52 protein-coding genes (2 of these 52 cut by a window edge) are annotated in these 57,671 nt (G+C 59.8%); 44 read left to right on the top strand and 8 right to left on the bottom strand.

Features of this window, described 5'->3' with window-relative positions; translation table 11 throughout:
* Positions 1-991, top strand: the 3' portion of a protein-coding gene (gene rluB, locus FFH90_RS22855; protein ID WP_138866131.1) for a 23S rRNA pseudouridine(2605) synthase RluB. Its footprint begins 275 nt before the window's first position; only the last 991 of its 1,266 coding nucleotides appear in the window; its start codon lies off the left edge, out of view; its stop codon occupies positions 989-991.
* Between the two features lie 151 nt (positions 992-1,142).
* Here rluB and FFH90_RS22850 read toward each other — a convergent pair whose 3' ends face one another.
* Both FFH90_RS22850 and FFH90_RS30055 read right to left on the bottom strand, forming a co-directional pair.
* Complete coding sequence (locus FFH90_RS22850; RefSeq protein WP_138866130.1) at positions 1,143-2,108, bottom strand: leucyl aminopeptidase; 966 nt, start codon at positions 2,106-2,108, stop codon at positions 1,143-1,145.
* 67 nt (positions 2,109-2,175) lie between these two features.
* Positions 2,176-2,313, bottom strand: a complete 138-nt coding sequence (locus FFH90_RS30055) for a hypothetical protein (protein ID WP_007938535.1) — start codon at positions 2,311-2,313, stop codon at positions 2,176-2,178.
* Positions 2,314-3,260: 947 nt separating this feature from the next.
* Here FFH90_RS30055 and FFH90_RS22840 point away from each other — a divergent pair.
* A complete protein-coding gene (locus FFH90_RS22840) occupies positions 3,261-4,673 on the top strand; it encodes an amino acid permease (RefSeq protein ID WP_138866129.1) in 1,413 nt (470 codons plus the stop codon).
* Positions 4,674-4,774: 101 nt separating this feature from the next.
* Positions 4,775-5,188 carry an alternative ribosome rescue aminoacyl-tRNA hydrolase ArfB gene (gene arfB, locus FFH90_RS22835; RefSeq protein ID WP_007938537.1) on the top strand — a complete coding sequence of 138 codons (414 nt, stop codon included), beginning with the start codon at positions 4,775-4,777 and terminating at the stop codon, positions 5,186-5,188.
* Here arfB and FFH90_RS22830 read toward each other — a convergent pair.
* From FFH90_RS22830 to phhA, 6 genes are all read right to left on the bottom strand, one after another.
* Complete coding sequence (locus FFH90_RS22830) at positions 5,185-6,384, bottom strand: MFS transporter (RefSeq protein WP_019648074.1); 1,200 nt, start codon at positions 6,382-6,384, stop codon at positions 5,185-5,187. The two genes, arfB and FFH90_RS22830, sit on opposite strands and share 4 nt — an antisense overlap.
* 104 nt (positions 6,385-6,488) lie before the next feature.
* Positions 6,489-6,671, bottom strand: a complete 183-nt coding sequence (locus tag FFH90_RS22825; RefSeq protein WP_138866128.1) for a hypothetical protein — start codon at positions 6,669-6,671, stop codon at positions 6,489-6,491.
* 75 nt (positions 6,672-6,746) lie between these two features.
* Positions 6,747-6,878, bottom strand: coding sequence for a hypothetical protein (locus FFH90_RS30450; protein WP_007938543.1), 132 nt, complete (start codon positions 6,876-6,878; stop codon positions 6,747-6,749).
* A 212-nt stretch (positions 6,879-7,090) separates the two neighbouring features.
* Positions 7,091-8,284 (bottom strand): amino acid aminotransferase, encoded by a 1,194-nt coding sequence (locus tag FFH90_RS22820; RefSeq protein WP_018929943.1) that lies wholly within the window; start codon positions 8,282-8,284, stop codon positions 7,091-7,093.
* Complete coding sequence (locus tag FFH90_RS22815; protein ID WP_018929944.1) at positions 8,284-8,640, bottom strand: 4a-hydroxytetrahydrobiopterin dehydratase; 357 nt, start codon at positions 8,638-8,640, stop codon at positions 8,284-8,286. Before FFH90_RS22815 ends, FFH90_RS22820 begins: the two co-directional genes overlap by 1 nt.
* Before the next feature lie 105 nt (positions 8,641-8,745).
* Positions 8,746-9,531 carry a phenylalanine 4-monooxygenase gene (gene phhA / locus FFH90_RS22810; protein ID WP_018929945.1) on the bottom strand — a complete coding sequence of 262 codons (786 nt, stop codon included), beginning with the start codon at positions 9,529-9,531 and terminating at the stop codon, positions 8,746-8,748.
* 281 nt (positions 9,532-9,812) lie between these two features.
* Between phhA and FFH90_RS22805 the strand changes: the two genes are divergently transcribed.
* From FFH90_RS22805 to FFH90_RS22605, 41 genes are all read left to right on the top strand, one after another.
* Positions 9,813-11,372: a sigma-54-dependent phenylalanine hydroxylase transcriptional regulator PhhR gene (locus tag FFH90_RS22805; RefSeq protein WP_007938551.1), complete on the top strand. Its 1,560-nt coding sequence runs from the start codon at positions 9,813-9,815 to the stop codon at positions 11,370-11,372.
* A 354-nt stretch (positions 11,373-11,726) separates the two neighbouring features.
* Complete coding sequence (locus FFH90_RS22800; RefSeq protein WP_026286705.1) at positions 11,727-12,467, top strand: flagellar basal body rod protein FlgF; 741 nt, start codon at positions 11,727-11,729, stop codon at positions 12,465-12,467.
* Positions 12,468-12,512: 45 nt separating this feature from the next.
* Complete coding sequence (flgG, locus tag FFH90_RS22795; RefSeq protein WP_007938559.1) at positions 12,513-13,298, top strand: flagellar basal-body rod protein FlgG; 786 nt, start codon at positions 12,513-12,515, stop codon at positions 13,296-13,298.
* 52 nt (positions 13,299-13,350) lie between these two features.
* A complete protein-coding gene (gene flgH / locus FFH90_RS22790; RefSeq protein ID WP_111454411.1) occupies positions 13,351-14,046 on the top strand; it encodes a flagellar basal body L-ring protein FlgH in 696 nt (231 codons plus the stop codon).
* Between the two features lie 27 nt (positions 14,047-14,073).
* Positions 14,074-15,162, top strand: coding sequence for a flagellar basal body P-ring protein FlgI (locus tag FFH90_RS22785; protein WP_032831038.1), 1,089 nt, complete (start codon positions 14,074-14,076; stop codon positions 15,160-15,162).
* Between the two features lie 11 nt (positions 15,163-15,173).
* Positions 15,174-16,472: a flagellar assembly peptidoglycan hydrolase FlgJ gene (gene flgJ / locus FFH90_RS22780; protein ID WP_111454410.1), complete on the top strand. Its 1,299-nt coding sequence runs from the start codon at positions 15,174-15,176 to the stop codon at positions 16,470-16,472.
* A 23-nt stretch (positions 16,473-16,495) separates the two neighbouring features.
* Positions 16,496-18,556, top strand: a complete 2,061-nt coding sequence (flgK, locus tag FFH90_RS22775; RefSeq protein WP_138866127.1) for a flagellar hook-associated protein FlgK — start codon at positions 16,496-16,498, stop codon at positions 18,554-18,556.
* A 13-nt stretch (positions 18,557-18,569) separates the two neighbouring features.
* On the top strand, positions 18,570-20,138 hold the full coding sequence (locus tag FFH90_RS22770; RefSeq protein ID WP_018929951.1) for a flagellar hook-associated protein 3: 1,569 nt from the start codon (positions 18,570-18,572) through the stop codon (positions 20,136-20,138).
* Positions 20,139-20,263: 125 nt separating this feature from the next.
* Positions 20,264-23,836 carry a glycosyltransferase gene (locus tag FFH90_RS22765; protein WP_138866126.1) on the top strand — a complete coding sequence of 1,191 codons (3,573 nt, stop codon included), beginning with the start codon at positions 20,264-20,266 and terminating at the stop codon, positions 23,834-23,836.
* A 272-nt stretch (positions 23,837-24,108) separates the two neighbouring features.
* Positions 24,109-24,882 (top strand): glucose-1-phosphate cytidylyltransferase, encoded by a 774-nt coding sequence (gene rfbF / locus FFH90_RS22760; protein WP_018925018.1) that lies wholly within the window; start codon positions 24,109-24,111, stop codon positions 24,880-24,882.
* On the top strand, positions 24,864-25,946 hold the full coding sequence (gene rfbG, locus FFH90_RS22755) for a CDP-glucose 4,6-dehydratase (RefSeq protein ID WP_138866125.1): 1,083 nt from the start codon (positions 24,864-24,866) through the stop codon (positions 25,944-25,946). Before rfbF ends, rfbG begins: the two co-directional genes overlap by 19 nt.
* Positions 25,943-26,503, top strand: coding sequence for a dTDP-4-dehydrorhamnose 3,5-epimerase family protein (locus FFH90_RS22750; RefSeq protein WP_111454407.1), 561 nt, complete (start codon positions 25,943-25,945; stop codon positions 26,501-26,503). The genes rfbG and FFH90_RS22750 overlap by 4 nt, the downstream gene beginning before the upstream one ends.
* Positions 26,500-27,726, top strand: a complete 1,227-nt coding sequence (locus FFH90_RS22745) for a class I SAM-dependent methyltransferase (protein ID WP_111454406.1) — start codon at positions 26,500-26,502, stop codon at positions 27,724-27,726. The genes FFH90_RS22750 and FFH90_RS22745 overlap by 4 nt, the downstream gene beginning before the upstream one ends.
* Positions 27,723-28,844, top strand: a complete 1,122-nt coding sequence (locus tag FFH90_RS22740) for a DegT/DnrJ/EryC1/StrS aminotransferase family protein (RefSeq protein ID WP_018925022.1) — start codon at positions 27,723-27,725, stop codon at positions 28,842-28,844. The genes FFH90_RS22745 and FFH90_RS22740 overlap by 4 nt, the downstream gene beginning before the upstream one ends.
* Complete coding sequence (locus FFH90_RS22735; protein ID WP_018925023.1) at positions 28,841-29,506, top strand: acetyltransferase; 666 nt, start codon at positions 28,841-28,843, stop codon at positions 29,504-29,506. The genes FFH90_RS22740 and FFH90_RS22735 overlap by 4 nt, the downstream gene beginning before the upstream one ends.
* Positions 29,507-29,537: 31 nt before the next feature.
* Entirely contained in the window at positions 29,538-30,266 is a 729-nt protein-coding gene (locus tag FFH90_RS22730; protein ID WP_018925024.1) for a cephalosporin hydroxylase family protein, read from the top strand.
* Between the two features lie 54 nt (positions 30,267-30,320).
* Positions 30,321-33,254, top strand: coding sequence for a TIGR00180 family glycosyltransferase (locus FFH90_RS22725; RefSeq protein WP_111454404.1), 2,934 nt, complete (start codon positions 30,321-30,323; stop codon positions 33,252-33,254).
* Between the two features lie 30 nt (positions 33,255-33,284).
* Positions 33,285-34,286, top strand: coding sequence for a UDP-N-acetylglucosamine 4,6-dehydratase (inverting) (gene pseB, locus FFH90_RS22720; RefSeq protein ID WP_138866124.1), 1,002 nt, complete (start codon positions 33,285-33,287; stop codon positions 34,284-34,286).
* Entirely contained in the window at positions 34,283-35,446 is a 1,164-nt protein-coding gene (pseC, locus tag FFH90_RS22715) for a UDP-4-amino-4,6-dideoxy-N-acetyl-beta-L-altrosamine transaminase (RefSeq protein WP_138866123.1), read from the top strand. The genes pseB and pseC overlap by 4 nt, the downstream gene beginning before the upstream one ends.
* Before the next feature lie 6 nt (positions 35,447-35,452).
* The gene (gene pseF, locus FFH90_RS22710) at positions 35,453-36,148 is read left to right on the top strand and encodes a pseudaminic acid cytidylyltransferase (protein ID WP_018925028.1); all 696 of its coding nucleotides are present in this window, start codon (positions 35,453-35,455) and stop codon (positions 36,146-36,148) included.
* Positions 36,145-37,647, top strand: coding sequence for a UDP-2,4-diacetamido-2,4,6-trideoxy-beta-L-altropyranose hydrolase (gene pseG, locus FFH90_RS22705; RefSeq protein ID WP_138866122.1), 1,503 nt, complete (start codon positions 36,145-36,147; stop codon positions 37,645-37,647). Before pseF ends, pseG begins: the two co-directional genes overlap by 4 nt.
* Complete coding sequence (pseI, locus tag FFH90_RS22700) at positions 37,644-38,696, top strand: pseudaminic acid synthase (protein ID WP_111454401.1); 1,053 nt, start codon at positions 37,644-37,646, stop codon at positions 38,694-38,696. Before pseG ends, pseI begins: the two co-directional genes overlap by 4 nt.
* A 229-nt stretch (positions 38,697-38,925) precedes the next feature.
* A complete protein-coding gene (locus FFH90_RS22695; RefSeq protein WP_018925031.1) occupies positions 38,926-39,852 on the top strand; it encodes a ketoacyl-ACP synthase III in 927 nt (308 codons plus the stop codon).
* Between the two features lie 82 nt (positions 39,853-39,934).
* Positions 39,935-41,227, top strand: a complete 1,293-nt coding sequence (locus tag FFH90_RS22690) for a motility associated factor glycosyltransferase family protein (protein ID WP_018925032.1) — start codon at positions 39,935-39,937, stop codon at positions 41,225-41,227.
* Positions 41,224-41,490, top strand: a complete 267-nt coding sequence (locus FFH90_RS22685) for a hypothetical protein (protein WP_018925033.1) — start codon at positions 41,224-41,226, stop codon at positions 41,488-41,490. Before FFH90_RS22690 ends, FFH90_RS22685 begins: the two co-directional genes overlap by 4 nt.
* A 248-nt stretch (positions 41,491-41,738) precedes the next feature.
* The gene (locus FFH90_RS22680) at positions 41,739-42,584 is read left to right on the top strand and encodes a flagellin domain-containing protein (protein ID WP_018925034.1); all 846 of its coding nucleotides are present in this window, start codon (positions 41,739-41,741) and stop codon (positions 42,582-42,584) included.
* 71 nt (positions 42,585-42,655) lie between these two features.
* Complete coding sequence (locus FFH90_RS22675) at positions 42,656-43,021, top strand: flagellar protein FlaG (protein WP_026286326.1); 366 nt, start codon at positions 42,656-42,658, stop codon at positions 43,019-43,021.
* Between the two features lie 82 nt (positions 43,022-43,103).
* Positions 43,104-44,540 (top strand): flagellar filament capping protein FliD, encoded by a 1,437-nt coding sequence (gene fliD, locus FFH90_RS22670; protein ID WP_018925036.1) that lies wholly within the window; start codon positions 43,104-43,106, stop codon positions 44,538-44,540.
* Between the two features lie 126 nt (positions 44,541-44,666).
* Complete coding sequence (fliS, locus tag FFH90_RS22665) at positions 44,667-45,062, top strand: flagellar export chaperone FliS (protein ID WP_018925037.1); 396 nt, start codon at positions 44,667-44,669, stop codon at positions 45,060-45,062.
* Positions 45,063-45,072: 10 nt separating this feature from the next.
* The gene (locus FFH90_RS22660; RefSeq protein WP_138866121.1) at positions 45,073-45,369 is read left to right on the top strand and encodes a flagellar protein FliT; all 297 of its coding nucleotides are present in this window, start codon (positions 45,073-45,075) and stop codon (positions 45,367-45,369) included.
* Between the two features lie 172 nt (positions 45,370-45,541).
* Positions 45,542-47,017, top strand: a complete 1,476-nt coding sequence (locus tag FFH90_RS22655) for a sigma-54 dependent transcriptional regulator (protein WP_026345697.1) — start codon at positions 45,542-45,544, stop codon at positions 47,015-47,017.
* A gap of 109 nt (positions 47,018-47,126) precedes the next feature.
* Positions 47,127-48,350, top strand: a complete 1,224-nt coding sequence (locus FFH90_RS22650) for a PAS domain-containing sensor histidine kinase (RefSeq protein ID WP_138866120.1) — start codon at positions 47,127-47,129, stop codon at positions 48,348-48,350.
* 5 nt (positions 48,351-48,355) lie between these two features.
* The gene (gene fleR / locus FFH90_RS22645) at positions 48,356-49,741 is read left to right on the top strand and encodes a sigma-54-dependent response regulator transcription factor FleR (RefSeq protein WP_111454398.1); all 1,386 of its coding nucleotides are present in this window, start codon (positions 48,356-48,358) and stop codon (positions 49,739-49,741) included.
* 129 nt (positions 49,742-49,870) lie between these two features.
* The gene (gene fliE / locus FFH90_RS22640; RefSeq protein ID WP_018925042.1) at positions 49,871-50,200 is read left to right on the top strand and encodes a flagellar hook-basal body complex protein FliE; all 330 of its coding nucleotides are present in this window, start codon (positions 49,871-49,873) and stop codon (positions 50,198-50,200) included.
* Positions 50,201-50,215: 15 nt separating this feature from the next.
* Positions 50,216-52,003 (top strand): flagellar basal-body MS-ring/collar protein FliF, encoded by a 1,788-nt coding sequence (gene fliF / locus FFH90_RS22635; protein ID WP_086945865.1) that lies wholly within the window; start codon positions 50,216-50,218, stop codon positions 52,001-52,003.
* Positions 51,996-53,015, top strand: a complete 1,020-nt coding sequence (gene fliG, locus FFH90_RS22630) for a flagellar motor switch protein FliG (RefSeq protein WP_003184041.1) — start codon at positions 51,996-51,998, stop codon at positions 53,013-53,015. The genes fliF and fliG overlap by 8 nt, the downstream gene beginning before the upstream one ends.
* 7 nt (positions 53,016-53,022) lie before the next feature.
* Positions 53,023-53,832 (top strand): flagellar assembly protein FliH, encoded by an 810-nt coding sequence (fliH, locus tag FFH90_RS22625; protein WP_138866119.1) that lies wholly within the window; start codon positions 53,023-53,025, stop codon positions 53,830-53,832.
* Positions 53,822-55,180 carry a flagellar protein export ATPase FliI gene (gene fliI, locus FFH90_RS22620; RefSeq protein WP_018925045.1) on the top strand — a complete coding sequence of 453 codons (1,359 nt, stop codon included), beginning with the start codon at positions 53,822-53,824 and terminating at the stop codon, positions 55,178-55,180. The genes fliH and fliI overlap by 11 nt, the downstream gene beginning before the upstream one ends.
* 6 nt (positions 55,181-55,186) lie before the next feature.
* Positions 55,187-55,636, top strand: coding sequence for a flagellar export protein FliJ (fliJ, locus tag FFH90_RS22615; protein WP_018925046.1), 450 nt, complete (start codon positions 55,187-55,189; stop codon positions 55,634-55,636).
* A gap of 118 nt (positions 55,637-55,754) precedes the next feature.
* The gene (locus tag FFH90_RS22610; protein WP_111454395.1) at positions 55,755-56,060 is read left to right on the top strand and encodes an STAS domain-containing protein; all 306 of its coding nucleotides are present in this window, start codon (positions 55,755-55,757) and stop codon (positions 56,058-56,060) included.
* Between the two features lie 5 nt (positions 56,061-56,065).
* A protein-coding gene (locus FFH90_RS22605) for a fused response regulator/phosphatase (protein ID WP_111454394.1) crosses the window boundary here: on the top strand, positions 56,066-57,671 show its 5' portion. The gene runs 98 nt beyond the window's last position; the window shows 1,606 of its 1,704 coding nt (coding positions 1-1,606); the start codon lies at positions 56,066-56,068; its stop codon lies beyond the right edge, outside the window.

Here is a 57,671-nt window from a genome sequence, read left to right as displayed (position 1 = left end):
CACCCGTGACGACCCGGAAGGCCGTCCGACCGTGTTCGACAAGATGCCGCGCCCGAAAGAAGGTCGCTGGATCAACATCGGTCGCCTGGACATCAACACCACAGGTCTGCTGATGTTCACCACCGACGGTGAGCTGGCCAACCGCCTGATGCACCCGTCCTACGAAATGGACCGTGAATACGCCGTCCGTGTACGTGGTGAAGTCGACGACGAGATGATCGAGCGTCTGAAGGCAGGCGTGGTGCTCGAAGACGGCCCGGCGAAATTCACCGACATCAAGCAGGCACCAGGTGGCGAAGGTTTCAACCACTGGTACCACTGCGTGGTGATGGAAGGTCGTAACCGCGAAGTTCGTCGTCTGTGGGAATCCCAGGGCCTGGTGGTCAGCCGTCTGAAGCGCGTGCGTTTCGGTCCGGTGTTCCTCAACTCCGACCTGCCGATGGGTCGCTGGCGCGAAATGAGCCAGCAGGAAGTCGACATTCTGAGTGCTGAAGTCGGCCTGACGCCGGTGGCGATGCCGCAAATGAACGCCAAGAGCAAAGACAAGCTCGAGCGTATGCAGCGCAAATCGTCCCGCCCGGTGGGCAAGACCGAACGCGTACGGACCTTGCGTCCAGCCGCTGGCGCTCCAGCTGCCGGCCCGCGTCCATCTCGTGAGCCGCAGATCGAAGGCGAGCGCCCGGCCCGCAAGCCAGCGCCACGCCAGGACGGCGAGCGCGGTCCACGCACGCCACGTCCGGCCAACGGTCGTACTGAGCGTGGCGAAGGCCGTGGCGCTCCGTCCGGTGGTCGTAGCGATCGCGGTGCGCCTGCCGGCCGTGGTACGCCGGTGGCAGACCGCCCGGCCGACACCAAGCGCCCGGCCAAGCCGGCGCCGAAGAAACGCCCAGGCATCGTGCTGGTCGACAAGGACGCGCCATCGGGCAAGCGCCGCAGTGCGCCAGCCGGCTCCGGCCAGCGTCCGGGCTTCGGTCGTCGCAAGCCTGAGTAATCGGTAGGCGCAGCATAAAAACGCCATCCCTCGGGATGGCGTTTTTTTTGTGTCTGGCAGAACCGGTTTTCAGCAGGTGCGGTTGTTTGATCGTTCCCACGCAGAGCGTGGGAACGATCAGCGCGTCATCTGTATCGCCGAAAGCCTTGGGTTAAAACACAAACCGCCGATCAAACACCGGCTCATCATCCAGCGCCAACACGCCGCCAGAGAAGATCAGGTCCAGATGATGGCTGCCCTTGGCGCCTCCGCCCAACCCCAAGTGCAAACCGCAATGGCGCTCTTCGAACCCGGCATTGCGCGCATACAACTCTTTCACGCCTTCGTTGGTACCGATCCCCAGCTCCTCGATGCGTCGATTGGACGGATTGGCGTCCAGGTACTTGTTGAAGTCATGTTCCAGTCCCGGCACATCGGTGGAGATTTTGCTGATGGTCGAGTTCTCGATCCACAACTCCAGTGGTGACGCGAGTACGCCGTACTTGCGGGCAAACGGAATCGTGCTGAGGAACGTCCCCATGAACTTCACTCGGCCATTAATCGCCTCGCTATGGGTGGCAATCTCGCCGGGCGCCAGGTCGAAGTTGCCGACACCATTGATGTCGGTCCACTTCTTGATACTGCTCAACGGTGTTTCGAACCACGAGCCATGCTCATCTTTGAAACTTAAAGTGGTGGCCTGGGACATGCGCTGGATCAAGTGGCTGTTCAACCCGGCAATCCGCTGCGGGGTGACACTGAACGTGTCGTAGAAGTAATCGCCGTAATCCTTGAACAGCAGCGACTTCTTCCAGTTTTCCGCCATCACGCCTTGCAGCGCGCGGACAAAGTCCGGGCCGTCGGGACGCGGGTTGGGCAGGGTGGAAGAGTCGTAGAAGAAGATGTACAGATCGCTGTCGGCAATCGCCTGGGCTAGCAATGCGGTGGGTTCGAGGTCCAGACGCATCGCGCTGAAGGCGAACCTTGGGCTGTTGCCGGCCTGTTCGGCGATGGCGCCGGCCAGCGCCTCGTAATCAGCGGTATGGCCGAGCAAGACCTTCGCCGGTTTGATGCCGGCAACGGCTGGGTGATGTTCGAGGTAGTAAAGGAAATGCGAGATGGCACGCTGCTTATCCATGGAGTCCTCCCTGACAAACCTGGTAAGTGGCGGGCACGACCGGCCGGATCATGCCCGCCGGGATGTCTTACAGAGGCCACATCGCCGTGCCGAATGGAACAACCGCGTCGGCTTGCATCATTTCAACGGCGGCTTCATGGGTCGGTGCTTCAAACCAATCGTCGAGTTGCAGTTCAGTGTCCAAGTCTTTGTCCAGTGCTTGCATGGTGAATCTCCTAGATGACTTTTACGGTAAGAACAGCTTCGGTAAGAACAGTGGCGCGTTTTTCATTCATTGAAGAGCGCGTCAACTTGCCGGTCGATGCGGCTCGGCAAGTCGCTGAAAACCTAGTTCACAGGTTTTTGAATTGCAAAAAAATAATTAAACAATTTTCATTTGAACTAATTATTCCATTTTAAAAAAAGTAAATTTCCTAATAAAAAACAGAAAACTAAGTCGGAAAACTCCTTAGGAAGCTTCCTATCGTCAATTTACAGTCGACGGCTCTCTGGATCTGATTTGGAAAGCATGCGTTACGCGCTGTAAATAAATCCTTACGAAAAGCGTGCTCAAACCCCATGGAATGCCGCTGTGGAAAGGGCTGTAAGGAAAACCTGCCGTCCGCCGCCACGATGATGCTGTTCAAGGGCTCTGGCGCGCTTGTCTCTGCCTCGATTGAAAGGTGAGATGCGCCCCATGCCTGTCGTGCAGGTGCATAACAAGAAGGAGGCGCAATGAACGCCGTGACTCATCTCCATCTCTCTCCGTGGGGCGATTTTTCCGCTGCCCCCGTCGAAGACCTGCAAAGGTCTGACTCAATTTTTGCAGCCGCCCGAGACCTTCGAGGCGGACACAGGCAATCCCGGCAACCGACGCGCTGATCCAGCGGTGTCTGGCAGCAGGGGGTTAGCGGTGTACAATGCGCCGCGTTTTAACTGTGACCCCCTGCGCAACAGCGCAAACCTCAAGGCTATCCGCCTTGTTCACTCCGCCGCGTCACGAGCGTGTCGGGTTCGATTTCGTCACAGATAAAAACAAACAGGTGACGCATGACTGTCGTAAAAACGCTGAACTCCTGGTGCCTGCGCTGGGGTTTGATCGGCGCTGCTTGAAATCGCAACCTTGCAGCAACGTCTACCGAACATCATCAAACCTTGCGTGAGACCCTTTTCATGAGTGGACAAAACTCGCATTCAGGCGAGCTTAAACGCGGCCTGAAAAATCGCCATATTCAACTGATCGCCCTCGGTGGCGCGATCGGTACCGGGTTGTTCCTCGGCTCGGCCGGCGTGCTCAAATCCGCCGGCCCGTCGATGATTCTCGGCTACGCCATTTGCGGCTTCATCGCCTTCATGATCATGCGCCAGCTGGGCGAAATGATCGTCGAAGAGCCGGTGGCCGGCTCCTTCAGCCACTTCGCGCACAAGTACTGGGGCGGTTTTGCCGGTTTCCTGTCGGGCTGGAACTGCTGGATCCTGTACATCCTGGTGGGCATGTCGGAGCTGACCGCGGTCGGCAAATACATCCACTACTGGGCGCCGGATATCCCGACCTGGGCCTCCGCCGCCGCGTTCTTCGTGCTGATCAACGCGATCAACCTGGCCAACGTCAAAGTCTTCGGTGAGGCCGAGTTCTGGTTCGCGATCATCAAGGTCGTGGCGATCGTCGGTATGATTGCCCTGGGCAGCTATTTGCTGGTCAGCGGTAACGGCGGCCCGCAAGCCTCGGTGACCAACCTGTGGTCCCACGGCGGTTTCTTCCCGAACGGTGTCAGCGGCCTGGTGATGGCCATGGCGATCATCATGTTTTCCTTCGGTGGCCTGGAAATGCTCGGTTTCACCGCCGCTGAAGCCGACAAGCCGAAAACCGTGATCCCGAAAGCCATCAACCAGGTGATCTACCGGATCCTGATTTTCTACATCGGTGCGCTGGTGGTCCTGTTGTCGCTGACCCCTTGGGACAGCCTGCTGACGACACTGAATGCGTCTGGCGATGCCTATAGCGGCAGCCCGTTCGTGCAGGTGTTCTCGATGCTCGGCAGCAACACCGCCGCGCATATCCTCAACTTCGTGGTCCTGACCGCGGCGCTGTCGGTGTACAACAGCGGTACTTACTGCAACAGCCGCATGCTGCTGGGCATGGCCGAGCAGGGCGATGCGCCGAAAGCCTTGTCGAAGATCGACAAGCGTGGCGTGCCGGTACGTTCGATCCTGGCGTCGGCCGCTGTGACGTTGATCGCGGTGTTGCTGAACTACCTGATCCCGCAAAACGCGCTGGAACTGTTGATGTCGTTGGTGGTTGCGACCCTGGTGATCAACTGGGCGATGATCAGCTTCTCGCACTTCAAGTTCCGCCAGCACATGAACAAGACCCGGCAGACGCCGCTGTTCAAGGCCCTGTGGTACCCGTACGGCAACTACATCTGCCTGGCGTTCGTGGTGTTCATCCTCGGCGTGATGCTGCTGATCCCGGGCATCCAGGTCTCGGTGTATGCGATTCCGGTGTGGGTCGCGTTCATGTGGATCTGCTACGGCATCAAAAACAAGCGCAGCGCCCAGCAGGCGTTGCAGGTTGCTGTGAAATAACGCAACGCGCAGAAACGATAAACCCGGCCAATGTGCCGGGTTTTTTGTGGAGGATGCGAAAGCCGGGGTATTCTGGCGGTCCTGATACCGGACCTTTTTCCATGCTGGTGATTTCCAACAACGTGCATCTGCCGGATGCCGAGATCGAGTTGACGGCCATTCGCGCCCAGGGCGCCGGTGGGCAGAACGTCAACAAGGTCTCCAGTGCGGTGCACCTGCGCTTCGACATTCCGGCCTCGTCCCTGCCCGAGTTTTACAAGGAACGGCTGCTGGCGTTGCGCGACAGTCGCATCACCAGCGAAGGGGTGTTGATCATCAAGGCCCAGCAATACCGCACGCAGGAGCAGAACCGCGCCGATGCGCTGGAGCGTCTGACCGAATTGATCCTCAGCGCTACCAAAGTGGAAAAGAAACGCCGTCCGACCAAGCCGACGCTGGGCTCGAAAAAGCGTCGGCTCGAATCAAAGACCAAGCGCGGCAGCATCAAGGCCGGGCGGGGCAAGGTCGATTTTTAGCGTGCTTCACGCTCTTCCCGATACTTGGGCGCCTGTCGGTACAAGTAAACGCTCAACATCAATCCGCTCAAGGCGGCGAGGGCGGCGAACAGGAAGATCGAGGCAAACCCGAATCCTGCAGCAATCGCACCCGCCAGCGGTCCGGTAATCCCCAGTGACAAATCGATAAACAGCGAATAGGCCCCAACTGCTGCGCCACGGCTGGAGGCCGGCACCAGATTGACCGCTTCCACGCCCAAGGCCGGGAACACCAGCGAAAAGCCGAAACCGCTCAGCGCCGCACCGGCCAGTGCCCAATGAGCATCCGGCGCCAGCCACAGTAGCAACAGCCCGAGGGTTTCCACCGAGAGGCAGGCAATCGCCACGCGAAAGCCGCCGAGGCGGTTGATCAGGTTGCCGAACAGTAGTCGCGCGCCAATGAAACTGGCGCCGAACAAACTCAGGGACAGCACCGCGTTGGACCAATGCTGAGTGGCGTAATACAGGGTGATGAAGGTCGCGATGGTGCCAAAGCCGATGGAGCCCAGTGCCAGGCCGCAGCCATGAGGGAACACCCGTCCCAGCACATGCATGAACGGCAAACGTTCGCCGGCGACAATCGGCGCCGCGGTTTTCGGCCAGGCCAGCGCCACGCCCAGCACCGCCAGCAGCATGATGCTCACGCCCATGCTCCACAAACCTAATTGACTCACCAGCAGCACCCCCAGTGGTGCGCCGACCGCCAACGCGCCGTAACTGGCGATGCCGTTCCAGGAGATGACCTTGGCGGTGTTCGCTGCGCCGACCCGGCCGATGCCCCAGCCGATCGACCCGGAGCCGACCAGGCTTTCCGCGCTGCCGAGTATCAGGCGGCCAATCAACAGGCTGATCAAACTCAGTATCGGCAGGCTTTGCGTCCAGGCCGAAATCAGCATGAACACACCGCTCAAACCACAGCCGGCGAGGCCATACATCACCGCCAGTTTGCTGCCCTTGTTATCGATGATGCGCCCGGCATAAGGCCGGCTGAGCAGGGTGGCCAGGTATTGCACGCTGATCACCAGCCCGGCGATCACCGCGCCGAAGCCGAGGTCGCTGTGGACGTAGCCCGGCAATACGGCCAGGGGAATACCGATATTGAGGTAACCGATGAAAGTGAACAGGACGATGGAAACGACTTGCAGCGTGACCGCCAGGGGGCGCTGGGTTTCAGACATGGGTAAAAGGTCCACGGGGCAGCAGGATAGATAGGCTGCTTATGATAGCGGCGTGGACGGTCGCAGGGCGTGAAAAAGTAAAACTAATTGCCGAACGGGATGAATCAGGGTTTTGCGGGGGCGACCAGTTGCGTCGTGACCAGGGCGGCCAGGGCATTTTCTTCGCTGCCGAAGCGGGCCAGCAGGGCGGCTTGTTTCTCGGGGGAAAGGCGATTCCAGATGTCGATCATCTTCTCGGCGGTGCCGATCAGGACGCTGGCCTGGGCTTCAGTGAAATCATCGCTCATGGTGCGGGCTCGCGGTTCAGGCAGTGTGGAAAGCGCATGTTAGCGCTTTCCACACGGTCTGGCATTGCAGGTGTATCAGTCTTCTCTGTCGGCCTGGCGGCGTTCAGGTGCTTCTTTCGGCTCGGGCTGTTGGGCACCGGCTTGTTGCGTGGTTGTCTGCTCAGTTTCGTGCAGGCTTGGGAAGGGGAGATTAGGGATCTCGTGCATGTTTCGCGCTCCTCGCTAAGTCTGTTGATAGATCTGGTAGATCCGCGCTTTTAAAAAAGCCTGGGCAGGATACAGCAGGAAAAATGACAAATAGACTTTATATCCAATTGTTACGACGGATGGGATTGTCTAGACAGGTCAGCAGGAGGCGAAGACCCACTGTGGCGAGGGAGCAAGCTCCCTCGCCACAGGGAGCTCGCCATTGCATCGTGTTACTTGCAGACGTCAGCGATGGCCTCGGCCAGCAGGTCCAGGCGTGTCGCATCGATCCCCGCCACGTTCGCCCGGCCCGAGCTGACCATGTACACACTGTGATGTTCGCGCAGTTGCTTGACCTGCTCCGGCGACAAACCGGTGTAGGAAAACATCCCGCGTTGCACGCCAATGTGCGCAAACCGCTCGCGCAAGCCGTGGGGTTCAAGCGCTTCGACCAGGCCACTGCGCAGCTGGGCGATGCGCAAACGCATGGCTTCCACTTCGTCGGCCCAGCGGCTTTTCAGCTCTGGATCGCCAAGGATGGTCGCGACGACGGCGGCGCCGTGATCCGGCGGTGTCGACCACAGGTTGCGGGCGATGTTGGCCAGTTGGCTGCGGATGTCCACCAGCTTGCCGGCGGTTTGCGCGCAGACAATCAGCGCACCGGTGCGGTCGCGGTACAGGCCGAAGTTTTTCGAGCAGGAACTGGTGATCAGCACTTCCGGCAACTCGGCGGCGAACAACCGGGTCGACCAGGCATCTTGTTCCAGGCCATCGCCGAAGCCCTGATAGGCGAAGTCGATCAGAGGCAGCAAGTCGCGACTGCGCACCACGTCCAGCACCCGGCGCCAATCGTCATGGGACAGGTCGAAACCGGTCGGGTTGTGGCAGCAGGCGTGCAGCAGCACCACATCGCCCTTCGGTGCTTGATTGAGCACTTCGAGCATCGCTTCGACATCGAGACGGTTATCGCTGCCCACGTACGGGTAGTGACTGACCTTGACCCCGGCCGTTGCGAAAATCGTTTCGTGGATCGGCCAGGTCGGGCTGCTCAGCCACACGCCACGGCCCGGCAGGCATTGGGCGATGAAGTCGGCGCTCAAGCGCAGCGCACCGGTGCCGCCCGGCGTTTGCGTGACGCCGGCCCGTTGCTCGGCGATCAGCGCCGAATCAGCACCCAGCACAAGCTCGTTGATGACTTTGCCGAACGCCGCATCGCCGTGGCCGCCGATGTAAGTCTTGGTGGCCTGGCGATCCACCAGGCGCTGCTCGGCAAGCTTCACCGCTTCAAGGATCGGCGTCAGGCCCTGGGCGTCTTTGTAGACACCCACGCCAAGGTCGAACTTGCGCGGGTTAGGGTCCTGCGCATAGGCCTCCATCAGGCCGAGAATCGGGTCGCCGGGTACTCGGCCGATGGCGTCGAAATGCATTATTTGCGGCCCTCGGCGTCTTTGGCCACTTCGTCAGTGCGCGCGGCCATGATGAAGTCGTTGCGGTGCAGGCCCTTGATGGAGTGGCTCCACCAGGTCACGGTGACTTTGCCCCACTCGGTCAGCAGGCCCGGGTGGTGACCTTCGGCCTCGGAGATTTCGCCAACGGCGTTGGTGAACGCCAGCGCGTGCTTGAAGTTCTTGAACAGGAAAACTTTTTCCAACTGCATCACACCGTCGCGCACTTCGATGTTCCAGTCAGGGATCTGCTTGATCAGGATCGGCAGTTCTTCGTCGCTGACCTGAGGGGCGTCGGCGCGGCAGGCTTCGCAATGGGCTTGGTTCAATGTGGACATGATGTGTTCCTGAAATCGAGTGTTTTGAAAAACGGTCGTCAGTGGGACCACGCTAAAGCAAAGCGGCGATCCGTAACAGACTCACTTGATGCCAAAAGTCGCGGGTCACGCAGCTTTTGGCGGAAATTTCGGTGCGTGCAACCCAAGCTGCATGCCTTGTTTGACCATGCCCATGATGTCTTCGTGGGCCAGATCGAACAGGCGCTTGAGGTTCGGCAGGACAAAGTACAGCGGCTGCAGAATGTCGATGCGATACGGCGTACGCATGCATTCCAGTGGGTCGAAGGCCTGATGCTCAGGTGCGTCCGACAGGGCGTAAACAGTTTCTTTCGGAGAGGACAGGATGCCGCCGCCATAGATGCGCAGGCCTTGCGGCGTGTCGACCAGGCCGAACTCGATGGTCATCCAGTACAGACGCGCCAGGTACACGCGCTCTTCCTTGGAGGCCTGTAGGCCGAGTTTGCCGTAGGTGTGGGTGAATTCGGCGAACCAGGGGTTGGTCAGCAACGGGCAGTGGCCGAAGATCTCGTGGAAAATGTCCGGCTCTTGCAGGTAATCCAGTTCTTCGCGGGTACGAATAAAGGTCGCCACCGGAAACTGCTTGTTCGCCAGCAATTCGAAAAAGGTCTGGAAGGGAATCAGCGCGGGCACCCGGGCAACTTGCCAGCCGGTGGTTTCACCGAGGACTTTGTTGATTTCGCCGAGTTGCGGAATGCGGTCGTGGGGCAGACCGAGTTTTTCGATACCGTCCAGGTATTCCTGGCATGCACGACCCTCGACCACTTTCAGTTGGCGAGTGATCAGCGTATTCCACACCGCGTGTTCTTCAGCGGGGTAGTCGATAAAACCTTGCGCATCGGGCTCGCGAGCCACGTATTGCGTCTGCTTCATGCTGCTCTCCTGCTAGGGGAATCGTTCTTGTTGTGTGTACAGCTATGGACCTAGAAATACCCCAAGGTGTTCGGTGTTGCAGCAGGTGATCCGCGTCTTGCGTAGGAAAAATCCGCGCTCTTCGTAAAGTTTTCGTTACGTATTGTCTGCTGTGGCGCAAGTATTGATATTTACGGGTTTGAAATGGCCTACAGGTGTCACATAATCTTGACGACTAACTTGGTGCTCGCGCAGAAAATTCCTTGCGCCGGGCCTCGATCACCGCTGTTACGGGCCTTCATATGCGTATCAAAGTCCACTGCCAGAACCGCATCGGTATCCTGCGCGACATTCTCAACCTGTTGGTCGAGTACGGGATCAACGTCGCTCGCGGCGAGGTGGGTGGTGAGCATGGCAATGCGATCTATCTGCACTGTCCGAACCTGATCAACATTCAGTTCCAGGCGTTGCGGCCGAAGTTCGAGGCGATTGGTGGGGTATTCGGCGTCAAGCGTGTAGGGCTGATGCCCAGCGAGCGTCGGCACATGGAGCTCAATGCCTTGCTCGGCGCCCTGGAGTTTCCGGTGCTGTCGATCGACATGGGCGGTTCCATCGTCGCGGCCAACCGTGCGGCGGCGCAATTGCTCGGGGTGCGGGTGGATGAGGTGCCGGGGATTCCGCTGTCGCGGTACGCCGAAGACTTCGACCTGCCGGAACTGGTGCGCGCCAACAAGTCGCGGATCAACGGCTTGCGGGTGAAGGTCAAGGGTGACGTGTTTCTCGCCGACATCGCGCCGCTGCAATCGGAGCATGACGAAAGCGAGGCCATGGCCGGTGCGGTGTTGACGTTGCACCGGGCGGACCGGGTGGGCGAGCGCATCTATAACGTGCGCAAACAAGAGTTGCGCGGCTTCGACAGCATTTTCCAAAGCTCGAAAGTGATGGCGGCGGTGGTTCGCGAAGCGCGGCGCATGGCACCGCTGGATGCGCCGCTATTGATCGAAGGCGAAACCGGCACCGGCAAAGAGTTGTTGGCGCGGGCCTGTCACCTGGCGAGCCCGCGTGGGCAATCACCGCTGATGGCGCTCAACTGCGCCGGCCTGCCAGAGTCCATGGCCGAGACCGAATTGTTCGGCTACGGCCCCGGCGCCTTCGAAGGGGCGCGGGCCGAAGGCAAGCTCGGGCTCCTGGAGCTGACGGCGGGCGGTACGTTGTTTCTCGATGGCGTCGGCGAAATGAGCCCGCGCTTGCAGGTGAAATTACTGCGCTTTCTGCAGGACGGTTGCTTCCGTCGTGTCGGCAGCGATGAAGAGGTCTATCTGGATGTGCGGGTGATCTGCGCGACTCAGGTGGACTTGTCCGAGCTGTGTGCTCGCGGTGAATTTCGCCAGGACTTGTACCACCGCTTGAACGTGCTCTCGTTGCACATCCCGCCACTGCGCGAATGCCTCGACGGACTGGCGCCGCTGGTGGAGCACTTCCTCGATCAGGCCAGCCGACAGATCGGTTGCCCACTGCCGAAGCTGGCGCCGGCGGCGATGGAACGACTCAGTCACTATCACTGGCCGGGTAACGTGCGGCAATTGGAGAACGTGCTGTTTCAGGCGGTTTCCCTGTGCGAGGGCGGCACCGTCAAAGCCGAGCACATTCGTCTGCCGGACTACGGCGTGCGTCAGCCGCTTGGCGATTTCTCCCTCGAGGGTGGGCTGGACGAGATTGTCGGGCGCTTCGAGAAAGCCGTGCTGGAGCGCTTGTATTCCGAGTATCCGAGCAGTCGGCAACTGGGCAAGCGACTGGGGGTTTCCCATACCACCATTGCCAATAAGTTGCGCGAGTATGAGGTCGGCAAGGAGCCGGGCTAAGCGGCTTTTGTGGCGAGGGAGCTTGCTCCCGCTGGGCTGCGCAGCAGCCCAAAAAATGACAACCGAATTATTGCAGGCAGATCGCGCAGGTAGGTTTTGCGGCCGCTTCGCGCCCGAGCGGGAGCAAGCGCCCTCGCCACAGGGGAACGATCAGCGTCCAGGCTGATCCTTGCCTCTTGGCGGCATGACACCGCCGGTTTTTCGTCTTCGATACATTCCCCCAATCCCCTCTAAATCCCTCAAGTCCTTTGTTTGCCGGGCCCGACGCCGCCAGAAAAAAGTTGGTCTGCAAATTGCTTATGGCTCAGCAGTACAGCGGTGGGCGGCAAACGTCCGGCATGCAGAGGAAAGAGTGTGGACAAGTACCTTTATGTGGCAATGACCGGCGCCAGCCAGAATGCACTGGCGCAGAAGGCTCATGCCAACAACCTGGCGAACATCTCTACCAATGGTTTTCAGAAGGACCTGGAGCAGGCCCGTTCGATGCCGGTGTTTGGTGACAGCTTTCCGGCGCGTGCGTTTGCCATGAGCGAACGTCCGGCCACCGACTTCTCCCCGGGCGCCCTGGTGGAAACCGGCCGTGACCTCGATGTCGCGGTGCAAGGCAACGGCTGGATCGCCGTGCAGAACCCCGATGGCGGTGAGAGCTACGTGCGCACCGGCAGCCTGAACGTTGATGCGCTGGGCGTGCTGCGCGCCGGCAACGGCATGCCGGTGATGGGCAATGGCGGGCCGATTGCCGTGCCGCCCGAGCAGCAGATCGAAGTCGGCGAAGACGGCACCGTCAGCATCCGTGCGATGGGCGAAGGCCCGCGTGTGATGGCTGAAGTCGACCGCATCAAACTGGTCAACCCGGACTTCAAGAACATGACCAAAGGCCTGGACGGTTCGATCCACACCAAGGACGGCAAGCCGGCGCAAGCCGATGCCGGCGTCAAGCTGGTGTCCGGATTCCTCGAGTCGAGCAACGTCAATGCCGTGGAAGAAATGACTTCGGTACTGGCGCTGGCCAAGCAGTTCGAGCTGCACATCAAGATGATGAACACCGCCAAAGACGATGACCAGGCCATGGCTCGGGTCTTGCAGATCAGCTAATTATCAGAACGTCGCGCCGTAAAACAGGCGCACGAGGAGAAACGAATGCTTCCGGCTCTATGGGTTGCCAAAACAGGTCTGTCCGCCCAGGACACCAACCTCACCACCATTTCCAACAACCTGGCGAACGTATCGACCACGGGTTTCAAACGTGACCGCGCCGAATTCCAGGACTTGCTGTATCAGATCAAACGCCAGCCAGGCGCCCAGTCGACCCAGGACAGCGAACTGCCGTCGGGTCTGCAAGTGGGTACCGGTGTGCGCATCGTCGGCACCCAGAAAAACTTCACCGCCGGCAGCCTGCAAACCACCGAGCAGCCATTGGACATGGCCATCGACGGCCGCGGTTTCTTCCAGATCCTGCAGCCCGATGGCACCACGTCCTACACCCGTGACGGTACCTTCCACCTGGATTCCAACGGCCAGATCGTCAACGCCAGCGGCTTCGCCCTGGAGCCGGCCATTGTCATTCCGAACAATGCCCAGACGTTCACCGTTGGCCGTGACGGCACCGTGTCCATCACTGTTGCCGGCAGCCCGGCCGCCCAGGTGATCGGCAACCTGCAAACCGCCGACTTCATCAACCCGGCCGGTCTGCAAGCGGTGGGTAACAACCTGTTCCTGGAAACCGCTGCCAGTGGCGCGCCGCAAGTCGGCACCCCGGGCCTGGCCGGTTTCGGCACCACGCTGCAGAACACCCTGGAAACGTCCAACGTCAGCACCGTTGAAGAAATGGTCAACATGATCACCACTCAGCGCGCCTACGAGATGAACTCCAAAGTGATCTCCACCGCCGACCAGATGCTCTCGTTCGTAACGCAGAATCTGTAATCAAGTCTATGAGGCGGCCATGAGGTCGCCTGCAACACCGTGAGGTAGGGTCATGAATCGCTTTGTATCTGTTCTGGCACTGAGTGGGGTCGCCGCGCTGGCGGGGTGCGTCGGTCCGACGCCAAAGCCCAATGACCCTTACTACGCCCCGGTGTTGCCGCGCACGCCGCTGCCGGCTGCCGCCAATAACGGCTCGATCTACCAGGCCGGTTTCGAACAGAACCTGTACAGCGACCGCAAGGCATTCCGGGTCGGTGACATCATCACCATCACCCTGAACGAGCGCACCCAGGCGAGCAAGAACGCCAATTCCCAGGTCGGCAAGACCAGCAAGACCAGCATTGGTCTTTCCTCATTGTTCGGCACTAAGCCCAGCGTAAATAACCCGCTCGACAGCGGCGACCTGAGTCTGGATGCCAGCTACAGCGGCGACCGCGCGACCAAGGGTGACAGCAAGGCCGGGCAGGGCAACAGCCTCACCGGCTCGATCACCGTGACCGTCGCCGACGTGTTGCCCAACGGTATCATCGCCGTACGCGGCGAGAAGTGGATGACCCTCAATACCGGTGATGAACTGGTGCGGATTGCAGGGCTTGTTCGCGCCGATGACATCGCGACTGACAACACCGTTTCGTCGACCCGTATCGCCGATGCGCGCATCACCTATTCGGGCACCGGTTCGTTTGCCGATGCGAGTCAGCCAGGCTGGTTCGACCGTTTCTTCCTCAGCCCGCTGTTCCCTTTCTAGGTGGCTACGTTGAATCTGAAAAGCCTTATGGTGGGCGTCCTGTTGTTGACGGCGGCCTTCGATGCTCAAGCCGAGCGGCTGAAGGATATCGCCAGTATTTCCGGCGTGCGTTCCAACCAATTGATCGGCTACGGCCTGGTGGTCGGGCTTAACGGTACCGGCGACCAGACGACGCAAACCCCGTTCACCCTGCAGACCTTCAACAACATGCTCTCGCAGTTCGGCATCAAGGTGCCGCCAGGTTCCGGCAACGTGCAGTTGAAGAACGTCGCGGCGGTGTCGATCAGTGCTGATTTGCCGGCGTTCGCCAAGCCGGGTCAGCAGATAGACATCACCGTAGCGTCCATCGGTAACTCCAAGAGCCTGCGTGGCGGCACCTTGCTGTTGACGCCGCTCAAAGGTATCGATGGCAACGTCTATGCCGTCGCTCAGGGCAACCTGGTGGTCGGTGGTTTCGATGCCGAAGGTCGTGACGGTTCCAAGATCACCGTCAACGTTCCGTCGGCCGGTCGCATCCCCGGTGGTGCGTCGGTAGAGCGTGCAGTGCCGAGCGGTTTCAATCAGGGCAACAGTCTGACCCTGAACCTCAACCGTTCGGACTTCACCACGGCCAAGCGCATCGTCGACAAGATCAACGACATGCTTGGCCCTGGCGTCGCTCAGGCCATTGACGGTGGCTCGATCCGCGTGACCGCACCACTCGATCCGAGCCAGCGGGTCGACTATTTGTCGATCCTCGAAAACCTCGAAGTCGATCCGGGCCAGGCGGTGGCGAAAGTCATCATCAACTCGCGCACCGGTACCATCGTGATCGGCCAGAACGTCAAGGTTTCCCCGGCCGCCGTGACCCACGGCAGCCTGACCGTGACCATCACCGAAGACCCGATCGTCAGCCAGCCCGGTCCTCTGTCCAACGGGCAGACGGCGGTCGTGCCGCGTTCGCGGGTCAACGCTCAGCAAGAAGCCAAGCCGATGTTCAAGTTCGGCCCGGGCACCACCCTCGACGAGATCGTTCGTGCGGTGAACCAGGTCGGCGCAGCACCGGGTGACTTGATGGCGATCCTCGAAGCGTTGAAACAGGCCGGCGCGTTGCAAGCCGACCTGATCGTGATCTGAGGACGGCGATCATGGATATGCGCAAAAGCGGTCTGGTCAGCAGCAGCGATTCGGGTTCCTACTCGGACCTGAATCGTTTGAATCAGCTCAAGGTCGGCGACAAGAACAGCGATGCGAACATGCGCAAAGTGGCGCAGGAATTCGAGTCGCTGTTCCTCGGCGAAATGCTCAAGTCCATGCGCTCGGCCACCGAAGCGCTGGGCAAGGATAATCCGCTCAACACGCCGGCAGCCAAGCAATACCAGGAAATGTACGACCAGCAGTTGGCCGTTTCCCTGTCTCGCGAAGGCGGCGGTATCGGCCTGGCTGACGTGTTGATGCGCCAGATGTCGAAGAACAAACCGTTGGCGCCGGGTGAGGCTGCGGCAGCATCTGCCGCCAAGCAAGCCGCCGCGAAGGCCGCCGTGGAAACACCGATTGCCGCCGGTACGGTCGCCACCAACGGGCCGCTGTCGCGCCTCAACGGCGAGCGCCCGTTGTGGGCTTCACGCGCGGTGAGGGCGCCGGCAGGTGCGGGCGAGGGCGCACACCGCAACGACATGGCGCTGATCAATCAGCGGCGTCTGGCGCTGCCACCGAAACTGGCCGACCGTTTGCTCGCAGGGTTGGTGCCGTCGGCATCGACCACGGCGACAACCGCCACCGCAACGCAGAACAAAATCCAGGTGCCGCCGAGCACCGCGACCGGTTCCGGCCCGCTGTACAACGGCGATTGGCTGGCTTCGCAAACGGATACGAGCTCCAGCGGGCGCCTGCAGATTTATGGTCGTGCCATGGCTCAAATCCCCTTGGCGCCGGCGAAAAAAGCCTTCAGTTCCGCCGACGAATTCGTCAACACCATGCTGCCGATGGCCAAAGAAGCCGCCGACCGTATCGGTGTCGATCCGCGTTACCTGGTGGCTCAGGCCGCCCTGGAAACCGGTTGGGGCAAATCAGTCATGCGCGCCCAGGATGGCAGCAGTAGCCACAACCTGTTCGGGATCAAGGCCAGTGGTAACTGGAAGGGCGATTCGGCGCGGGCGATCACCAGCGAATTCAGAAATGGCCAGATGGTCAAGGAGACGGCTGAGTTCCGTTCCTACGCCTCTTACAAGGACAGTTTCCATGACCTTGTGACGCTGCTGCAAAGCAACAATCGCTATCAAGATGTGCTGAAGTCGGCCGATAACCCAGAACAGTTTGTACGCGAGTTGCAAAAAGCCGGGTATGCAACCGACCCGGATTACGCAAGCAAGATCTCGCAGATAGCCAAGCAGATGACGAGTTACCAAAACTACGCTGCAGCGGGCGCTTCCACTACGCCTTTATAGGCACAAGGCATAAGGTTTGAATCATGAGTTTGCTCAACATCGGGATGTCGGGTTTATCCGCTGGCCAAAGCGCGTTGATGGTGACCGGTAACAACATTGCCAACGCCGACACCGCAGGCTACTCGCGTCAGCAAACCGTGCAGGGCAGCAAGGCCTCGAATCAGTTCGGCAATGTCTACATCGGCACGGGTACGACCCTGGCCGATGTGCGTCGGGTGTACAACAGCTACCTCGATGCGCAACTGCAAACCACCACCTCGCTCAACAGCGACTCGGCTGCCTATGCCGGACAGATCAGCCCGCTCGATAAGTTGCTGTCGGACAGCGGCACCGGCCTCAACGGCGCCCTGACCAAGTTCTTCGCCTCGGTACAGAACGTCAACGCCAAACCGGGCGACGATGCTTCCCGCCAACTGCTGCTCAGCGATGCGCAAGCCCTGAGTAACCGTTTCAACTCGATCTCCAGCCAGTTGACCGCGCAGAACGCGGACATCAACGGCAACCTGGCGGACATGGCCGATCAGGTCAACAAACTGGCAGCCACCGTGGCCCAGTTGAACCAGAAGATCTCCGAAGTTTCCAACGCCGGCGGCCAGCCTAACGACTTGCTCGACGCGCGCAACGAGACCGTGCGCCAGTTGTCCACCTTCACCGGGGCGCAAGTGCTCGAGCGTGACGGTAACCTCGACATTTACCTGGGCAGCGGACAGCCGCTGGTCATGGGGAATACCGCCAGCAAGCTGGAAGTGGTGCCGAGCAAAGACGACCCGTCGCGTTCGGCCATTCAGCTCAATCGCGGTTCGAGCACCATCGATATCACCTCGGTGATGACCGGTGGCGAGATGGGCGGCTTGCTGCGTTATCGCAGCACCGTGCTGGACCCGGCCATGAATGAACTGGGGCGTGTGGCGCTGGTCGTCGCCGATCAGATGAACACCGTCCAGGCCCAGGGCATCGACAAGAACGGTGATTTTGGTTCGAACCTGTTCAACAGCATCAACACCGCCGCGCAAATGGCCCAACGCAGCGTTGCCACGGTCGGCAACAGCGCCGGCTCAGGCAACTTCGATGTGAGCATCGAGGACAGCGGCAAGCTGACCATTAACGATTACAAGGTCACCTTCACCAGCGCCACCAACTACACCGTGCAGCGTCTGCCAGAAGGCACCGCCATGGGCGCGTTCAGCACGCTGACCACGCCACCGCCGGTGATCGATGGTTTCTCCATGACACTTTCCGGTGGCACCGCAGCCGCCGGCGACACGTTCAAGATCACCCCGACCCGCAACGCGGCGACCAACATCAAGACCGAGATGACCGACTCCAAGCGTCTGGCCATCGCGGCACCGTTGGGCGCGGCCATTGCTGCGGGCGGCAGCGGCACACTGACGATTCCGGCCAGCGGTCAGCCGACCCTGACCACCAAGTTCGATATCTACGACACGGCGACCACCACCACGATCCAGAACGGCCTGAAGACGTCGACGCCGGTCAAGATCGTATTTGGTGCGGCCGGTGGTTCGACTCAGACTTACCAAATGCTCGATGCCCAAGGCAACTCGCTCAGCAGCGGTACCATCGTGCCGGGCCAGAACAATACGTTGAGCCTGACCATTCCACTGGTCGACGGCACCGGTGCCGCGATCAATGATCCGGGACCGCCCATCGTGCAGCGCACTGTGTCGTTTGACATGACCGTGGCCGGTTCGCCAGGTAACGGCACCGCGATCAACGTATCGCTCAGCCAGCCGGGTTCGCTGGATAACCGTAACGGCACCACACTGGCCGCCTTGCAGACCAAGCAGGCCGTGGACACCGGTTCGGCCAGCAACGGTATTTCCCTGAACGACGCCTACGGCAAGCTGGTCTCGGGCGTCGGCGCCAAAGCGGCCCAGGGCAAGCTCGACAGTGCTGCGACCACCGCGATTTTGGCCAACGCCAAGGGCGCTCGCGACTCGTTGTCCGGTGTCGACCTCGATGAGGAAACCGGCAACCTGGTCAAGTATCAGCAGTACTACACCGCGTCTTCGCAGATCATCAAGGCTGCGCAGGAAATCTTCAGCACACTGATCAACAGTCTTTAAGGAGTCGTAGCCCATGCGCATTTCTACCGCCCAGTTTTACGAGTCCTCTGCTGCCAACTATCAGAAGAACTTTTCCAACGTGGTCAAGAGCAGCGAAGAGGCCAGCAGCCTGGTTCGCGTGAATACCGCGGCGGATGATCCGGTCGGTGCTTCGCGTTTGCTGCAATTGGGTCAGCAGGCTTCGATGCTTGACCAGTACTCGGCCAACATGACCACCATCAAAGGCACCCTAGGCCAGACCGAGTCGGTGATGACCAGTATTGGCAACGTGCTGCAGCGCGCCAAAGAGCTGGCGCTCGGCGCAGGCAACGCTGGCTATACCGATGCCGACCGTCAGGCGAACGCTTCCGAACTGGGGCAGATTGAAGAGCAACTGCTCAGCCTGATGAACACCAAGGATGAAAACGGCAAGTACATCTTCTCCGGGTCCAAGGGCGATGTGGTGCCGTTCACCCGCAACACCGATGGCAGCTACGCCTACAACGGTGATCAGGTCACGCTGGATCTGCCGATTGGCGATACCCAGTCGATGGCCACCAACAGCACCGGTTGGGATGTGTTCCAGCAGGCGATCAACACCAGCCGTACTCAGACCACGCTCACCGCGCCTGCGGTCGATGACGGTCGTGTGGTGTTGTCCAACGGTCAGGTCGGCTCCGATGTCACCTACAACGCCAAGTTCCGCAGCGGCGAGCCTTACACCGTGGATTTCGTCAGCGGCACGCAGTTGAAAATTACCGATTCGCTAGGTAACGACGTCACCGCCGAGGCCAGTCAGAACGGCGTGTTCAGCTCCACCAACGGTGCGGCCACACAGACTGTCAATTTCCGTGGCGTTGATCTGAAGTTGAACATCAACCTGCAAGCGGGTGACGTCCCGGGTACAGTGATCACCGGGCACAGTTTCACCCTGGCGGCCAAGCCGGACAGCTTCACTACGTCTCGCAGCCCGGGGAATCCTTCGGCGGCACTGGTCACCGGTACCGCGGTCACCAACAGCGCCAACTACCACGCCAGTTTCCCGAACGGTAGTGCGATCCTCAAGTTCACCAGCGCCACGAACTACGATTTGTACGCCGCGCCACTGACCGCCAGCAGCAAACCGGTGTCCAGCGGCACCATGGCCGGTGCCACGGCAACCGCGTCCGGCGTTACCTTTACGTTGGCCGGTACACCGGCTGCGGGTGACCAGTTCTCCGTTGCAGTCAACACACACCAGACACAGAACGTTCTGGATACCGTCAGCCAACTGAAGACCGCACTGGCGACACCGACCAACAACAACCCGATCGCCATCCAGCAATTAAACGCGGCGATCGGTTCAGGCATTGGCAATCTGTCCAGTGGCATCGACCAGTTGGCGGCCGGCATCAGTTCCGTGGGGGGGCGCGGTTCGTCATTGACCACTCAGACTGAGATCAACCAGAGTCTGGCGCTGGCCAATACCCAGACCCAGTCGTCGATTCGCGATTCCGATCCGGCCGAAGTGATGACCCGCCTGACCCTGCAGCAAACCATGTTGCAGGCCTCGCAATTGGCGTTCAGCAAGATCGCTCAGTTGGGGCTGTTCAACAAAGTCTGAATCCAGGCCTTCGCGATTTATCGCGAGGGTTGCAGATTGCCGAGTGCAAACCGTCTTTTTTCAGCGGTTCCGGGAGGCTCCACTCTTTTTAGAGTGAGCTTCCGCCGCTCGAGAGTTCCCCTGCCGTGAAACCAGTCCCTCTTGTCAGCATCGCCATCCCCGCCTTCAATCCGCAGTTCTTTCAGGCGGCGTTGCAAAGCGCGCTGAATCAAACCTACAGCAACTTCGAAGTGATTGTCTGCGACGACAGTGTCGGCGACGAAATCCGCCGGATCGTCGAGGATTGTGAGGTGCCGCAGTCGATCCGGTTACGTTATGTACGCAATGATCGACGCTTGGGATTTCAGGGTAACCTCATGGCTTGCGCACAAGAGGCCAGCGGCGATTATCTGAAGCTGCTGTGCGACGACGATCAACTGTTGCCTGAGTGCATCAAGCAGCAGATCGAAGGTTTTATCGATCGTGATGACGTGAATCTGGTCATCGCCCAGCGACAGTTTTGCGACGGCGATTACATCCTGTTGTCCGAGCGGCTGGAAAACTGCTGTTTTTCTACTGGCATCACGCTGTTCAAGGGTGAGGATCTGTTGGGGATTCTGGAAAGCACCCTGGTCAACTTCCTCAGCGGTTTGAGCGGGGCGCTGCTGCGTACCCGTCATGCGCTGGAGTATTTGCCGGCGTTGACCCAGGTCGGTGAAGGTTTCGTGGCTCGCCTGGACTTCGCCTTGTTTGCCTGTTTGTTGCGTCGCGGCAATCTGGTTGTCGTCAGTCAGGTTCTGAGTCTCGAGCGCCTGCACTCGGCGCGATTGAGTAATCAGCCACACGTCAGGAATGCGCTGGCGACAGAGCTCGACTGGCTCAAACAGATGCTTGCATTGCGCAGTGGCGAGCCGGCACCTGCACCAGGCTGGGTGCGCTATATGGCTCTGGCCGATGCAGTCGATGGTCAGCCCTATGCCTGGGAAGAGTCGGGGTTGGGCCGATCCCTGAGTTTCATCCACACCCTGGTGCTTTCCCGGGTGGGTGACGACTGCGACAGTTTTGTCGACCTGTATCGTGAATGGTTGTCTTGCCGCACATTGAACCCCGCTCAACAGCGTCTTTTGCCTGCCCGCCTGCAGGGGTGGGCCTGGCGTCCGCGGATTGTGCCGATCGTCATTGATAGCGAAGGTAATAGCGTAGCGCTGGAAGATACGCTCAAGAGTATTCGTCAGCAGGTTTATGCCGCCGAGCAGGTGGTGGTGATTTCCCGTTCGGAGCATGCGCCCTGCGAAGGTGTGCGTCATGTACGTTTGCATGAAGAACCGGTCGCTCAGTTCAATCGACTGCTGAGGCAACTGGATGAGGCAGACTGGATCTATCTGGTCCGGGCGGGCGATCGTTTGAACGAGCTGGCCTTGTTGCTGCTGGCCGAGCGCATGGTCGAAATGCCGGACGTGCGCTGTCTCTATAGCGATGAGGGAGGGCTGCGCGATGAGGTGTCGATCGAGCCCGTGTTCAAGCCGGACTTCAATCTTGACTTGATGCGTAGTTACCCTTACATCGGCCGGGTCCTCGCTTTACAGCGTCAGCGGGTTCTCGAGCTTGGCGGCATTGTTGCGGGCTACGATGAGCTCGGTGTTCACGATCTGGTCTGGCGTCTGGTGGAGAGCAATGGCCCGCACGCCATCGGCCATGTGAGCGAAGTGCTCGTGGAGTCTGCCTTGCGCCTGTCTCAGTGGCTCTCGCAACCCCAGGTCATCGAGCAGAATCCTCGGGTACTTGCCGCGCATCTACAGCGTATTGAGGCGCCACACCGCATCCGTAGCGGCAGTCTGGCGCTGATCAATCGTGTTGACTACCTCCATGACCAGCAGCCTCTTGTATCGATCATCATCTCCACCAGGGACCAGATCGGTTCTTTGCAGCGCTGTGTTGAAAGTCTGTTGGAAAAAACGGCCTATTCGCGTTACGAGATTTTGATTGCCGATAACGCCAGCATTGCCGCAGATGCCTGTAGCTGGCTGGCGGCCATGGAGCAAATGGGCAGCGACAAACTGCGAGTGCTGCGCTGTGACTATGGCGACAACCAGGCAGCGGTGCATAACTTCGCCGCGGCCCAGGCGCGGGGCGACTATCTGCTGTTGCTCAGCCCCCATAACATCATCGTCAATGCCGATTGGCTGGACGAGTTGCTGAATCACGGCCTGCGCCCTGAGGTCGGTGTAGTTGGCGGGCGAATGCTGAGTCCGCAGGGCCGGATCGAGGGTTCGGCACTGGTTCTGGGGTTGCGGGGGGCCATTGGTGTCCCCAATCGCGGAGAGTTGCTCAACGCCCCTGGCTACATGCAGCGTCAGCAAACTGTACAGAACTTCAGTGCGGTCGGCGTCGATTGTCTCCTGGTACGCAAGCAGGTTTTCGACGAGTTGCAGGGGTTGGACGAACAACATTTGGCCCAGGCGCTTAATGGTCCTGATTTTTGTCTGCGTGTGCGGCAGGCCGGCTACCTGGTGGTATGGACGCCATACGCGGAGCTGGTGCAGGCGATCCCGGCTTCCACTGTCGGGCCTGCACCTAAAGTGCTGCAAGCTGAGCAGAAACACTTCTACCGGAACTGGTTGCCTGTGGTTGCCAGGGATCCGGCGTATAACCGGAACCTGAGTCTGGGCACCAGCAATTTCAGTCTGGAGCCGGGGTTCAAGGACGGGTGGGATCCCTTCACCCGTCAGCCCCTGCCCAAGATCCTGGCGATTCCGATCAACGCCACGGCGGTGGGGCATTATCGGGTCAGCCAGCCGTTCCTCGAGCTGGAGGCGGCAGGGCGAGTGGTAGGGCATTTGACCTACCATACGCCATCGGACATTGAACTTGAGCGGTGCTCGCCTGATGTGATCATCCTTCAGGGACGGTACAGTCAGGGGGCTGTCGATGAGGTCGAGCGAATCAAAAACTGTTCGCGCGCCTTCCGGATTTTTGAGCTCGACGATTATGTGATCGATGTGCCGAAAAAGAATGCGCACATCCGCAAGGCCGAAGTGGGTGTCGACAAACTGGTGCGGCGTGGTGTCGGATTGTGTGATCGGGTCGTGGTATCGACTCAGCCGCTGGCGGATGCATTGCGTGACATGCATCACGATATTCGGGTGGTGCCGAACATGCTTGCACCGCATCTGTGGACGGGCCTCACCAGTCATCGACGTACCTCGCGCAAACCCCGCGTAGGCTGGGGCGGCGGCACCAGTCATGACGGTGACCTGGCAATTATTGCCGACGTGGTGCGTCTGCTTGCCAATGAAGTCGAATGGGTGTTTTTCGGAATGTGCCCCGAGGCGCTACGACCATTTGTGCATGAGTTTCACGCAGGTGTCGGTCTTGAGGCTTACCCCGCCAAACTGGCCAGCCTGAACCTCGACCTGGCACTGGCTCCTCTGGAGTTCCACATCTTCAACGACTGTAAGAGCAACTTGCGTCTGCTGGAGTACGGCGCCTGCGGTTACCCGGTGATTTGCACCGACACAGAAGCCTATCGCGGCTATCTGCCCTGCACCAAGGTCGTGAGCAACAGCACCGAGGAATGGCTCGAGGCAATCCGCATGCACCTGTCCGACCCTGATGCGAGCTATCGCATGGGCGATGCGCTGCGTGAGGAAGTGCTGCGCGATTACATGCTCAAGGGCAACAACCTCAACTACTGGGCTGAGGGTTGGTTACCGAACTGATTGAACCTGGATGTACACCCGCAAGCGGCCTTGGGCTCGCTTTTATGCTTGGGGACGAACCCGGTCTGCATGATCCGGATTCGTCCCTTTTTTGTGCCTTCTATCTGGATTCATGAGCTGGCGCGTTTCCTGCAAGTCCCCCTGATATCGCCATAAAACGAGCGCTTGCGGCCGGTACGCCAGCGTCTGACATGGCAGAACGTTTTAGCCAGACAGCCCGCAAAAGCTTGAAACAGCTTGGCCGAGCTCTGTGAAGAACAAGAGGGGAGACGATGAAGGCAGTAATTCTGGCGGGTGGCCTGGGCACGCGCATCAGCGAAGAATCGCACCTGAAGCCCAAGCCGATGATCGAGATCGGTGGCAAGCCAATTCTTTGGCACATCATGAAACAGTACTCCGCCCACGGGATTCATGACTTCGTGATCTGCCTTGGCTACAAGGGCTATGCGATCAAGGACTTCTTCGCCAACTACTTCCTGCACACCTCCGACGTCACCTTCGACATGTGCAACAACCGTATGGACGTTCACCAGAATTACAGTGAGCCGTGGCGCGTCACGCTGATCGACACCGGTGAGGAAACCATGACTGGTGGTCGTTTGCGACGGGCCGGCCGCTATCTGGAAAACGAAGAAGCGTTCTGCTTTACCTACGGCGACGGCGTGTCTGACTTGAACATCAGCGCCCTGGTGGATTTTCACCTTTCCCACGGCAAGCTTGCCACGGTCACGGCGGTCCAGCCGCCCGGTCGTTATGGCGCCCTGGAGCGCGAAGGTTATCTGGTTCGCGGTTTCACTGAAAAACCTCGTGGGGACGGTGGCTGGATCAATGGTGGTTTCTTTGTGCTGTCGCCTAAGGTGCTGCCGCTGATTACCGCGGATGAGACGGTTTGGGAGTCCGAACCTTTGACCGGCCTGGCCAGCGATGGCCAGCTTGCTGCTTTCCAGCACGACGGCTTTTGGCATCCGATGGATACCCTGCGCGACAAGAACCACCTCGAAGCGCTGTGGCAGAGCGGGGAGGCCCCATGGAAGCAATGGGCCTGAGTCCGGAGTTCTGGCGTGGCAAACGGGTGCTGCTGACCGGCCACACCGGTTTCAAGGGCAGCTGGTTGACGTTGTGGCTGCAAAGCCTCGGGGCCGAGGTCAGCGGGTTTTCGCTCGATCCGTCCACCGAGCCGAGCCTGTTCGAACTGGCGCGGGTACATGAGGGCATCAACGATCAGCGTGGTGATCTGCGTGATCTGGGCGCCTTGCTGGAACTGATCGTCGAAACCCAGCCGCAAATCGTCCTGCACCTGGCGGCCCAACCGCTGGTGCGCGAAGGCTATCGCGATCCGCTCGGCACCTATTCCAGCAACGTCATGGGCACGCTCAATCTGCTCGAAGCGATCCGCCAGGTCGGCGGCGTGCGTGCCTGTGTGCTGGTGACCACCGACAAGGTCTATGCCAACAAGGAATGGCTGTGGCCGTACCGCGAAGACGAAGCCCTGGGCGGTCACGATCCTTACAGCAGCAGCAAGGCTTGCTGCGAATTGTTGGCGCAGTCTTACGCTGCCTCGTTTTTCCCGGCTGACAAGTACGCCGAGCATGGCTTGGCGTTGGCCACCGCGCGGGCCGGCAACGTGTTGGGCGGTGGCGACTTCGCGCCGGAACGCCTGATTCCCGATGTGCTCAAGGCCTGGTCGGCCGACCAGCCGGTAACCCTGCGCTACCCGCAAGCCGTGCGCCCCTGGCAGCACGCTCTTGAACCTTTGGCGGGTTACCTGCAATTGGCTGCCGGTCTCTACGAACAAGGCCCACAGTTTGCCGGCGCGTGGAACTTCGGTCCGAGCGAAGCGGACATGTGCAGCGTCGGTGAAGTGGTGGAGTTGCTCGCCAACCGCTGGCCGCAAGCGCGCGGATTGCGTATCGAGCCGAGTGATTTGCACGAAGCCGGCCTGCTGCGTCTGGACAGCAGTCGCGCCCGTCAACGGTTGGCCTGGCAACCGCGCTGGTCGTTGCAGCAGTGCCTGACCCAAACCCTCGATTGGCACCTGGCATGGCAGAACGGTGATGACATGCGTGAAGTCACCCTGAACCAGTTGAACCTGTACCGAGGCGCGTTGTGAGCGAGTTCTTGTTGAAAGCCTTACCGCTGGCCGGTCTGTTCAGCGTGCAGCACAAACGCTTCGAAGATGATCGCGGGCACTTCGCCCGGTTGTTTTGCGAAGGCAGCCTGAGCGCTTTCGGCCAGCCGTTTCATATCCGCCAGATCAACCACTCCTGCACCCGTGAGCGGGGCAGTGTGCGCGGTCTGCATTTTCAAAATTCCAATGCGCCGGAAGCCAAGTTGATTACCTGCCTGCGCGGCGAAGTCTGGGATGTGGCGGTGGACTTGCGCCCCGATTCCGAAACCTTTCTGCACTGGCACGCCGAGCACCTGAAGGCCGGTGATGGTCGCAGCTTGCTGATCCCGGCCGGGTTCGCCCACGGCTTCCAGACGCTGACCGATGACGCCGAATTGCTCTACCTGCACAGCGCTGATTACACGCCTGCGCACGAGGGCGGGTTGTCGGTGAACGATCCACGGCTGGCGATTGCCTGGCCGTTGCCTGTCAATAATCTGTCGGCCAGGGATTCCAGCCATCCCTTGATCGATGAACACTTCGCTGGAGTGCGTCTATGAACTGCCGTGGTTGCGGTACTCCTCTGGCCTTGCCGCTGATCGATCTCGGCACCTCGCCGCCATCCAACGCCTATGTGCACGCCGATCGCCTGGAACAAGCCGAGCAATGGGTACCATTGAAGGTCGCGGTGTGTCAGCAGTGCTGGTTGGTGCAAACCGAGGATTACACCAGCGCCGACAGCCTGTTCGATGCCGAGTATGCGTATTTCAGTTCGTTCTCCAGTACCTGGCTGGCCCATGCCGAGCGCTATGTCGCGGAGATGGTCGAACGCTTCGGCCTGACTGCCGACAGTCGCGTGGTGGAAATCGCCGCCAACGACGGTTACCTGTTGCAGTACGTTGCCGGGCGCGGCATCCCCTGCCTGGGCGTTGAGCCAACCCGCAGCACCGCGCAAGCGGCGCGGGAAAAAGGCCTGGAGATTCGCGAACTGTTCTTCGGTCGCGACACCGCCGCGCAGCTGAAAAGCGAAGGCTGGGCCGCCGACCTGATGGCCGCCAACAACGTGTTGGCGCATGTGCCGGACATTAATGATTTCCTCGGTGGTTTCTCCACCTTGCTCAAGCCGACCGGTGTGGCGACGTTCGAATTTCCGCAACTGCTGACGTTGATGGCCGGGCAGCAATTCGACACGCTGTATCACGAGCACTATTCCTACCTGTCCCTGACTGCCGTGCAGACCTTGTGCGAGCGCAATGGCCTGGAAGTATTCGACGTCAGCCAGTTGTCGACCCATGGCGGTTCGTTGCGGGTGTTCGTCCAGCGGGCCGACGGTGTTCGCCGTGAGGTGCAGCCAGCCGTTCAACAGCAGTTGCAGGCTGAACTGGCAGCGGGAGTGAAAACCCCCGAGTACTACGCGACCCTGGCGCCAGCGGCCGAGGGCATCAAGCACCAATTGCTGCGTTTCCTGTTGCAGGCCAAGGCTGACGGAAAACGCGTGGTCGGTTATGGCGCGGCGGCCAAGGGCAACACCTTGCTCAACTACGCCGGGGTCAAACCGGACCTGTTGGCCTGGGTGGCCGATGCCAACCCGCACAAGCAGGGCAAGTACTTGCCGGGCAGTCGAATCCCGGTGGTTTCGCCCGACCGCATCGATCTTGAAAAACCCGACTACATCCTGGTTTTGCCCTGGAACCTGTTGACTGAAATCACCCAACAATTCGCCTCGGTCAAAGTGTGGGGCGCGCGGTTTGTTGTCGCCGTTCCGGAGTTGAGCATTCAATGAGCAGAATTCATTACACCAAGCCGAGCGTGGGCGAGTTGGAAGCCCGGTATGCCCTGGACGCCGTTCAGAACGGTTGGGGCGCACGTTGCTACGAATATCTGACGCGTTTCGAGCATGGTTTTGCCGAGCATCTTGGCGCCACCTACGCCATCGCGACCTCCAGCTGTACTGGCGCCTTGCACATGGGGATGGCGGCGTTGGACATTGGTGCTGGCGATGAGGTGATCCTGGGCAACACTAACTGGATCGCGTCGGCGGCGCCCATTACCTACCTGGGTGCCACGCCGGTATTCGTCGATGTTCTGGCGGATAGCTGGTGCCTGGACCCGGAGCAGGTCAGGCGTGCAATTACCCCGCGAACCAAAGCCATTCTCGCAGTGCACCTCTACGGTAACCTGTGTGATATGGACGCCTTGCTGGCGATCGGTCGGGAACACAATATTCCGGTGATCGAAGACGCCGCTGAGGCCATCGGCTCGCAATGGCGTGGTCGGGCGGCCGGTTCTCTAGGCGCATTCGGTGCGTTCTCGTTTCATGGCACCAAGACCATGACCACCGGCGAGGGCGGGATTTTCGTCACCTCGGACAAAGCCTTGTACGAGCGCGTCCTGACCTTATCCAACCATGGCCGGGTCGCTGGCAGCACCAAACAGTTCTGGCCGGAGTTCATCGGCTTCAAATACAAGATGAGCAACCTGCAGGCCGCCGTCGGTTGCGCTCAGGTCGAGCGTATCGATGAGCTGATCAGTCGCAAGCGTGAGATTTTCGCCAATTACGCCCGCGCCCTGACATTACTGCCGGGTGTTTCCCTGAACCCTGAGCCTGAGCACTCGCGTAACGGCTACTGGATGCCGACAGTGGTGTTCGATGCGGAGACCGGGATTCGCCGGGATGAGTTGATCGCCGCTTTCCAGGCTGCCGATATCGATGCCAGGGTGTTCTTCTGGCCGTTGTCGTCGTTGCCGATGTTCAGCGAACACTCTGTCGACACACCGGTGGCTTTCGCCTTGCCGGAGCGCGCATTCAACCTGCCGAGTTATCACGATATGACCGACGCCGATCAGCAACGAGTGGTGGATGTCGTGCGTGCCCTGCTCGCAAAAAGGCAGCTGTCGTGAAGATTTATTTGCTGGGCGCGGCCAACCCCGAAGCGGTGCGCATGCTTCACGCGGTGAAGCGCAGCACCCCCAATGTCGAATTCGCCTTTCTGGATAACGACCCGAGTAAGCAGGGCACGCTGTTTTATGGGGTACCGGTGATCGGCGGCTCGGATCGGGTGAGCGAACTCAAAGGGCCTCAGGCGCGCTTCGTGAACCTGATCACCGGCAGTACCCGGCTGCGCTACGAGACCACCCGCCAACTGGTCGAGGCCGGCGCCACCCTGGGCCAATTCGTTCACCCGGGTATCGACCTGACCATGATTCGCATGGGGCAGGGCAGTTATCTACAGGAAGGCGTGCTCATGCAGGCCGAAGTAACGCTGGGCGACAACACCAGTATCAGTGCCGGCAGCGTGGTGGGGCATGAAGGACGGATCGGCCACTCGGTTTTCATGGCACCTGGGGTGTGTATCGCCGGTTGCGTGGAAATCGGCGACGGGACATTTATCGGTACCAACGCCACCATCCTGCCGCGCCTGCGCATCGGTCGCTGGGTCACCATCGGCGCCGGCGCCGTTGTCACCAAAGATGTTCCGGATTATTCGGTCGTGGCGGGCAATCCCGCCAGGATCATCAAGACCAACGCGGTGCCTTACCCCGACGGTAAGGTATTCAAGTAAGCCGTTTCCCTTTTTTTTTTGGAGAGTTGCGATGAATCCCCATGAGCAGTTTCGTGAAGAAGTAAAAGGCAACATCGAAGGTTTGAAGAAAGACAAAGCGCTGCAGGCCGAGTCCCTGGACTGGGTCGGCACCACGGCCAAACACAAGTACACCTACAACTTCAGCTGGATGGGCCGCCCGATCATTCAGTTCCCCCAGGACATGGTGGCCATGCAGGAAATCATCTGGAACTTGCGCCCGGATGTGATCGTGGAAACCGGGATTGCCCACGGCGGGTCGTTGGTGTTTTACGCCTCGATGCTGGAGCTGATCGGCCATGGTGAAGTACTGGGGGTCGACATCGATATTCGCCAGCACAACCGCGAAGCGATCGAAGCCCATCCGATGAGCAAACGAATCCAGATGATTCAGGGTTCGAGCATCGACACCGCGATCGTCGATCAGGTGCGCGAGCGCATTCAGGGCAAGAAAGTGCTGGTGGTGCTGGACTCCAATCACACCCATCAACACGTGCTGGAAGAGTTGCGCCTGTATGCACCGATGGTCTCGGTCGGCAGCTACTGCGTGGTCATGGACACGGTCGTCGAAGACATGCCGGAAGACGCCTTTCCGGACCGTCCATGGGGCAAGGGTGATAACCCTAAAACCGCCGTTTGGGCGTACCTGGAAGAAAACCGGGATTTCGAGATCGATCAGGCGATTCACAGCAAACTGCTGATCACCGTCGCGCCGGATGGCTACCTGCGCCGGGTGCGTTAAACGACAACTTCATTCAAGTGTTCATCAGGCAATAGGTCTGTGGCGGGGAAGGATATGCAAGGCATTTACGGTTCTGAAAACACGTTGCCCCTGAGTGAGCTGTTCACTCTGGTGCTGATTACGCACAATCGTCCGGCGTTTTTGCGCAGGGCGTTGCAGTTCTACAGCACGCTGCCTTGCAGGATTCTGGTCCTTGATTCGTCAGCCGTTGCTCTGGATGGCGCGGCGACGGTTGCAGACACCATCGACTATCGGCATTTGCCGCAGTTCGGCTATTGGGGCATCCAGGCCAAGCTGGTATACGGTGTCGAACAGGTCACCACGCCGTACATGGTGTTCGCCTCCGACGATGATTTCCTGTTGCACGGTGCTCTCACCGAATCGGTGAACTTCCTCGAAGCCAACCCCGACTACGGTTTGTGCCACGGCTATTGCCTGATGTACCTGACCCACGCCAATTATGTGCAGTACTACCGTCGCGACAAGAAGGTGCAGGAGGATTACAACGCCGAACAAGGCCAGGACCGTGTACTCGATTACATGGGGCAGTACATTCCGCCGTTCTATGCCGTGCATCGGACCTCGTTGTTGCGTGACTGGTACGAAGCGATGCCGGAAGGCACGATCTTCCAGTGGCAGGAAATCGGCCACGTGTACTACATGCTGGCACGGGCCAAGGCGCGAATTCTCCCGGCACCCTATGTGGTACGTGAAGTCAATTACGGGCGTTCGGATCACAACACCGAAATCATGACGACCTTGAGTTTCAAGGACGCCCGCTCTGTCGCCGAGCGCGAGCGCTTTGCCGGGTTCCTGTCATCGCTGCCGACGGGTATCACCGGTCTCGACCAACAGCAGACCGCCCAGTTGGCCCTGCAAAGCTTCGCCGCTTTGGCCGACAGCCTGACTGCCCGCAACGCGCTGACCATCGAACCGATATTCGAGTCTTACTGGACCGATCCGACGGTCGGCCCGAAGCGTGTCTTCGGCCCGGAGCAATACGTCGAGATGCCGTTCTACAACAGCGCCTTCTTCGAGCAACTGGCGGAGTGCGAGTTTCTGCTCCATGCAATGCCGGCCGGCCGTTTGCAACTTGAGGAAATGGAAGGGACATTGCTCAAGCAGCAGACACTGCAGCGTACTTACTCCAATGACAGTCCGGCGACGATCCAGACGCGCCTGCTTCAAGCCGTGGAACTCGGCGCCTTCAACCGTCGAGTCGTGCAAAAGCTCGCTCAGCAACTGGTGGACATGGGGGAAACGGCTGATGCCCAAGTGTTGGCCGATTGGGTGCAGCGCCTGGACAGTGTGCCGACCCACGATAGTCGTCAGTTGCTCGACACGATGCCGTCGGGACGTCTGCTCAACTGGTTGCAGGCACGGGAGCCAAATGAGACTGCGGTGAGGAAAATCAACCAGCATCTGGCAGCCAATGACGGTGGACCTCAGTTCGGCATTTTGTTGCTGGACCTGGACGCAGACATGGACAAGCTTCAGGCCAGCTTCGATAGTCTGATGGAGAGCGCGTTCCGGGCCTTCAAAGTGGTGGTCTTCACCACCGGTGATCTGCCGGCAGTCACCACCGAACAAAACACCCTGCATTTCGTCAAGGTCACCACCAGCAACTATGTCGATAAGCTGAACCAGATTGCTCGCCAGTCGACCTCGGACTGGTTGCTGCTGGCCGAGGCGGGCGACGAGTTCACCGCCGCGGGTCTGTTGCGTGCCAGCCTGGAGTTGCAGAACGCCGAGGGTTGCCGTGCGGTGGCGGTGGACGAGATTCATCGTCAGGCCAATGGCACGCTGGTCGATGTCTTCCGTCCCGCCTTCAACCTCGATTTGTTGCAGAGCCTGCCGGCGCTGACTGCGCGGCATTGGCTGATCCGGCGTGAGGTGTTGGTGGAGGTCGGCGGTTTTGCTCGTGAGTTCACTTCGGCGCTCGAGTTCGACCTGTTGCTGCGCCTGATCGAAGCCGGCGGCCTGGCCGGGCTCGCGCATCTGGCAGAGCCTTTGCTGATCACCCAGGCACCGCTGCCGGGGCCTATTGAACACGAACGCCAGACTCTGGTTCGTCATCTGGCGACCCGCGGATATCAGGCCCAGGTCAGTGCCGAAGCGTCGGGAGGCTACCGTATCGACTACCGTCACGCCGATCGTCCGAAGGTTTCGATCATCGTTCACAGCCAGGACAACCTGGAGTGTTTGCAGCGCTGCCTGGTCAGCGTGTTGCAACGCACGCGCTATCAGAACAATGAGATCGTGATCGTCGACAATCACAGCCAGTCCGCCGAACTGCTCGCCTGGCTGGAAAGCCTGGAGCAGAACGGTCGTGGCCGGGTTCGTCTGGTCAGGGCAGAGCAGCGTCTGAGCACTTCGGCACTACTTAACCTGGCTGTAGAACAGGCTCAGGGCGAATACCTGGTGCTGCTGGCGGCGGACGCCGAGGTCGTTAACGCCAACTGGATCGAGGCACTGCTTAACCAGGCGCAGCGTCCTGAGGTAGGAGTGGTCGGGGCCAAACTGGTGGATGCCAATGGCAATGTGACGGGGGCCGGTTTGATTCTGGGCCTCAATGGCGGGGTCGCTTCACCTTTCGCAGGCGAGAAAAAAGATGCCCAGGGCTACATGCGTCGCTTGGTCGTCGAACAGAACTATCAGGCTGTCTCTGGTGCTTGTCTGATGATTCGCAAGCAAGTGTTTGATGACGTCGGTGGATTGGACCAAGAGCATTTCGACGAGGCTTACGCCGATGTCGATCTGTGCCTGAAAGTTGCCGACGCAGGTTTGCTGACGGTCTGGACACCACAAGTGCAGATTACGCACCCCGGGACTTTGCCGGACAATCCGCAGGCGGCAGCTGCCCTGCGTGACAAGTGGCCCGCCCGTTTCGAGCAGGACTCAGCCTACAACCAGAACCTGGCCTTGACTGGCAAGGGCTTTACCCTCGGCGAACCGACCAGCATTGACTGGGCGCAGTTGCTCGCATAAGCCTGGCTGACAGGTAAAAGGACTCAAGGCATGTTCAACGGTAAATCGATTTTCATCTCTGGCGGCACCGGTTCGTTCGGGCGCAACTTCATCCGCCGCTTGCTGGAGCAATACCAGCCCAAGCGGGTGGTGGTGTTTTCCCGCGATGAGCTCAAGCAGTACGAGATGCAGCAGACGTTCAACGCGCCGTGCATGCGTTACTTCATCGGTGATGTGCGCGACGCCGACCGTTTGCGTCAGGCCATGCGCGGTATCGATTACGTGGTGCACGCCGCGGCGCTGAAGCAAGTACCGGCGGCGGAATACAACCCCACCGAATGCATCCGCACCAACGTCAACGGCGCGGAAAACATCATTGCCGCGGCCATCGACAACGGCGTGAAAAAAGTTGTCGCGCTGTCCACCGACAAGGCTGCCAGCCCGATCAACTTGTACGGCGCGACCAAGCTGCTGTCGGACAAACTGTTCGTGGCTGCCAACAACATTGCCGGCGAGCAACAAACCCGGTTTGCCGTGGTGCGCTATGGCAACGTCGCTGGCTCACGGGGTTCGGTGGTGCCGTTCTTCAGCAAACTGATCGCCGAGGGCGCCAAAGAGCTGCCGATCACCGATGAGCGTATGACGCGGTTCTGGATCACCCTCGATCACGGCGTGAAGTTTGTGCTCGACAGCTTCGCCCGCATGCACGGTGGTGAAGTGTTTGTACCGAAGATCCCGTCGATTCGCATCGTCGATCTGGCGCAGGGCATGGCTGAACATTTGCCGCACAAACACGTCGGCATTCGTCCGGGGGAAAAACTCCATGAGCTGATGGTGCCGTTGGACGACGCGCGCATGACCCTGGAGTTCGACGATCACTACACCATTCAGCCGTCGATCCGTTTCACCAGCGTCGACGTGGATTTTGCCGTGGACAAACTGGGCGAGCAGGGCCGGCCGGTGGGCGAAGATTTCGAGTACCGTTCCGATACCAACCCGTACTTCTTGTCCGTCGGCCAGATCGCCGACCTGCACGCGGAACTGTCGGCATGATTCCCTACGGTCGGCAAAGCCTCGATCAGGCGGACATCGATGCGGTGGTCGCCGTGTTGCAGTCCGACTGGCTGACCCAAGGGCCGACCATCGAGCGTTTCGAACAGGCGATGGCCGAGCGTTGCCAGGCCGATTTCGCGGTGGCGGTGTGCAATGCCACGGCGGCGTTGCATATTGCCTGCCTCGCCGCGGGCCTGGGGCCGGGCGATCGGTTGTGGACCACGCCGAACACCTTTCTGGCCTCGGCCAACTGCGGTCGCTACTGCGGCGCCGATGTCGATTTTGTCGACATTGACCCGCTGACCTGGAACCTCGATGCCTACACCTTGGCGTCGAAGTTGGAAATCGCCGAGCGCGACGGCAAGCTGCCGAAAGTGCTGGTGGCGGTAGCGTTCTCCGGGCAGAGCTGCGATATGCGCATGATCGCCGAACTGGCCGAGCGTTACGGTTTCACGGTGATCGAGGATGCCTCCCACGCGGTCGGCGCATCCTATGCCGGGCGCCCGGTGGGTTGCGGTGAATTCGCGGCAATGACCGTGTTCAGTTTCCACCCGGTGAAGATCATCACCAGTGCCGAAGGCGGCATGGTGCTGACCAATCGCCCGGAACTGGCCGAACGCTTGCAACGCCTGCGCAGCCACGGCATGACCCGTGACCCCGAGCAGATGACCGAACCCAGCCACGGCCCCTGGTACTACCAGCAAGTGGAGCTGGGCTTCAATTACCGGATCACCGACCTGCAAGCGGCCCTCGGTCTGTCACAGCTGAACAAGCTCGATGGCTTTATCGAGCGTCGACGCGAACTGGCGGCGCGTTATGACCGGTTGCTGGCGTACTTGCCGCTGACCTTGCCCAGCGCGCAGCCTGAAGCCGAATCGGCGTGGCATCTGTACGTGGTGCGCTTGCAGACGGAGCGGATCAACCTCAGTCATCGACAGGTGTTCGAAGGCTTGCGAGCGGCCGGTGTCGGGGTGAATCTGCACTATATTCCCGTGCACTTGCAGCCGTACTATCGCGACCTGGGTTTTGCCGAGGGTGATTTCCCCCAGGCCGAACGTTATTACGCCGAGGCCATCAGCCTGCCGCTGTTTCCTCTGCTGAGCGATGAACAACAGGACTATGTGGTCGAGCAATTGCGACGGCTGATCCTTGAGGAGTAGTGACTCTTGAGCTGTGTTGCGATCATTCCGGCCCGTGGTGGCAGCAAGCGAATCCCGCGCAAGAACCTCAAGCCGTTCGACGGCGTGCCGATGATCGTCCGTTCGATTCGCACGGCGTTGGAGTCGCGTCTGTTCGACCAGGTGATCGTCAGTACCGACGATGAGGAAATCGCCGAAGTCGCACGAGCCAATGGCGCTCAGGTGCCGTTCATGCGGCCTGCGGCACTGGCTGACGATTTCACCGGGACTGCGTCGGTGATCGTGCATGCCTTGAATCAATTGCCACCGTTCGACCATGCCTGCTGCGTCTACGCAACGGCGCCATTGTTGCAGGTGCGTTATCTGCGTCAGGGGCTTGAATTGCTGGTGCAGCACCCGGACAAATCTTTTGCGTTTTCAGTCACCGGTTTTGGTTTTCCGGTGCAGCGGGCCTTGACCCTCGACGCGCAGGGCGCCCTGACCTCGCTCTATCCGGAGTTTCGTGACACCCGCTCCCAGGACTTGCCCGAAGCCTTTCAAGACGCCGGCCAGTTCTACTGGGGACGCAGCGAGGCCTGGTTGCGTGGTGATGCACTGTTCTCGCCAGCGAGCCTGCCGGTGATTCTGCCGCGCTACCTGGTACAGGACATCGACACCCTTGAAGACTGGAAACGCGCCGAATACCTTTACGCCGCATTGAAGGCTGGTGGTGAGTTGCAATGAGGATACTGATCCGCGCTGACGCGTCGCCAACCATTGGCAGCGGCCATATCGCCCGCTGCCTGACCCTGGCCAGGGTGTTGCGCAAGCAGGGCACGCACGTTGCCTTCGCCTGTCGCCTGCTGCCGGGGCATCGACTGGACAGCCTGGCCAGCGAGGGCTTCGAGACCTTCGCGCTGCCGGCACGCTACCCCGATGAAGATCCGCAGCAGGCCATCGAATCGATGCTGCCCTGGCAGGCGGACATCGCCGCGCTGGCGCAAGCCCTGGAAAGCCATCCGGCTTTCGACTGGATCATCGTCGACCACTATGGCCTCGATCATCACTGGCAGACTGCGGCCCGTCGCTGGGCATCACGGATCGCCGCGGTGGATGACCTGGCCACTCGGCAGTACCGCGTCGATCTGCTGCTCAATCAAAATCTGTCGGGCACCCCAGAGGCTTATGCCTCGCTGCTGACGCCCGACTGCCAGACCTTGCTCGGTCCACGTTTTGCGATGTTGCGCGATGAGTTCTGCTGCCCGGCGGTCGAGATCAAGCCTCGGGCCAGGCGAGTATTGGTGAACTTCGGCGGCTTCGATGCGGCCATGCAGACCCACCACGCGATGTTGGCGCTGGCGGACCTTCATGAGCTGGAGGTCGATTTCGTGGCGGGGGCCGACAACCCGGCCTGGGAGCAGATGCAGGCGCTGGCGGCGTATCGTCCGAACTGGCGCCTGCACAGTTTTGTCAGCGATTTCTATCGGCTGATGACCGAGTCCGACCTGTTTATCGGTGCCGGTGGCGGCACCAGTTGGGAGCGGGCGGCCATGGGGCTGCCGACGATTTGCATTGCGGTCTCGAATAATCAGCAGGCCAACGGCGAGGTGATGGCGACCTCGGGCGCTCATGTGTTCCTGGGCAACCGCGAGCATGTCAGCGTCGAACAATTGCGTCAGGCCATTGGTTTTGTCGTAGGCAATCAAGGTTTTCGTCAAAGTATGGCCGAACGCTCACGGCAGTTGGTCGATGGCCGTGGCGCGCAGCGGGTGGCGGCAGCACTGGCGGGAGCGGTACTGCAGGTGCGTCGAGCCGATCCGGACGATGCGCAATTGTTGTTCGAGGGACGTAATGCCGAGGCGGTACGGCGCTGGTCGCTGGACACCCACGCCATCGATTGGCAGCGGCATCAGGTCTGGCTGGCTGCGAGCCTGAACAACCCTCAGCGACTGCTGTTGATTGCCGAGGCGGATGACGGCCCGGTCGGTATGCTGCGCTATGACCTTGACGGTACGCGGGCCGAAGTCTCGATCTATTTGTTCGAAGGCCGATTCGGCCTGGGCTGGGGCAGGGCGCTGCTGGCGCGGGGCGAAGCGTTCGTCACGGCGCATTGGCCACAACTTGAGGCCATCACCGCTCAGGTGCTGCCGGCCAATCAGCCATCGCTGAAGGTTTTCCGCGAGGGTGGTTTTACTCAGAGTGCTTGCGCGTTCACGCGCGTATTGAAGGATCCAGAACAATGACCAGTTTCAAGATCGGTAATCGCTCGATCGGTGCCGATGCGCCACCGTTCATCATTGCCGAGATGAGCGGCAACCATAACCAGTCGCTGGACATGGCGATAAAAATCGTCGAAGCCGCAGCCAAGGCCGGCGCCCATGCCTTGAAGCTGCAAACCTACACCGCCGAGACCATGACTCTGGACTTGTCCGAAGGCGAGTTCTTCATCAAGGACCCCAACAGCTTGTGGGCCGGTTCTTCGCTGTATGCGCTGTACGAAAAGGCCCACACGCCGTGGGAATGGCACGCGCCGATTTTCGCCCGGGCCAAAGAGCTGGGCATGCTGGCGTTTTCCACACCGTTCGATGACACCGCGGTGGACTTCCTCGAAAGCCTCGATGTGCCGGCCTACAAGATCGCCAGCTTCGAGAACACTGATCTGCCGTTGATTCGTCGGGTTGCGGCCACCGGCAAGCCGCTGATCATTTCCACCGGCATGGCCAGCATCGCCGAGCTCGATGAAACCGTGCGTGCCGCCCGTGAGGCCGGTTGCAAGGATCTGGTGTTGCTCAAGTGCACCAGCACTTACCCGGCGACGCCCGCCAACAGCAACGTGCGCACGATTCCTCATCTGCGTGAGTTGTTTGGCTGTGAAGTCGGTTTGTCCGACCATTCGATGGGTGTCGGGGTGTCTGTCGCCGCCGTAGCGCTGGGGGCGACGGTGGTGGAAAAACACTTCACCCTCGACCGTGCCGCCGGAGGCGTGGATGCCAGTTTCTCCCTGGAACCGGCCGAACTCGCCAGCCTGGTGGTCGAAACCGAGCGCGCCTGGCAGGCCATGGGCCGGGTGCATTACGGCGTGACTGACGCCGAGCGCAAGTCCCTGGTGTACCGCCGGTCGCTGTATGTCACCCAGGACATGACCGCCGGTGAGCCATTTACCGCCGCCAATCTGCGGGCCATCCGTCCGGGCCTGGGGCTGGCCCCGAAACACGCTGAAACCCTTCTGGGCCGCCGTGCCCGCCAGGCCATCAAGCGCGGAACGCCGCTGGACTGGTCGCTGGTCGAATAACCGCTTGTGGGGCTGATTCGGCAAAATAGCGTGACCTGCGAGTCATTACGCGCATCTTCACTGTATTGTATAAATAGGGAAGAGGGCGCCTGGCCTGCTTTTGGCTCAGTGATGGCCTTTTACTCTTCCCGCTGTCACCTCGTTGAGGGCGACGTTATTCGTTGTTTGTCGGCGCCCCTCGATTCCTTGCGAGCGGTGGTATTGGGCTGTTTATTATTGGGAAGCCGTAATGATTGGCATAAAGAGCATTGCGAGCTACGTTCCTGTAGCCGGCGTGGACAATTACGCACAAGGTGCAAAATTCGAGAAGGATGAAGAGTTCATCCTGGGCAAGATCGGTTCGGCCTTCCTGCCGCGCAAAGACGCCGGGCAAGAAACTTCGGACCTGTGTGTCGAAGCAGTCAACGCGCTGTTCGCCAACAACCCTGAATTGAAGCGTGAAGCCATCGACGTGCTGATCGTCGTGACCCAGAACGGCGACGAAGAAGGCCTGCCGCACACCGCCGCCATCGTTCAGGACAAGCTGGGCCTGCCGACGACCGTGGCCGCGTTCGATATCTCCCTGGGCTGCTCCGGTTACGTCTACGGCATCTACGCCATCAAGGGCTTTATGGAAGCCGCAGGCCTGAAGAATGGCTTGCTGGTGACCGCCGATCCGTATTCGAAGATCGTCGACCCGGAAGACCGCAACACCACCATGTTGTTCGGCGATGCCGCCACCGCCACCTGGATGGGCGAAGACGCTCCATGGCAGTTGGGCAAGGCCAAGTTCGGCACCGACGGTTCCGGTGCGCCGCACCTGAAGGTCACCGACGGGGTGTTCTTCATGAATGGCCGTCAGGTCTTCAACTTCGCGCTGCTCAAAGTCCCTGCGCATTTGCACGAGCTGCTGGGCGACTCGGGTCTGACGGCCGACGATATCGATGCCTTCTGCATTCACCAGGGCAGTGCGGCGATTGTCGATGCCGTGGCGCGACGCTTCGAAGGCGAGCCCGAGAAGTTCCTCAAGGACATGGTCGAGACCGGTAACACCGTGTCGTCGAGCATTCCATTGCTGCTGGAAAAACACGTGCTCGATTCCAAGTGGAAGCGTGTGGCACTCAGCGGTTTTGGTGTTGGTTTGTCCTGGGGTTCGGCGATCATCTATCGCCCTTGATCTTCTAAAAGCCGGACACAAAAAAAGCGCTCAAGGTGTAACCTTGAGCGCTATTTTTTTGCCCGAATCACAGCGAGGCGCCATGAGCGAGTTTTTTCAACCCAACGCCGAAATCATCCAGCGTCGCTGGCCGGCCGTGGCTGAGCGTCTGCTGTCTGAAGATCCGGGCCCGTTGCAGGCCGATCTGGTGGAAGGGCTCGGCTCGACCCTGAGCATCAACGGCATTCAGCTGACCAGTCGCCATGACCGTACCCGCGAAGCGCAGCTTCAAGCCGCAAGCCTGCCGGTCGACAGTCCGGTGTTGCACGTTTATGGCACAGGGCTGGGTGATCTGCAGCTGGAGCTGCTGCAGCGTTCGGGGCTGATTCAGTTACACGTACATATCCTTAACGGCGCAGTGTTTGCGCTGGTGTTGCAATTACTCGATCAGCAGCCGTGGCTCAGCGATTCGCGGGTCGAGCTGCACTACGCCGGTGATTTGGCTGAGATTTGTTTGCCGTTCTTTGCCCTGCCTTCGGAGCTGGTGCTGGCCGATGACTTCAACGCGAAGATCCGTGACCGCTTGGTCAGCGAAACCCATCTGACGTTCAACAACTGTGAGTTTGATCCGGACAATCCGGAAATCGCCGCGCGCTTGCTGGAAAGTGTCGAACAGATCCGCGTCGATAGCGACGCCGCACAATTGTTCGCCACACACGCTGGCCAGCCGATGTTCGTCATCGCCACCGGGCCGAGCCTGGAACAGCATTTCGTAACCTTGCGATCAATTCGCGGCCAGACCCAGCGACCGCTGTTCGTTTGTGTCGATACCGCTTACCGGCCGCTCATCGAGAACGGTATCAAACCGGATGTCGTCGTCACGATCGACCAGCGTATCTCGCAGCGCCATCTGCCGCCCGAGGACAGCGCAGACATTACGCTGGTCTACATGCCGCTGGTGGCTCCTGCGGTCTTGCAGGCCTGGCAAGGCAAACGCTATGTCGCCTACTCGGCAAGCCCGGTCTTTCGCGATCTGCGCAAGCAGCTCCCACGGGCAGGGTTGTTTGCAGGCGGCAGCGTGATTCATCCGGCGGTGGACCTGGCGGTGAAAATGGGTGCCAGTCAGATCACGCTGTTCGGGGCGGACTTCGCGTTCCCCAACAACAAAACCCATGCCGGTTGGGATGACGGCGACCTTGGCCCGCAATTGGTCGCGGCTCGTCATTGGGTGTTGGATGGGCATGGGCAGCGGGTCAAGACCCAGCTCAATTTCCGTAGTTACCTGTGTGAGCTGGAGCGCTATATCGCTGCGCATCCACACGTCGTCTTCTACAACAGCAGTCGAGCTGGGGCCATGATTGTCGGCACGACATTTCATCCGGAGTTCAGTCGATGAGCGAAGAGCTACTCGTTGATCAGGTCCGGCAATGTTCAGCGTTGTTTCGTCTGGGAAGGGATGTCGAGGCGGCGCTGGTCATGGTCGAGGTAGCGGAGCAGGTGCAGTCGCGGGTCGGCGGAGCAGACAGCCAGATCGCGGCCCGGTGGATGGCATTGCTGACAGGTATGCTGGATAGCCAGGAGCGACAGGACTGGCTGGCGCTCGCGGATTACCTTGAATACGAACTGGTTGATTTACTGATGGCTGTCAATTCCGCGTAATGCCGTGGCAGGTCAACGCAAGCGGGGCGTAAGGAAGGGTTGTGGCAGTTCTCTGGCGTCATTTTTTGGTGGCTGGATCGTCGCTATGGCTTGGTTTTACAGGGGGTGGCAGTGTGATGGCAAAAAATTTCAAAAATCCCCTCAAGCAACCTGCATTCGCGACGATAACTATTACGAAGGTTCTCTAGGCCATACCGGGCGGTTGCCAGGGCCGGAAGCCGTAGTACCCAACCAACGAGGAATTCGTCATGGCTTTAACAGTAAACACCAACACTACATCTCTGGGTGTTCAGAAGAACCTGAACCGTGCTTCCGACGCACTGTCGACTTCGATGACTCGCTTGTCTTCCGGCCTGAAAATCAACAGCGCCAAAGACGACGCCGCCGGCCTGCAGATCGCTACCCGTATGACCTCGCAGATCCGTGGTCAGACCATGGCTATCAAAAACGCCAACGACGGTGTTTCGATCGCTCAGACCGCTGAAGGCGCTCTGCAAGAATCGACCAACATCCTGCAGCGTATGCGTGAAATCGCAGTTCAGTCGCGTAACGACTCCAACGGCACTGCTGACCGTACCGCTCTGGACAAAGAATACCAACAGTCGGTTGCTGAACTGACTCGTATCGCTCAGTCGACTAACCTGAACGGCAAGGCGCTGCTGGACGGTACCGCTGGTGCGATGGAGTTCCAGGTTGGTTCCAACACCACCTCCGACAACCAGATCACTCTGACCCTGGCTTCGAGCTTCGACTCCAGCGCCCTGGGCATGACCGGTACTACCATTTCCGGTACCTCCAACGCAGCCAACCACTCTGCTGTAGCGTCGGCTATCTCGGCTATCGACGCCGCTCTGTCGCGAATCAACAGCACTCGTGCTGACCTGGGTGCTGCACAAAACCGTTTCTCCAGCACCATCTCCAACCTGCAAAACATCAACGAAAACGCCAGTGCTGCACTGAGCCGCGTACAAGATACCGACTTCGCTGCTGAAACTGCACAGCTGACCAAGCAACAAACTCTGCAACAAGCTTCCACCGCAGTTCTGGCTCAGGCCAACCAACTGCCATCCGCTGTACTGAAACTGCTTCAGTAATAGCTGATGAGTTTTAGCGGGGGAGTGCGCTTGTCGCGCTCTCTCGCTTTTTACTTTAAGAGGTGATGGACATGGATATGAGCGTCAAGCTGAACTTGTCTTATCCTGCGGCCCAGCAGGCGACGACTGTTGCCGATAAGCCTGCGGAAAAGCCTCGAGCGGAAACTGCGCCAGTGGTTGCCGTCAAGGAAGAAGGTAAAAAAGACCAGACCGAGCAGGAAAAACTGAAGATGGCCGTTCAGGAAATCGAAAAGTTCGTTCAGTCGGTCAAGCGTAACCTGGAGTTCTCGATTGACGAGCCTTCAGGCAAAGTTGTGGTCAAAGTGATTGCCAGTGACTCCGGTGAGGTGATTCGTCAAATCCCCAACGAAGAAGTCCTTAAGCTGGCGAACAGTTTGAATGATGCAAGCAGTCTGTTGTTCAGCGCAAAAGTCTGACAACTGGCACGAATTTTGTTGCTATGTTCTTTTGGGCGTTGTAGTGGTCAAAAGGCCGGCGACACACTGAAGGGAGTTCCACATGGCAAGTCCAATTCTACCGGGCACGGGCTTAGGCTCCGGTATTAATACCGGTGATATCGTCAAGGCTCTGGTCAACGCCGACAAGGCGGCCAAGCAGAATCAGATCGATCGTCAGACGACCACCAATACTGCGCAGATTTCCGGTATTGGTACTCTCAAAAGTGTCCTGGCGAACTTCCAGGCTGCAATCAAGAAGCTGCAAGATACGCAAGCTCCGCAGTTCCTGGGTTACAACGCCACGTCCGCCGACGCGAAAGTATTGACCGCTGTGGCGAGCAACACGGCTGTCAACGGTTCCTACGTGGTCAAGGTCAATAACCTTGCGACCTCGTCCAAAGTGGCCACCGCGGCCTTTGCCGGCGGTGCCAGCAGCGCCGTTGCGAGCGGCACGCTCAATATCACGCAAAATGGCGTATCCAGTTCTGTCACCATTCCGGCCGGCGCGACGTTGCAGTCGGTTCGCGATGCGATCAACACCCAGCAGGGCGCGAACGGTTTCAGCGCCAACATCGTGACCGACTCGTTTGGCTCACGTCTGGTGATGGGGTCCACGGCGACCGGTGCGGGCTCCGACATCACCCTCAGCGGTATCGCGGGTCTGGAGATCAATGCCGGCCAGCAAATGGGTGCAGCACCGACAGCGACTTCGGCGGGTGCCATCGGCGATTTCGCGGTGGACGCCAGTTTCACCGTGGACGGGCTCGCGCTGACTAGCAAAAGCAACAAGGTTGACTCGGCTATTTCCGGCTTGACCCTGAATTTGGTCGCCGGTGGTACCACGACGGTGACGGTTGGCCCGAACAGTGATGGCCTGAAAAAATCCATCCAAGCTTTCGTTGATGCTTATAACCAGGTTGTGACCAATGTCAATACGCTGACCAAGCCTTCCCTGGATAGCAATGGCAAGCCGACCGTTGCTGCTGCACTGACCGGTGACCCGTTGGCGCGCAGCGTTCTGGCATCGATTCGTACGCCGTTGGTCACAACGGGGGCGGGTGACAAACTCACTGTTCTGTCGCAATTGGGTATCACCACCAATCAGAAAACCGGTGCGCTGGATTTCGATAGCACCAAGTTCTCGACCGCGATGGATACCCAGAAGCTCGGTGGTGAAGTTCAGAAGCTGTTCCTGGGCGATCCGACGGCGACTGGCGATGCCTCCATGGGTCTGTTGACGCGCATGAACGATGCAATCACGCCTTACACGGTCACTGGCAGTGATGGGATCCTGGACACCCGTTCGACCAACCTGGCCAAGGCCAAGACGAATCTGGCCAGCCAGCAGGCAGCCCTGGATCGTCGGGTCGAGACGCTGACGGCGGTGTTGACCAAGAAGTACAACGATATGGATTCCCTTGTCGGCAAGCTGAAGGCAACGGCGAGCAATATTACTTCGATGTTCGATGCGATGAACGCACAGAAGAACGCTTCATAGCGCCTAAACGCCAAAAGCCCGGCAGCGGATTCCGCTTGTCGGGCTTTTTTAGTTTCGGATTAAAGATTTTTGACGCTATGTCGATAGCTTGATTATACGAATCACAGAGTTTTGGATGAGGTAAACATGAACCCGATGTTAGCCCTTCGGCAGTACCAGAAGATTGGCGCGCAAGCCCAGACTTCCGAGGCCAGTCCTCATCGTCTGGTGCAAATGCTCATGGAAGGCGGTCTGGATCGCATCGCTCAGGCCAAAGGTGCCATGGAGCGCAAGGATGTCGCCAATAAGGGTGTTTTTATCGGCAAGGCCATCGGCATTATCGGTGGTTTGCGAGAGGGGCTGGACCTGGAGAAACAGGCGGAGTCCGTCAGTGAGCTGGATAGTCTCTACGCTTACATGATGAAGCGTCTGGCGGAAGCCAACCTCAGGACCGATCCAAAAATCCTCGACGAAGTCGCCGACCTGCTTCGTACGGTCAAAGACGGTTGGGATGCCATTGGCGCACCTGCTCCCCAGTTTTAAGGAGATCACCATGAGTCTTGTATTGCAGCGAATCGAGCATACCCGGGACGCCCTGGTCGATGCATTGGCCGAGCGTAACTGGGAAGCCATCGGTGAATTGGACCTGGCTTGCCGTTCCTGCATGGAAGACGTCTTGAGTGAAGCTACGGTGGACGAGACCGCGTTGCGCGAAAACCTGGAGGAGTTGCTGGGGGTGTATAAACAGCTCCTGGAAGCGGCGACGGGGGAGCGACAAGCGATAGTCGACGAGATGTCGCAGATCCACCAAGCACAGAACGCGGCAAAGGTTTACCATCTGTTTGGTTAATTAACCCTCAGTTAATCCAAACATAGTGCGCCATAAATTTGACTGTGCACGGTTTTTTGACTTAACTAGTGGCTGGTTCCAGATTTCAGGCGTCTACAGGCACAACGTGTCTGCAAGCGTCTAGCTTGCCCCTCATTTTGGGCATTGAGTTGACTAGGGAAGTTGCTATTGCATGTGGCGTGAAACCAAAATTCTGCTGATTGATGACGATAGCGTCCGCCGCCGCGATTTGGCGGTGATTTTAAATTTTCTCGGCGAAGAAAATTTACCCTGTGGCAGCCATGACTGGCAGCAGGCGGTCGGCTCTCTGTCATCAAGTCGTGAAGTAATCTGTGTCCTCATCGGGACGGTAAATGCTCCTGGTGCACTTTTGGGCCTGTTAAAGACACTCTCAACCTGGGATGAGTTCCTTCCAGTTTTGTTAATGGGCGATAATTCTTCCATTGACTTGCCGGAAGACCAGCGTCGCCGAGTGCTTTCGACGCTCGAAATGCCGCCCAGCTACAGCAAACTGCTCGATTCGCTGCACCGTGCCCAGGTCTATCGCGAGATGTATGACCAGGCCCGTGAGCGCGGTCGTCACCGTGAACCGAATCTTTTCCGCAGCCTTGTCGGCACCAGCCGGGCGATTCAACACGTCCGTCAGATGATGCAGCAAGTCGCCGACACCGACGCCAGCGTGCTGATCCTCGGTGAGTCCGGCACTGGCAAGGAAGTGGTCGCGCGCAATCTGCACTACCACTCCAAGCGTCGTGAAGCGCCGTTCGTTCCGGTCAACTGCGGGGCGATTCCGGCCGAGTTGCTGGAAAGCGAATTGTTCGGTCACGAGAAGGGTGCCTTCACCGGGGCGATCACCAGCCGTGCCGGGCGTTTCGAGCTGGCCAACGGCGGTACGCTGTTCCTCGACGAAATTGGCGACATGCCGTTGCCGATGCAGGTCAAGCTGTTGCGCGTCTTGCAGGAGCGCACGTTCGAGCGCGTGGGCAGCAACAAGACCCAAAGCGTCGATGTGCGGATCATCGCGGCAACCCACAAGAATCTCGAAAGCATGATCGAGATCGGCACGTTCCGCGAAGACCTCTACTATCGCCTGAACGTGTTCCCGATCGAGATGGCGCCGTTGCGTGAGCGCGTCGAAGACATCCCGTTGCTGATGAACGAGTTGATCTCGCGCATGGAGCACGAGAAGCGCGGGTCGATCCGGTTCAACTCGGCGGCGATCATGTCGCTGTGCCGTCACGGCTGGCCGGGCAACGTTCGCGAGCTGGCCAACCTGGTGGAGCGCATGGCGATCATGCACCCGTACGGGGTGATCGGCGTGGTCGAGTTGCCGAAGAAATTCCGCTACGTCGATGACGAAGACGAGCAGTTGGTCGACAGCCTGCGCAGTGATCTCGAAGAGCGGGTGGCCATCAACGGTCATACCCCGGACTTCACCGCCAATGCGCTGCTGCCGCCGGAAGGCCTGGACCTGAAAGACTACCTCGGCGGTCTGGAGCAAGGGTTGATTCAGCAGGCGCTGGATGACGCCAACGGCATTGTGGCGCGGGCGGCCGAACGGCTGCGTATTCGTCGCACGACCCTGGTGGAGAAGATGCGCAAGTACGGCATGAGTCGTCGAGATGGTGATGAACAGGCGGATGATTGACGCCTGTTTTTCAACCCCTTCATTTATAGGCAGTTTTTTTTAGGCACGGGTATTGCTACGTCCCTCGCAACGTTCCGTTTAACTGACGGTCACCACGCGAGAGAGCACAATGCCCCAAGCCGCCCAGATGTCTCCTGTCCTTGATGTTTCGGGGCAACCGTCGTCCGTAGAGCAGGCAAGCCGGCTTGGCCTTGAGCAGGCGTTTGCGCTGTTCAACCAGATGTCGAGCCAATTGACCGATTCCTACAGCATGCTCGAAGCCCGGGTCACCGAGCTCAAGGGTGAGCTGGCGGTGGTCAGCGCCCAGCGCATGCAGGAGCTGGCGGAAAAAGAGCGTCTGGCCAACCGGCTGCAAAACCTCCTCGATCTATTGCCCGGCGGCGTCATTGTCATCGACGCCCAAGGCATCGTGCGTGAAGCCAATCCCGCCGCGTGTGAGTTGCTCGGCTTGCCGCTCGAAGGCGAGCTGTGGCGCCAGGTCATTGCGCGATGCTTTGCGCCGCGCGAAGACGACGGTCACGAAATCTCCCTCAAGGACGGTCGGCGCCTGTCGATCGCTACCCGCTCGCTGGATGCCGAACCCGGTCAGTTGGTGTTGCTCAACGACCTGACTGAAACCCGTCATCTGCAAGATCAACTAGCCCGCCATGAGCGCCTGTCGTCGCTCGGTCGCATGGTCGCCTCGTTGGCCCATCAGATTCGTACGCCGTTGTCCGCCGCGTTGCTCTATGCCAGTCATTTGACTGAGCAGGAGCTACCGGTCGCCACGCAGCAGCGTTTTGCCGGCCGCCTGAAAGAGCGACTGCATGAGCTGGAACACCAGGTGCGCGACATGCTGGTGTTCGCTCGCGGTGAGCTGCCGTTGACCGATCGTGTTACTCCAAAAATGCTGATGCAGTCGCTGCAAGCGGCGGCGCTGACTCTTGTTCAGGATCTGCCGGTGCGCTGGCAATGCGACAGTCATGCCGGTGAGTTGCTGTGCAATCGCGATACGCTGGTCGGAGCGATCCTCAATCTGATCGAAAACGCCATTCAGGCCAGCGCCGGCGACGTCCGTTTGAAAGTTCATCTGTATACCCGCGACAACAACCTGCGCGTATCGGTCAGCGACAGCGGCAGTGGTATCGACACGAAGGTATTGGCACGTTTGGGCGAGCCGTTTTTCACCACCAAAACCACCGGCACCGGTCTGGGGCTGACCGTGGTCAAGGCAGTGGCCCGTGCTCATCAGGGAGAATTGCAGTTGCGTTCGCGGCCGGGTCGCGGCACTTGCGCGCAGGTGATCCTGCCGCTTTTCGCGGGTGAGCAGTCCAGCGCTCAGGGAGTGAAGTGAAGGATATGACCATCAAGGTTTTACTGGTCGAGGACGATCGCGCGCTACGGGAAGCACTGGCCGATACGCTGGTGCTTGCCGGACACGATTACAAGGCGGTCGGTTCGGCGGAAGAGGCGCTGGCTGCGGTTGGCGCCGAGGCATTTAGCCTGGTGGTCAGTGACGTCAACATGCCGGGCATGGACGGTCATCAGCTGCTTGGATTGCTGCGGGCTCGTCAGCCGCAACTGCCGGTGTTGTTGATGACCGCTCACGGTGCGGTCGAACGTGCGGTCGACGCCATGCGTCAGGGGGCGGCGGATTACCTGGTCAAGCCGTTCGAGCCCAAAGCCTTGCTCGACCTGGTGGCGCGTCACGCCTTGGGCAATCTCGGCGCGAGCGAGAGCGAGGGGCCTGTAGCGTTCGAGCCGGCCAGTGCGCAATTGCTGGAATTGGCCGCGCGCGTGGCGCGCAGTGATTCCACGGTGTTGATCTCCGGTGAGTCCGGGACCGGCAAGGAAGTGCTGGCGCGTTACATCCATCAGCACTCCCATCGCGCCAGTCAGCCATTCATTGCGATCAACTGCGCAGCGATCCCGGACAACATGCTTGAAGCCACTTTGTTCGGTCACGAAAAAGGTTCGTTCACCGGCGCCATCGCGGCGCAGGCCGGCAAGTTCGAGCAGGCCGATGGCGGGACGATCCTGCTCGATGAAATTTCTGAAATGCCCCTCGGCCTGCAGGCCAAGTTACTGCGCGTATTGCAGGAGCGCGAAGTCGAACGAGTCGGCGCACGCAAGCCGATCACGCTGGATATTCGAGTGGTCGCTACCACTAACCGTGACCTGGCCGGTGAAGTGGCGGCGGGGCGTTTCCGCGAAGATCTTTACTATCGCCTGTCGGTGTTCCCGTTGGCCTGGCGTCCGTTGCGTGAGCGCACCGCCGACATCCTGCCGCTGGCCGAGCGCCTGCTGGCCAAACACGTCAATAAAATGAAGCATGCCGCGGCAAAGCTTTCGCCCGAGGCGCAGGCCTGCCTGATCGGCTATCCGTGGCCGGGCAACGTGCGTGAACTGGATAACGCGATCCAGCGGGCCTTGATTCTGCAGCAGGGCGGTTTGATCCAGCCGCAGGATTTTTGTCTGGCCGGGCCCGTGGCGTGTGCGCCATTGCCAGCATTGGCGCCGGCGCCTGCACGAGCAGTGGAAGTCGAAGCCGAATCGGCGGGCGCCCTCGGCGATGACCTGCGGCGCCGTGAGTTCCAAATGATCATCGACACCTTGCGCGCCGAGCGCGGCCGCCGCAAAGAAGCCGCCGAGCGACTGGGCATCAGCCCGCGCACCTTGCGCTACAAGCTGGCGCAGATGCGCGATGCCGGAATGGATGTGGAAGCGTATTTGTTCGCCACGTAACGGTCGGCAAACAAAAGCACAGGAGAGCTTTTGTTTAGAGCGGCCACGGAGCTGGCACCCTTGTTGCTAACACCTCACTACTCGCCGAGTGAGTGTCAAAAAATTGCGAGTAGCCAAAGAGAGCAGACCATGAGCCAAGGTATTGAATTCAACCGGTTGATGCTGGATATGCGCGCCATGCAAATGGATGCCATGTCTGCGCCGAAATCGACTGCCGCAGTCCCTGAAGTGGGTGGCAGCAGCTTTGCCGACATGCTCGGTCAGGCCGTCAATAAAGTGAACGACACCCAGCAGGCGTCCAATCAGTTGGCCAGTGCCTTCGAGATCGGTAAAAGCGGCGTCGACCTGACGGACGTGATGATTTCCTCACAGAAGGCCAGCGTGTCTTTTCAGGCACTGACCCAAGTGCGTAACAAGCTGGTTCAGGCTTACCAAGACATCATGCAGATGCCGGTTTAAGGACGAGATTGAGTCATGGCAGAAGCAATCGCCGATAATGTTCCGGCCAAGGCCACTCCAATAGACGGCAAACCGCCGCTGTTCGGGTTGTCTTTCCTGGAAAACCTCTCCGAGATGACCATGTTGCGTCAGGTGGGCCTGTTGGTCGGCCTGGCTGCGAGCGTGGCGATTGGTTTTGCCGTGGTGTTGTGGTCCCAGCAGCCGGACTACCGGCCTCTATACGGCAGCCTCGCCGGCATGGACGCCAAACAGGTCATGGAAACCCTGGCCGCCGCCGACATTCCCTATACCGTCGAACCGAATTCCGGTGCCTTGCTGGTCAAGGCCGATGACCTGTCCCGTGCGCGGCTCAAGCTCGCGGCCGCTGGTGTCACTCCCAGCGACGGCAATATCGGTTTCGAGATTCTCGACAAGGAGCAGGGGCTGGGTACCAGTCAGTTCATGGAGGCGACCCGCTATCGTCGCGGCCTCGAAGGCGAACTGGCCCGGACCATCTCCAGCCTGAACAACGTCAAGGGTGCCCGCGTGCACCTGGCGATTCCGAAAAGTTCGGTGTTCGTGCGTGACGAGCGCAAGCCAAGCGCTTCGGTTCTGGTTGAACTGTATTCCGGTCGCTCGCTGGAGCCGGGCCAGGTCGTCGCCATCATCAATCTGGTGGCGACCAGCGTTCCCGAACTGAGCAAATCGCAGATCACCGTTGTCGACCAGAAGGGCAACCTGCTGTCGGATCAGGCGGAAAACTCCGAGCTGACCATGGCCGGCAAGCAGTTCGATTACAGCCGTCGCATGGAAAGCATGCTGACTCAGCGCGTGCATAACATCCTGCAACCGGTGCTGGGCAACGACCGCTATAAAGCCGAAGTCTCGGCCGATGTGGATTTCAGCGCCGTCGAATCGACTTCCGAGCAGTTCAACCCGGATCAACCGGCGTTGCGCAGCGAGCAGTCGGTCAACGAACAACGTACCGCCAGCAATGGCCCGCAAGGTGTGCCGGGTGCCTTGAGCAACCAGCCGCCGTCGCCTGCCTCGGCGCCGCAAACCACTGGTGGCGCCACTGCGTCGGCCGGCATGGTGCAGCCAGGCCAGCCACTGCTTGATGCCAACGGTCAGCAGATCATGGACCCGGCCACTGGTCAGCCGATGCTGGCGCCGTACCCGGCCGACAAGCGTCAACAATCCACCAAGAACTTCGAGCTCGACCGTTCCATCAGCCACACCAAACAACAGCAGGGCCGTTTGAATCGCCTGTCGGTGTCGGTGGTGGTGGACGATCAGGTCAAGGTCAACGCAGCCAATGGCGAAACCACCCGTGCGCCGTGGAGCGCCGATGAATTGGCGCGCTTCACTCGCCTGGTGCAGGACGCGGTCGGTTTCGACGCCAGCCGTGGCGACAGCGTCAGCGTGATCAACATGCCGTTCTCTGCTGAGCGCGGTGAAGTGATCGCCGAGATTCCGTTCTACTCCCAGCCGTGGTTCTGGGACATCGTCAAGCAAGTGCTGGGGGTGTTGTTCATCCTGGTGCTGGTGTTCGGTGTGTTGCGTCCGGTGCTCAAGAACATCACCGGCGGGGGTAAAGACAAGCAACTCGCGGCCTTTGGCAGCGACGTGGAACTCGGTGGCATGGGCGGCCTGGACGGCGAACTGGCCAACGACCGCGTCAGCCTCGGTGGCCCGACCAGCATCCTGCTGCCGAGCCCGAGCGAAGGCTATGACGCACAGTTGAACGCAATCAAGAGTCTGGTGGCAGAAGATCCGGGTCGCGTGGCCCAGGTCGTGAAAGAGTGGATTAACGCAGATGAGTGATAACCGAGCCGCTGTCGCCAAACTGTCCCGGGTTGATAAAGCCGCGATTCTGCTGCTGTCCCTGGGTTCTACGGATGCCGCACAAGTGCTGCGCCACATGGGGCCCAAAGAGGTCCAGCGTGTGGGCGTGGCCATGGCCCAGATGGGTAACGTGCACCGCGAGCAGGTCGAACAGGTCATGAGCGAGTTCGTCGACATCGTCGGCGACCAGACCAGCCTGGGCGTCGGCTCCGACGACTACGTGCGCAAAATGCTCACCCAGGCCCTGGGCGAAGACAAGGCCAACGGCCTGATCGACCGGATCCTGCTGGGCGGCAACACCAGTGGCCTCGACAGCCTGAAGTGGATGGAACCGCGCGCCGTCGCCGACGTGATCCGCTACGAGCACCCGCAGATCCAGGCGATCGTAGTGGCGTACCTTGATCCGGACCAGGCCGGTGAAGTGCTGGGCAACTTCGACCATAAGGTGCGGCTGGACATCATCCTGCGGGTGTCTTCGCTGAACACCGTGCAGCCGGCGGCCCTGAAAGAGCTCAACCAGATTCTCGAGAAGCAGTTCTCCGGCAACTCGAATGCCTCGCGCACCACCCTGGGTGGCATCAAGCGCGCGGCAGACATCATGAACTTCCTCGACAGCTCGATCGAAGGTCAGTTGATGGACTCGATCCGCGAAGTCGACGAAGACCTGTCCGGTCAGATCGAAGACCTCATGTTCGTGTTCAACAACCTGTCCGATGTCGACGACCGCGGTATTCAGGCGCTGTTGCGCGAGGTGTCCTCGGACGTCCTGGTGCTGGCCCTCAAAGGCTCGGACGAAGGCGTCAAGGAAAAGATCTTCAAGAACATGTCCAAACGAGCGGCCGAACTGTTGCGCGACGACCTCGAGGCCAAAGGCCCGGTGCGTGTCAGCGACGTGGAAACGGCGCAGAAAGAAATCCTCACCATTGCCCGCCGTATGGCCGAAGCCGGAGAAATCGTTCTCGGCGGGAAGGGCGGCGAAGAGATGATCTAAGGTCACTATGTCGTCCAAACATGATGAGTCCCAGACCGACCTGATCCGTGGCAAGAACGTCGCAGGTTTCGATGTCTGGGCGCTGCCCAGCTTCGACCCGTTTGTGCCAGAACCTGAGCCGGAACCGGAACCCGAACCGCCGGAAATGGAAGAAGTGCCGCTGGAAGAAGTCCAGCCACTGACCCTCGAAGAGCTCGAAAGCATTCGCCAGGAGGCCTACAACGAAGGCTTCGCGGTTGGCGAGAAAGAAGGTTTCCATAGCACCACGCTCAAGGTCCGTCAGGAAGCCGAAGTGGCCCTGACGGCCAAGATCGCTGGCCTGGAACAGTTGATGGCCAACCTGTTCGAGCCCATTGCCGAGCAGGACACCCAGATCGAAAAGTCGCTGGTCGACCTTGTACAGCACATCACCAAACAGGTTATTCAGCGCGAGCTGGCCATCGACTCGACGCAGATCGAACACGTCATGCGTGAAGCGCTCAAGCTCTTGCCACTGGGCGTGGGCAATGTGCGGTTGTACGTCAACCCGCAGGATTTCGAACAGGTCAAAGCCCTGCGCGAGCGCCATGAAGAAACCTGGCGCATCGTCGAGGACGAGTCCTTGTTGCCGGGCGGTTGCCGGGTCGAGACCGAACACAGCCGTATCGATGCGACCATCGAAACCCGTGTGACCCAGGTCATGGCCAAGCTGTTCGACCAATTGCACGATCAGGCGTTGCACCCGGCCGCGCCGGACCTCAGCCTGGAATTGCCGATCGACAAGAAGCCTGCCGTCACCCCGGTCGAACCGGAACTGGACCATCCCGATGCGCCTTGATCGCACCAGCTTCGCCAAGCGCCTCGGCAGCTACGCCGAGGCCACGGAGCTGGCTGGCGCGCCGATCCTCGAAGGTCGCCTGTTGCGTATGGTCGGCCTGACCCTCGAAGCCGAAGGCTTGCGCGCCGCCATGGGCAGCCGCTGCATGGTCATCAACGATGACAGCTATCACCCGGTGCAGGTCGAAGCCGAAGTCATGGGCTTCTCCGGCAGCAAAGTGTTTCTGATGCCGGTCGGCAGCGTCGCCGGCATTGCGCCAGGCGCACGCGTGGTTCCCCTGGCGGACAACGGTCGCTTGCCGATGGGCATGAGCATGCTCGGGCGGGTACTCGATGGCGCCGGTCGTGCGCTGGATGGCAAGGGCGGGATGAAGGCTGAAGACTGGGTGCCAATGGACGGCCCGACCATCAACCCGCTCAAGCGTGACCCGATCAGTCAACCGCTGGACGTGGGCATTCGCTGCATCAACGGTTTGTTGACGGTCGGTCGCGGTCAGCGCCTCGGGCTGTTCGCCGGTACCGGCGTCGGCAAGAGTGTGCTGTTGGGCATGATGACCCGTTTCACCGAGGCCGACATTATCGTGGTCGGGCTGATCGGTGAGCGGGGTCGAGAAGTTAAAGAGTTCATCGAGCACATCCTCGGTGAAGAAGGGCTCAAGCGTTCGGTGGTGGTGGCTTCGCCGGCGGACGATGCGCCGCTGATGCGTTTGCGCGCGGCCATGTACTGCACGCGGATCGCCGAGTATTTCCGCGACAAGGGCAAGAATGTCCTGTTGCTGATGGATTCCCTGACCCGTTTCGCTCAGGCCCAGCGGGAAATCGCCCTGGCCATCGGCGAACCGCCGGCGACCAAGGGCTATCCGCCGTCGGTGTTTGCCAAGTTGCCGAAACTGGTGGAGCGGGCCGGTAACGCCGAAAAGGGCGGTGGCTCGATCACCGCGTTCTACACGGTATTGTCTGAAGGCGATGACCAACAGGACCCGATCGCCGACTCGGCGCGGGGTGTGCTCGACGGGCACATCGTGCTGTCCCGGCGTCTGGCCGAGGAAGGGCATTACCCGGCCATCGACATCGAAGCGTCCATCAGTCGGGTCATGCCGTCGGTGGTCGGTATCAAACACCTGAACCACGCGCAGATGTTCAAGCAATACTGGTCGCGCTATCAACAGAGCCGCGACCTGATCAGTGTCGGCGCCTACGTGCCCGGCGGTGACCGGGAAACCGACACAGCGATCAATCTGCAACCGGCCATGTCCCTGTACCTGCGCCAGGGCTTGAACGACAACATCAGCATGGGCGCCAGCGAAAACCATCTTGCTTCGGTCTTCGCGCCAGCGCCAGGCGGTTAACCGGTCATGGCCTCGAGTCGCGCGGCACGCCTGGCGCCTGTGGTGGACATGGCTGAAAAGGCCGAGAAAACCGCCGTCCAGCGCCTGGGGCACTTCCAGGGCCAGGTTCGTTTGGCGGAAAGCAAACTCGCCGACCTCGAAGCCTTCCGTCTCGACTACCAGGAACAATGGATCGTGCGCGGCAGTGGCGGCGTTTCGGGTCAGTGGCTGCTGGGCTATCAGGGTTTTCTCGCGCAATTGGGCACGGCCATCGACCAGCAGCGCCAGAGCCTGAACTGGCATCAAAACAACCTGAACAAGGCCCGAGAAGCCTGGCAACAGGCATTTGCCCGGGTCGAAGGCTTGCGCAAACTGGTTCAGCGCTACATGGATGAGGCACGGCAACTGGAAGACAAGCGCGAGCAGAAGTTGCTGGATGAATTGTCCCAGCGGTTGCCGCGTCAGGATTCGTATTGAATCAGGTAGCCCGCGAAGGCGATTTCACAAACCGTACAATTTTTTCAGCCTTGCTCCAGCCCCCATCAGGTGCTAAACCTTCTACACGTACGTTCGTCAATGACAAGGAAGCCGTGAAATGTCAGTCGTTACAGAAGTATCCTCGGATGGGAAAAAGCTGACGATTTCGATCGAGGGACGATTCGATTTCGGTCGGCATCAGGAGTTTCGCGAGTCCTACGAGCGACTCAACAGTAAACCCGAGTCCATTGTGGTGGACCTGAAGAAAGCCACTTATCTCGATAGCTCGGCGCTGGGCATGTTGCTTTTGCTGCGCGATCACGCCGGTGGCGACAACTCCGATATTCGTGTCGTCAACAGCAGTAGCGATGTGAAGAAAATCCTCGCCATCTCCAACTTCGACAAGCTGTTCGACATCAGTTGACTGTCATGCAGCCGCTCGAGCCGCTGACGATTCTGATCGCCGAAGACAGTGCGGCCGATCGTATGCTGCTGTCGACTATCGTCCGTCGTCAGGGTCATGAAGTGCTGACAGCCAGTAATGGCGCCGAGGCGGTCGAGGCGTTTCGCTCACAGCGGCCGCACCTGGTGCTGATGGACGCCATGATGCCGGTGATGGATGGCTTCGAGGCCGCGCAGCAGATCAAGGCGCTGGCCGGCGAAACCCTGGTGCCGATCATCTTTCTGACGTCGCTGACCGAAAGCGAAGCCTTGGCTCGTTGTCTGGAGGCCGGGGGCGACGACTTTCTGGCAAAGCCTTACAACCAGGTGATCCTCGCGGCCAAGATCAAGGCAATGGACCGCTTGCGGCGTTTGCAGGCCACGGTGCTGGAGCAGCGCGACCTGATCGCCAGGCACCATGATTACCTGCTCAACGAGCAGCGAGTGGCCAAAGCCGTGTTCGACAAGGTGGCCCACTCCGGTTGCCTGAATGCGCCGAACATCCGTTATCTGCAATCGCCCTATGCGCTGTTCAACGGCGATCTGTTGCTGGCCGCGTTTACCCCGGTCGGCGACATGCATGTGTTACTCGGTGATTTCACCGGCCATGGTTTGCCGGCCGCTGTCGGTGCCATGCCGTTGGCCGAAGTTTTCTATGGCATGACCGCCAAGGGTTATGGCTTGTCCGAAACCCTGCGCGAGATGAACGCCAAACTCAAACGTATCCTGCCGGTCGACATGTTCTGCTGCGCGACCCTGCTGCGCCTGAGCTTTCAGCGAGGGTCGGTGGAGGTCTGGAACGGCGGGATGCCGGACGGCTATTTGCACAACGCCACCAGTGGCGAGCGTACAGCACTCGCGGCACGGCACTTGCCGCTGGGTGTGCTGAGCCCGCAAACCTTCGATGACCGCACCGAGGTGTTCCCGATGGCTGTCGGGGATCGGGTGTTCCTGTTGTCTGATGGAGTGATCGATACTTGCGATGCCAATGAACAGTTATTTGGCGTAGAGCGATTGGAGCAGGTGTTTGCAGCCAATCGTCAGCCCGATGCGCTGTTCGAAGAAATCGAGCAGGCCCTGCGGGATTTTCGCGGCGAGGCTCGCGATGACGTGAGCATGGTTGAGGTCAGCCTGTTGGATGCGGCGCAACTGAGCCCGCCAGCACCGGTATATTCCGACAGCGGTCAGTCCTGCCCGCTGGACTGGTCGGTGAGTTTCGAATTTCGCGCCGCCACCCTCAAACGCTTCAACCCGCTGCCGTACCTGTTGCAATTGCTGTTTGAGGTGCACGGCCTGCGCGCTCAAAGTGGTGCGCTCTACAGTGTGCTGGCAGAGCTTTACTCCAACGCCCTGGAGCATGGCGTGCTAGGTCTGGATTCGAGTCTCAAGCGCGATGCTTCGGGTTTTGCGCGTTATTATCAGCAGCGCAGTGCGCGCCTGGACGAATTGCAGGACGGCTATGTGCGGGTACATTTGCAGGTGACGCCAAAAGGCGAAGGTGGTTGCCTGACTGTTCGAGTCGAAGACAGTGGCAAGGGCTTCGATGTGGTGCGGGTGATGGAGCGTCCCGTCGATGATGTCCGTTTGTCGGGGC

Source organism: Pseudomonas sp. ATCC 43928, from assembly GCF_005938665.2.
Classification (GTDB): Bacteria; Pseudomonadota; Gammaproteobacteria; order Pseudomonadales; family Pseudomonadaceae; genus Aquipseudomonas.
The sequence above is the reverse complement of the archived record's forward strand: the minus strand, read 5'-3'. Positions and strand labels throughout refer to the sequence as shown.

Excerpts from the sequence above, each read along its gene's own strand:
- fliE (WP_018925042.1), top strand. The coding sequence starts at position 49,871 with ATGAGCCAAGGTATTGAATTCAACCGGTTGATGCTGGATATGCGCGCC.
- FFH90_RS22675 (WP_026286326.1), top strand. The coding sequence starts at position 42,656 with ATGGATATGAGCGTCAAGCTGAACTTGTCTTATCCTGCGGCCCAGCAG.
- FFH90_RS22815 (WP_018929944.1), bottom strand. The coding sequence starts at position 8,640 with ATGTCCACATTGAACCAAGCCCATTGCGAAGCCTGCCGCGCCGACGCC.
- arfB (WP_007938537.1), top strand. The coding sequence starts at position 4,775 with ATGCTGGTGATTTCCAACAACGTGCATCTGCCGGATGCCGAGATCGAG.
- fliD (WP_018925036.1), top strand. The coding sequence starts at position 43,104 with ATGGCAAGTCCAATTCTACCGGGCACGGGCTTAGGCTCCGGTATTAAT.
- phhA (WP_018929945.1), bottom strand. The coding sequence starts at position 9,531 with ATGAAGCAGACGCAATACGTGGCTCGCGAGCCCGATGCGCAAGGTTTT.
- flgH (WP_111454411.1), top strand. The coding sequence starts at position 13,351 with ATGAATCGCTTTGTATCTGTTCTGGCACTGAGTGGGGTCGCCGCGCTG.
- flgK (WP_138866127.1), top strand. The coding sequence starts at position 16,496 with ATGAGTTTGCTCAACATCGGGATGTCGGGTTTATCCGCTGGCCAAAGC.
- pseI (WP_111454401.1), top strand. The coding sequence starts at position 37,644 with ATGACCAGTTTCAAGATCGGTAATCGCTCGATCGGTGCCGATGCGCCA.
- fliH (WP_138866119.1), top strand. The coding sequence starts at position 53,023 with ATGTCGTCCAAACATGATGAGTCCCAGACCGACCTGATCCGTGGCAAG.
- fleR (WP_111454398.1), top strand. The coding sequence starts at position 48,356 with ATGACCATCAAGGTTTTACTGGTCGAGGACGATCGCGCGCTACGGGAA.
- FFH90_RS22730 (WP_018925024.1), top strand. The coding sequence starts at position 29,538 with ATGAATCCCCATGAGCAGTTTCGTGAAGAAGTAAAAGGCAACATCGAA.
- FFH90_RS30055 (WP_007938535.1), bottom strand. The coding sequence starts at position 2,313 with ATGCAAGCACTGGACAAAGACTTGGACACTGAACTGCAACTCGACGAT.
- FFH90_RS22690 (WP_018925032.1), top strand. The coding sequence starts at position 39,935 with ATGAGCGAGTTTTTTCAACCCAACGCCGAAATCATCCAGCGTCGCTGG.
- FFH90_RS30450 (WP_007938543.1), bottom strand. The coding sequence starts at position 6,878 with ATGCACGAGATCCCTAATCTCCCCTTCCCAAGCCTGCACGAAACTGAG.
- flgJ (WP_111454410.1), top strand. The coding sequence starts at position 15,174 with ATGGATATGCGCAAAAGCGGTCTGGTCAGCAGCAGCGATTCGGGTTCC.
- rfbF (WP_018925018.1), top strand. The coding sequence starts at position 24,109 with ATGAAGGCAGTAATTCTGGCGGGTGGCCTGGGCACGCGCATCAGCGAA.
- fliJ (WP_018925046.1), top strand. The coding sequence starts at position 55,187 with ATGGCCTCGAGTCGCGCGGCACGCCTGGCGCCTGTGGTGGACATGGCT.
- FFH90_RS22785 (WP_032831038.1), top strand. The coding sequence starts at position 14,074 with ATGGTGGGCGTCCTGTTGTTGACGGCGGCCTTCGATGCTCAAGCCGAG.
- FFH90_RS22660 (WP_138866121.1), top strand. The coding sequence starts at position 45,073 with ATGAGTCTTGTATTGCAGCGAATCGAGCATACCCGGGACGCCCTGGTC.
- FFH90_RS22805 (WP_007938551.1), top strand. The coding sequence starts at position 9,813 with ATGCGTATCAAAGTCCACTGCCAGAACCGCATCGGTATCCTGCGCGAC.
- FFH90_RS22850 (WP_138866130.1), bottom strand. The coding sequence starts at position 2,108 with ATGGATAAGCAGCGTGCCATCTCGCATTTCCTTTACTACCTCGAACAT.
- FFH90_RS22680 (WP_018925034.1), top strand. The coding sequence starts at position 41,739 with ATGGCTTTAACAGTAAACACCAACACTACATCTCTGGGTGTTCAGAAG.
- fliF (WP_086945865.1), top strand. The coding sequence starts at position 50,216 with ATGGCAGAAGCAATCGCCGATAATGTTCCGGCCAAGGCCACTCCAATA.
- FFH90_RS22820 (WP_018929943.1), bottom strand. The coding sequence starts at position 8,284 with ATGCATTTCGACGCCATCGGCCGAGTACCCGGCGACCCGATTCTCGGC.
- FFH90_RS22840 (WP_138866129.1), top strand. The coding sequence starts at position 3,261 with ATGAGTGGACAAAACTCGCATTCAGGCGAGCTTAAACGCGGCCTGAAA.
- FFH90_RS22740 (WP_018925022.1), top strand. The coding sequence starts at position 27,723 with ATGAGCAGAATTCATTACACCAAGCCGAGCGTGGGCGAGTTGGAAGCC.
- FFH90_RS22655 (WP_026345697.1), top strand. The coding sequence starts at position 45,542 with ATGTGGCGTGAAACCAAAATTCTGCTGATTGATGACGATAGCGTCCGC.
- FFH90_RS22610 (WP_111454395.1), top strand. The coding sequence starts at position 55,755 with ATGTCAGTCGTTACAGAAGTATCCTCGGATGGGAAAAAGCTGACGATT.
- FFH90_RS22725 (WP_111454404.1), top strand. The coding sequence starts at position 30,321 with ATGCAAGGCATTTACGGTTCTGAAAACACGTTGCCCCTGAGTGAGCTG.
- FFH90_RS22770 (WP_018929951.1), top strand. The coding sequence starts at position 18,570 with ATGCGCATTTCTACCGCCCAGTTTTACGAGTCCTCTGCTGCCAACTAT.
- FFH90_RS22650 (WP_138866120.1), top strand. The coding sequence starts at position 47,127 with ATGCCCCAAGCCGCCCAGATGTCTCCTGTCCTTGATGTTTCGGGGCAA.
- pseB (WP_138866124.1), top strand. The coding sequence starts at position 33,285 with ATGTTCAACGGTAAATCGATTTTCATCTCTGGCGGCACCGGTTCGTTC.
- flgG (WP_007938559.1), top strand. The coding sequence starts at position 12,513 with ATGCTTCCGGCTCTATGGGTTGCCAAAACAGGTCTGTCCGCCCAGGAC.
- FFH90_RS22830 (WP_019648074.1), bottom strand. The coding sequence starts at position 6,384 with ATGTCTGAAACCCAGCGCCCCCTGGCGGTCACGCTGCAAGTCGTTTCC.
- FFH90_RS22745 (WP_111454406.1), top strand. The coding sequence starts at position 26,500 with ATGAACTGCCGTGGTTGCGGTACTCCTCTGGCCTTGCCGCTGATCGAT.
- rfbG (WP_138866125.1), top strand. The coding sequence starts at position 24,864 with ATGGAAGCAATGGGCCTGAGTCCGGAGTTCTGGCGTGGCAAACGGGTG.
- fliI (WP_018925045.1), top strand. The coding sequence starts at position 53,822 with ATGCGCCTTGATCGCACCAGCTTCGCCAAGCGCCTCGGCAGCTACGCC.
- fliS (WP_018925037.1), top strand. The coding sequence starts at position 44,667 with ATGAACCCGATGTTAGCCCTTCGGCAGTACCAGAAGATTGGCGCGCAA.
- pseC (WP_138866123.1), top strand. The coding sequence starts at position 34,283 with ATGATTCCCTACGGTCGGCAAAGCCTCGATCAGGCGGACATCGATGCG.
- FFH90_RS22685 (WP_018925033.1), top strand. The coding sequence starts at position 41,224 with ATGAGCGAAGAGCTACTCGTTGATCAGGTCCGGCAATGTTCAGCGTTG.
- FFH90_RS22695 (WP_018925031.1), top strand. The coding sequence starts at position 38,926 with ATGATTGGCATAAAGAGCATTGCGAGCTACGTTCCTGTAGCCGGCGTG.
- fliG (WP_003184041.1), top strand. The coding sequence starts at position 51,996 with ATGAGTGATAACCGAGCCGCTGTCGCCAAACTGTCCCGGGTTGATAAA.
- FFH90_RS22825 (WP_138866128.1), bottom strand. The coding sequence starts at position 6,671 with ATGAGCGATGATTTCACTGAAGCCCAGGCCAGCGTCCTGATCGGCACC.
- pseG (WP_138866122.1), top strand. The coding sequence starts at position 36,145 with ATGAGGATACTGATCCGCGCTGACGCGTCGCCAACCATTGGCAGCGGC.